This window comes from Xanthomonas sp. DAR 80977, assembly GCF_041240605.1.
Lineage (GTDB): Bacteria > Pseudomonadota > Gammaproteobacteria > Xanthomonadales > Xanthomonadaceae > Xanthomonas_A > Xanthomonas_A bundabergensis.
The window spans coordinates 1,886,288-1,941,507 of the sequence record NZ_CP162487.1 but is presented as its reverse complement, the minus strand read 5'-3'; the positions used below and the strand labels follow the sequence as shown (position 1 = coordinate 1,941,507).

51 protein-coding genes and 1 pseudogene (2 of these 52 running past the window's edge) are annotated in these 55,220 nt (G+C 71.1%); 27 read left to right on the top strand and 25 right to left on the bottom strand.

The features are described 5' to 3' along the window. Positions 1-805, top strand: partial view of a peptidylprolyl isomerase gene (locus AB3X10_RS08210; protein WP_369980624.1) — the 3' portion only. It extends 113 nt beyond the left edge of the window; 805 of the gene's 918 nt are visible here — the last part of the coding sequence; its start codon lies beyond the left edge, outside the window; the stop codon is at positions 803-805. Positions 806-865: 60 nt separating this feature from the next. Here the strand turns inward: AB3X10_RS08210 and AB3X10_RS08205 are convergent, their stop codons facing one another. Both AB3X10_RS08205 and AB3X10_RS08200 read right to left on the bottom strand, forming a co-directional pair. Next, positions 866-1,378 (bottom strand): DinB family protein, encoded by a 513-nt coding sequence (locus AB3X10_RS08205; RefSeq protein WP_369980622.1) that lies wholly within the window; start codon positions 1,376-1,378, stop codon positions 866-868. A gap of 130 nt (positions 1,379-1,508) precedes the next feature. Continuing rightward, entirely contained in the window at positions 1,509-2,417 is a 909-nt protein-coding gene (locus tag AB3X10_RS08200; protein WP_369980621.1) for a DMT family transporter, read from the bottom strand. Positions 2,418-2,619: 202 nt separating this feature from the next. On the opposite strand from AB3X10_RS08200, the gene AB3X10_RS08195 reads away from it, so the two are divergent. The 4 genes from AB3X10_RS08195 (at position 2,620) to AB3X10_RS08180 (ending at position 6,024) form a co-directional block, all read left to right on the top strand. Continuing rightward, positions 2,620-3,561, top strand: coding sequence for a LysR substrate-binding domain-containing protein (locus AB3X10_RS08195; RefSeq protein WP_369980619.1), 942 nt, complete (start codon positions 2,620-2,622; stop codon positions 3,559-3,561). Between the two features lie 300 nt (positions 3,562-3,861). After that, the gene (locus AB3X10_RS08190; RefSeq protein WP_145707662.1) at positions 3,862-4,176 is read left to right on the top strand and encodes a metalloregulator ArsR/SmtB family transcription factor; all 315 of its coding nucleotides are present in this window, start codon (positions 3,862-3,864) and stop codon (positions 4,174-4,176) included. A 33-nt stretch (positions 4,177-4,209) separates the two neighbouring features. Beyond that, entirely contained in the window at positions 4,210-5,664 is a 1,455-nt protein-coding gene (locus AB3X10_RS08185) for a DUF2867 domain-containing protein (RefSeq protein WP_369980617.1), read from the top strand. A 66-nt stretch (positions 5,665-5,730) separates the two neighbouring features. Further along, positions 5,731-6,024 (top strand): hypothetical protein, encoded by a 294-nt coding sequence (locus AB3X10_RS08180; RefSeq protein ID WP_179565921.1) that lies wholly within the window; start codon positions 5,731-5,733, stop codon positions 6,022-6,024. A 131-nt stretch (positions 6,025-6,155) separates the two neighbouring features. Here AB3X10_RS08180 and AB3X10_RS08175 read toward each other — a convergent pair whose 3' ends face one another. Together AB3X10_RS08175 and AB3X10_RS08170 are read right to left on the bottom strand one after the other, a co-directional pair. After that, entirely contained in the window at positions 6,156-6,812 is a 657-nt protein-coding gene (locus tag AB3X10_RS08175) for a DUF4349 domain-containing protein (RefSeq protein ID WP_369980615.1), read from the bottom strand. A gap of 245 nt (positions 6,813-7,057) precedes the next feature. After that, positions 7,058-7,412 (bottom strand): annotated as a pseudogene (locus tag AB3X10_RS08170) (GFA family protein). Positions 7,413-7,516: 104 nt separating this feature from the next. On the opposite strand from AB3X10_RS08170, the gene AB3X10_RS08165 reads away from it, so the two are divergent. Next, on the top strand, positions 7,517-9,334 hold the full coding sequence (locus AB3X10_RS08165) for a DUF885 domain-containing protein (protein WP_369980614.1): 1,818 nt from the start codon (positions 7,517-7,519) through the stop codon (positions 9,332-9,334). Positions 9,335-9,611: 277 nt separating this feature from the next. Here the strand turns inward: AB3X10_RS08165 and AB3X10_RS08160 are convergent, their stop codons facing one another. Both AB3X10_RS08160 and AB3X10_RS08155 read right to left on the bottom strand, forming a co-directional pair. Then, positions 9,612-11,441 carry an ABC transporter ATP-binding protein gene (locus AB3X10_RS08160; protein ID WP_369980612.1) on the bottom strand — a complete coding sequence of 610 codons (1,830 nt, stop codon included), beginning with the start codon at positions 11,439-11,441 and terminating at the stop codon, positions 9,612-9,614. A 101-nt stretch (positions 11,442-11,542) separates the two neighbouring features. After that, a complete protein-coding gene (locus AB3X10_RS08155; RefSeq protein WP_369980610.1) occupies positions 11,543-12,505 on the bottom strand; it encodes a helix-turn-helix domain-containing protein in 963 nt (320 codons plus the stop codon). 91 nt (positions 12,506-12,596) lie between these two features. On the opposite strand from AB3X10_RS08155, the gene AB3X10_RS08150 reads away from it, so the two are divergent. Further along, on the top strand, positions 12,597-13,013 hold the full coding sequence (locus AB3X10_RS08150; protein ID WP_369980608.1) for a rhodanese-like domain-containing protein: 417 nt from the start codon (positions 12,597-12,599) through the stop codon (positions 13,011-13,013). Between the two features lie 237 nt (positions 13,014-13,250). Here the strand turns inward: AB3X10_RS08150 and AB3X10_RS08145 are convergent, their stop codons facing one another. Both AB3X10_RS08145 and AB3X10_RS08140 read right to left on the bottom strand, forming a co-directional pair. Continuing rightward, positions 13,251-15,767, bottom strand: coding sequence for a glycoside hydrolase family 3 protein (locus AB3X10_RS08145; protein ID WP_369980606.1), 2,517 nt, complete (start codon positions 15,765-15,767; stop codon positions 13,251-13,253). A gap of 80 nt (positions 15,768-15,847) precedes the next feature. Further along, complete coding sequence (locus AB3X10_RS08140; RefSeq protein WP_369980604.1) at positions 15,848-18,604, bottom strand: TonB-dependent receptor; 2,757 nt, start codon at positions 18,602-18,604, stop codon at positions 15,848-15,850. An 89-nt stretch (positions 18,605-18,693) separates the two neighbouring features. Between AB3X10_RS08140 and AB3X10_RS08135 the strand changes: the two genes are divergently transcribed. Continuing rightward, the gene (locus AB3X10_RS08135; RefSeq protein WP_369980602.1) at positions 18,694-20,235 is read left to right on the top strand and encodes a glycoside hydrolase family 30 protein; all 1,542 of its coding nucleotides are present in this window, start codon (positions 18,694-18,696) and stop codon (positions 20,233-20,235) included. Then, on the top strand, positions 20,232-21,260 hold the full coding sequence (locus AB3X10_RS08130) for a LacI family DNA-binding transcriptional regulator (RefSeq protein WP_369980600.1): 1,029 nt from the start codon (positions 20,232-20,234) through the stop codon (positions 21,258-21,260). Before AB3X10_RS08135 ends, AB3X10_RS08130 begins: the two co-directional genes overlap by 4 nt. Before the next feature lie 165 nt (positions 21,261-21,425). Here AB3X10_RS08130 and AB3X10_RS08125 read toward each other — a convergent pair whose 3' ends face one another. The 5 genes from AB3X10_RS08125 to AB3X10_RS08105 all read right to left on the bottom strand — a co-directional run bounded on the left by AB3X10_RS08125 (position 21,426) and on the right by AB3X10_RS08105 (position 25,895). Then, a complete protein-coding gene (locus AB3X10_RS08125; protein WP_369981726.1) occupies positions 21,426-23,009 on the bottom strand; it encodes a serine hydrolase in 1,584 nt (527 codons plus the stop codon). 238 nt (positions 23,010-23,247) lie between these two features. Then, positions 23,248-24,501, bottom strand: a complete 1,254-nt coding sequence (locus AB3X10_RS08120) for an RNA polymerase sigma factor (protein WP_369980598.1) — start codon at positions 24,499-24,501, stop codon at positions 23,248-23,250. 64 nt (positions 24,502-24,565) lie between these two features. Next, positions 24,566-24,973 (bottom strand): VOC family protein, encoded by a 408-nt coding sequence (locus AB3X10_RS08115; protein WP_369980596.1) that lies wholly within the window; start codon positions 24,971-24,973, stop codon positions 24,566-24,568. 43 nt (positions 24,974-25,016) lie between these two features. Then, positions 25,017-25,442 (bottom strand): VOC family protein, encoded by a 426-nt coding sequence (locus AB3X10_RS08110; protein WP_369980594.1) that lies wholly within the window; start codon positions 25,440-25,442, stop codon positions 25,017-25,019. Positions 25,443-25,478: 36 nt separating this feature from the next. After that, on the bottom strand, positions 25,479-25,895 hold the full coding sequence (locus tag AB3X10_RS08105) for a YciI family protein (RefSeq protein ID WP_369980592.1): 417 nt from the start codon (positions 25,893-25,895) through the stop codon (positions 25,479-25,481). Between the two features lie 180 nt (positions 25,896-26,075). Here AB3X10_RS08105 and AB3X10_RS08100 point away from each other — a divergent pair, with 180 nt between their 5' ends. Further along, positions 26,076-26,477, top strand: a complete 402-nt coding sequence (locus AB3X10_RS08100; RefSeq protein WP_369980590.1) for a YciI family protein — start codon at positions 26,076-26,078, stop codon at positions 26,475-26,477. Between the two features lie 120 nt (positions 26,478-26,597). Here the strand turns inward: AB3X10_RS08100 and rraA are convergent, their stop codons facing one another. Continuing rightward, the gene (rraA, locus tag AB3X10_RS08095; protein ID WP_369980588.1) at positions 26,598-27,080 is read right to left on the bottom strand and encodes a ribonuclease E activity regulator RraA; all 483 of its coding nucleotides are present in this window, start codon (positions 27,078-27,080) and stop codon (positions 26,598-26,600) included. 135 nt (positions 27,081-27,215) lie between these two features. On the opposite strand from rraA, the gene AB3X10_RS08090 reads away from it, so the two are divergent. Both AB3X10_RS08090 and AB3X10_RS08085 read left to right on the top strand, forming a co-directional pair. Further along, the gene (locus tag AB3X10_RS08090; RefSeq protein WP_369980586.1) at positions 27,216-28,076 is read left to right on the top strand and encodes a DUF72 domain-containing protein; all 861 of its coding nucleotides are present in this window, start codon (positions 27,216-27,218) and stop codon (positions 28,074-28,076) included. 205 nt (positions 28,077-28,281) lie between these two features. After that, positions 28,282-29,229, top strand: a complete 948-nt coding sequence (locus AB3X10_RS08085) for a DMT family transporter (RefSeq protein WP_369980584.1) — start codon at positions 28,282-28,284, stop codon at positions 29,227-29,229. Between the two features lie 33 nt (positions 29,230-29,262). On the opposite strand, the gene AB3X10_RS08080 is transcribed toward AB3X10_RS08085, so the two are convergent. From AB3X10_RS08080 to AB3X10_RS08070, 3 genes are all read right to left on the bottom strand, one after another. Beyond that, positions 29,263-30,333 (bottom strand): sensor domain-containing diguanylate cyclase, encoded by a 1,071-nt coding sequence (locus AB3X10_RS08080; protein WP_369980582.1) that lies wholly within the window; start codon positions 30,331-30,333, stop codon positions 29,263-29,265. Positions 30,334-30,422: 89 nt separating this feature from the next. Then, positions 30,423-31,142 carry a pseudouridine synthase gene (locus tag AB3X10_RS08075; protein ID WP_369980581.1) on the bottom strand — a complete coding sequence of 240 codons (720 nt, stop codon included), beginning with the start codon at positions 31,140-31,142 and terminating at the stop codon, positions 30,423-30,425. Between the two features lie 131 nt (positions 31,143-31,273). Continuing rightward, positions 31,274-33,280: a DEAD/DEAH box helicase gene (locus AB3X10_RS08070; RefSeq protein ID WP_369980579.1), complete on the bottom strand. Its 2,007-nt coding sequence runs from the start codon at positions 33,278-33,280 to the stop codon at positions 31,274-31,276. A gap of 159 nt (positions 33,281-33,439) precedes the next feature. Here AB3X10_RS08070 and AB3X10_RS08065 point away from each other — a divergent pair, with 159 nt between their 5' ends. The 4 genes from AB3X10_RS08065 to AB3X10_RS08050 all read left to right on the top strand — a co-directional run bounded on the left by AB3X10_RS08065 (position 33,440) and on the right by AB3X10_RS08050 (position 35,365). Then, positions 33,440-33,937 carry an RNA polymerase sigma factor gene (locus AB3X10_RS08065; protein ID WP_369980577.1) on the top strand — a complete coding sequence of 166 codons (498 nt, stop codon included), beginning with the start codon at positions 33,440-33,442 and terminating at the stop codon, positions 33,935-33,937. Between the two features lie 24 nt (positions 33,938-33,961). Then, on the top strand, positions 33,962-34,621 hold the full coding sequence (locus tag AB3X10_RS08060) for a serine/threonine protein kinase (RefSeq protein ID WP_369980575.1): 660 nt from the start codon (positions 33,962-33,964) through the stop codon (positions 34,619-34,621). A 125-nt stretch (positions 34,622-34,746) separates the two neighbouring features. Next, positions 34,747-34,968, top strand: coding sequence for an RNA-binding S4 domain-containing protein (locus tag AB3X10_RS08055; protein WP_369980574.1), 222 nt, complete (start codon positions 34,747-34,749; stop codon positions 34,966-34,968). 58 nt (positions 34,969-35,026) lie between these two features. Beyond that, positions 35,027-35,365 carry a hypothetical protein gene (locus AB3X10_RS08050; protein WP_369980572.1) on the top strand — a complete coding sequence of 113 codons (339 nt, stop codon included), beginning with the start codon at positions 35,027-35,029 and terminating at the stop codon, positions 35,363-35,365. Positions 35,366-35,740: 375 nt separating this feature from the next. On the opposite strand, the gene ubiM is transcribed toward AB3X10_RS08050, so the two are convergent. From ubiM to AB3X10_RS08025, 5 genes are all read right to left on the bottom strand, one after another. Continuing rightward, entirely contained in the window at positions 35,741-36,928 is a 1,188-nt protein-coding gene (ubiM, locus tag AB3X10_RS08045; RefSeq protein ID WP_369980570.1) for a 5-demethoxyubiquinol-8 5-hydroxylase UbiM, read from the bottom strand. Positions 36,929-37,060: 132 nt separating this feature from the next. Then, positions 37,061-37,450, bottom strand: coding sequence for an MAPEG family protein (locus AB3X10_RS08040; protein ID WP_369980568.1), 390 nt, complete (start codon positions 37,448-37,450; stop codon positions 37,061-37,063). 45 nt (positions 37,451-37,495) lie between these two features. Beyond that, complete coding sequence (locus AB3X10_RS08035; protein ID WP_369980567.1) at positions 37,496-38,065, bottom strand: DUF4019 domain-containing protein; 570 nt, start codon at positions 38,063-38,065, stop codon at positions 37,496-37,498. Positions 38,066-38,145: 80 nt separating this feature from the next. Continuing rightward, positions 38,146-38,406 (bottom strand): hypothetical protein, encoded by a 261-nt coding sequence (locus AB3X10_RS08030; protein WP_369980565.1) that lies wholly within the window; start codon positions 38,404-38,406, stop codon positions 38,146-38,148. An 87-nt stretch (positions 38,407-38,493) separates the two neighbouring features. Continuing rightward, complete coding sequence (locus tag AB3X10_RS08025) at positions 38,494-39,588, bottom strand: hypothetical protein (RefSeq protein WP_369981724.1); 1,095 nt, start codon at positions 39,586-39,588, stop codon at positions 38,494-38,496. Between the two features lie 177 nt (positions 39,589-39,765). Here AB3X10_RS08025 and AB3X10_RS08020 point away from each other — a divergent pair, with 177 nt between their 5' ends. From AB3X10_RS08020 to AB3X10_RS08005, 4 genes are all read left to right on the top strand, one after another. Then, the gene (locus AB3X10_RS08020) at positions 39,766-41,241 is read left to right on the top strand and encodes an AlkA N-terminal domain-containing protein (protein WP_369980563.1); all 1,476 of its coding nucleotides are present in this window, start codon (positions 39,766-39,768) and stop codon (positions 41,239-41,241) included. Next, positions 41,234-41,758 carry a methylated-DNA--[protein]-cysteine S-methyltransferase gene (locus tag AB3X10_RS08015; protein WP_369980561.1) on the top strand — a complete coding sequence of 175 codons (525 nt, stop codon included), beginning with the start codon at positions 41,234-41,236 and terminating at the stop codon, positions 41,756-41,758. The genes AB3X10_RS08020 and AB3X10_RS08015 overlap by 8 nt, the downstream gene beginning before the upstream one ends. Positions 41,759-41,987: 229 nt before the next feature. Then, positions 41,988-43,256, top strand: a complete 1,269-nt coding sequence (locus AB3X10_RS08010) for an ectonucleotide pyrophosphatase/phosphodiesterase (RefSeq protein WP_369980559.1) — start codon at positions 41,988-41,990, stop codon at positions 43,254-43,256. Between the two features lie 220 nt (positions 43,257-43,476). After that, positions 43,477-44,874: a chloride channel protein gene (locus AB3X10_RS08005; protein WP_369980558.1), complete on the top strand. Its 1,398-nt coding sequence runs from the start codon at positions 43,477-43,479 to the stop codon at positions 44,872-44,874. A gap of 98 nt (positions 44,875-44,972) precedes the next feature. Here the strand turns inward: AB3X10_RS08005 and AB3X10_RS08000 are convergent, their stop codons facing one another. After that, complete coding sequence (locus AB3X10_RS08000; protein ID WP_185815867.1) at positions 44,973-45,158, bottom strand: 30S ribosomal protein THX; 186 nt, start codon at positions 45,156-45,158, stop codon at positions 44,973-44,975. A 108-nt stretch (positions 45,159-45,266) separates the two neighbouring features. Beyond that, on the bottom strand, positions 45,267-45,680 hold the full coding sequence (locus AB3X10_RS07995; RefSeq protein WP_145707752.1) for a MerC domain-containing protein: 414 nt from the start codon (positions 45,678-45,680) through the stop codon (positions 45,267-45,269). Between the two features lie 167 nt (positions 45,681-45,847). Here AB3X10_RS07995 and AB3X10_RS07990 point away from each other — a divergent pair, with 167 nt between their 5' ends. Continuing rightward, the gene (locus tag AB3X10_RS07990; RefSeq protein ID WP_369980557.1) at positions 45,848-47,911 is read left to right on the top strand and encodes a TonB-dependent receptor; all 2,064 of its coding nucleotides are present in this window, start codon (positions 45,848-45,850) and stop codon (positions 47,909-47,911) included. 304 nt (positions 47,912-48,215) lie between these two features. Here the strand turns inward: AB3X10_RS07990 and AB3X10_RS07985 are convergent, their stop codons facing one another. Continuing rightward, entirely contained in the window at positions 48,216-48,578 is a 363-nt protein-coding gene (locus tag AB3X10_RS07985) for a winged helix-turn-helix transcriptional regulator (protein WP_369980555.1), read from the bottom strand. 165 nt (positions 48,579-48,743) lie between these two features. On the opposite strand from AB3X10_RS07985, the gene AB3X10_RS07980 reads away from it, so the two are divergent. From AB3X10_RS07980 to AB3X10_RS07955, 6 genes are all read left to right on the top strand, one after another. After that, positions 48,744-49,154 carry a DoxX family protein gene (locus tag AB3X10_RS07980; RefSeq protein WP_369980553.1) on the top strand — a complete coding sequence of 137 codons (411 nt, stop codon included), beginning with the start codon at positions 48,744-48,746 and terminating at the stop codon, positions 49,152-49,154. Beyond that, positions 49,114-49,911 (top strand): SDR family NAD(P)-dependent oxidoreductase, encoded by a 798-nt coding sequence (locus AB3X10_RS07975; protein ID WP_369980551.1) that lies wholly within the window; start codon positions 49,114-49,116, stop codon positions 49,909-49,911. Before AB3X10_RS07980 ends, AB3X10_RS07975 begins: the two co-directional genes overlap by 41 nt. A gap of 61 nt (positions 49,912-49,972) precedes the next feature. Then, complete coding sequence (locus tag AB3X10_RS07970; RefSeq protein WP_369980549.1) at positions 49,973-50,311, top strand: VOC family protein; 339 nt, start codon at positions 49,973-49,975, stop codon at positions 50,309-50,311. 424 nt (positions 50,312-50,735) lie between these two features. Beyond that, complete coding sequence (locus AB3X10_RS07965; RefSeq protein ID WP_369980547.1) at positions 50,736-53,120, top strand: TonB-dependent receptor; 2,385 nt, start codon at positions 50,736-50,738, stop codon at positions 53,118-53,120. A gap of 327 nt (positions 53,121-53,447) precedes the next feature. Beyond that, entirely contained in the window at positions 53,448-54,281 is an 834-nt protein-coding gene (locus tag AB3X10_RS07960; RefSeq protein WP_369980545.1) for a 2Fe-2S iron-sulfur cluster-binding protein, read from the top strand. Next, a protein-coding gene (locus AB3X10_RS07955) for an FAD binding domain-containing protein (RefSeq protein WP_369980544.1) crosses the window boundary here: on the top strand, positions 54,268-55,220 show its 5' portion. The gene runs 49 nt beyond the window's last position; only the first 953 of its 1,002 coding nucleotides appear in the window; the start codon lies at positions 54,268-54,270; the stop codon falls past the right edge of the window. Before AB3X10_RS07960 ends, AB3X10_RS07955 begins: the two co-directional genes overlap by 14 nt.

The following is a 55,220-nucleotide window of genomic DNA, read 5'->3' as shown; positions in this document are numbered from 1 at the left end:
GTCCAAGCCCGGCGACTGGCGCACGCTGGACCCGGCCAACACGCTGTACCTGGAGCTGGACACCGGCCGCGTGGTCATCGAACTGGCGCCGGCGTTCGCGCCGGAGCACGTCGGCAACATCCGCACCCTGGCCCACGAGCACTTCTGGGACGGCCTGAGCATCTACCGCTCGCAGGACAACTTCGTGGTGCAGTTCGGCGACCCCGACGGCGAGGAGCCGGGCAAGGCCAAGTCGCTGGGGTCGGCCAAGCGGCACCTGCCCGCCGAGTTCCAGCGCGAGGCCAAGGGCCTGGCGTTCCAGGCGCTGCCCGACCGCGACGGCTGGGCGCCGCAGGTGGGCTTCGTCGACGGCTTCCCGGCCGCGCGCGATCCCAAGGACGGCAAGGCGTGGCTGGCGCACTGCTACGGCACCCTCGGCGCCGGCCGCAACAACGACGAGGACAGCAGCATCGGCGCCGAACTGTACGTGGTCACCGGGCAATCGCCGCGGCAGCTGGACCGCAACATCACCGTGGTCGGGCGCGTGGTCAAGGGCATGGAACTGCTCAGCGTGATCCCGCGCGGGCCGGACCCGATGGGCTTCTACGCCAAGCCCGAACAGCGCACCCCGATCCGGGCGATCAAGCTCGCCAGCGACCTGCCCGAGGCCGAGCGCACCCCGCTGCAACTGCTGCGCACCGATACGCAGGCATTCCGCGACGTGGCCGAAGCGCGGCGCAACCGCCGGGACGATTTCTACAAGCGCCCGGCCGGGCACATCGACCTGTGCAACGTGCCGCTGCCGGTGCGCACGCCGCCGCAGTAGTGCGCCGTCGCGTTCGCCGGCAGGCGGCGTCGTGCACTGCGTCGGCGCTGCGCCAGGCGCCTAGGCCGGCGCCGCGCCGCGGCGCTCGGGTTCGCGCACGTGCAGGAAGCGGGTGAACAGTTCGCGCGGCTGCTCCACCGCGCATTCGCTCAGCAGCATGCCGATGTTGCCGCGGTGGTAGGCGCCGTGCGCGAGCACGTGGAACAGCATTTCCTCGCGGGTCATGCGGCCGGCATCGCCGTCGGTGAAGCGGAACGCCAGCGACTGCTGCAGTGCGGTCGGATCGAGCCGGGCGATGTAGCCGGCATACCACTGGTCGGACTGGACGACGGCCGCGTGCAATGCCTCCAGCGCCGGCGTCTCCGGCGTGTTGCTGGCGGCGAACGCATGCGTGGCGCCGTCCAGGTGCGCGGCGAAGATCCGGTCCACCACGTAGGTATGGTTCAACAGCCGGATCGCGCGCTGCCGTTGCGCCGGATACGCCGCCGCATCGATCCGCGCCAGCGCCTGCAGCAGTTCGGCGTTGGCCCAGGCCTTGAAGGCGAACTGCGATGCGAGCAGGGAACACGTCATTGCTGGTCCTCTAGACCGTGTGGTCGATTCCCGGACGGAGCGCGTCGCCCGGGTGTGAACAAGTGTGTCCCATCCGCGCGCATGCCTGCCACATGCACGGGTGCGGCTCTCGATGGACCGATCGACACGCCTAGCGCGCGCGCTGGCTGAAGGCGACGCTGCCCAGGATCAGCGCACCGGCCAGCAGCATGCTCCAGGTCAGCGGCTCGCCCAGGATCGACCAGGCCAGCAGCGCGCCGAACACCGGGATCAGGTAGGTCACCGTCGACGCCCGCGCCGGGCCGATGCGCTGGATCAGCCGGTAATACATCAGGAAGGCCAGGCCGGTGCAGAGCACGCCCAGCGCGCCGGCGCAGGCCCAGGCGCGTGCCGGCACCGGCGCGGCCGGCCAGTGCGTCCACGCCAGCGGCGCCAGCAGCAGCGCGCTGCAGCCCAGGGTGGAGGCCGCCGCGGCGGCAGGCGGCAAGTCGCCCATGTGCCGCTTCACCAGGTTGTAGCCGATGCCGTACAGCAGCGAGGCGGTGGCGCCGGCGAACGCGGCCGGCCCCACGCTCAGCCCGGCCGACTTGCCGGTGGCCAGCACCAGCACGCCGACGAAGCCGACCAGCAGCGCGAGCGCGCGCCGCGTGCCGATCTTCTCGCCGAAGAACAGAAACGCGATCAAGGCGGTGAACAGCACCGTCATCGCGTTGCAGATCGCGCCGATCGCCGCCGGCGCATGTTGCGCGCCCCAGGCGAACAGCAGGAACGGCAACGCGGAATTCAGCACCCCGATCGCCGCCAGCGTCGGCCAGCGCCGCAGCGGGAAACGCGCGCGCGCCAGCCACAGGAACGGCAGCAGCACCGCGGTCCCCAGCGCCAGGCGCAGTTCCACCAGCGCATAGGTGCCGAACTGCGGCGCCGCCACGCGCATGAACAGGAACGAGCAGCCCCAGACGACGCCCAGGAACGCCAACTCCAGCGGGGTGCGCCAGTCGCGCGCCAGCGGCGCCGGAAGGCCGCTGGCCGGATCGTCCGACGCGGGGTTGACTGCGTTCACGGTGCTGTCTCCTGTGTTCATCGTCTCGGTCGCCATCGCTGCTGCCGGCGCCTGGCCGCGGCCGCCGCGCAGGCCGTGAACGCGCCCCTGTGCGCGCCACCCCGGCCGCGCGTCGTGTGCATGGCTGCCAGGATCGCGCCACACCGCAACGCCCACAAGCGCGTAGTATCGTCGCGAGCCACAAATCTGCCGCGTGTCTACGATGCAACTGCGCCCTGCCCTGCTGCCCGCGCTCGGCGTGTTCGCCGCCGCGGCGCGCCACCAGAACTTCGCCCATGCCGCGGAGGAACTGCACCTCACCGCCAGCGCGGTCAGCCACCATGTGCGCAAGCTGGAGGCGCTGCTCGGCGCGACGCTGTTCCAGCGCCATGCGCGCGGGGTCAAGCTCACCGCCGAGGGCCGGCAACTGGCCGACGCGGCCAGCGCGGCCCTGGCCGATATCGCCGCGGTGGCCGGCAACCTGCACCCGCAGGCCGACACCGCGCCGCTGCGCATCACCACGCTGCGCTCGCTGTCCTACTGCTGGCTGCTGCCGCGGCTGCCGCGCTTCTGCCAGGCGCATCCGCACGTGCGCCTGGACATCCAGACCGACGCGGCGTTCTCGCGCTTCGAGGAGGGCGGGCCGGAGCTGGGCATCCGCTACGGCCAGGGCGCCTGGCCGGGGCTGACCTCGCACCACCTGATGGACGACGAACTGTTCCCGGTCGCCTCGCCGGCGCTGCCGCAGCTGGCCACGCTGCGCCGCCCCGAGCAGATCGCGCAGTTGCCGCTGCTCACCGACATGTCGCCGCAGGGCTGGCGCGACTGGTTCCGCGCGGCCGCGGTGCGCGGCGTGGAGCTGCCGCCGATGCACACCTTCAACGACAGCACCGATGCGATGCGCGCGGCGGTGTACGGGGTCGGCGCGGTGCTGGCGCGCAAGCACATCGCACAGCCGTACCTGCAACGCTACGAGCTGGTGCGCCTGCCTGGGCCCGCGCTGAAGGCGCGCTATTCCTACTACATCGTGCATCCCGGCCACCGCCTGCCCAGCCCGGCGGCCAGCCAGTTCATCGACTGGCTCAAGCGCGAGGCCCTGGACGAACGCACGCCGATGCCGGCGCTGCCGGCGGAGCTGCTGGGGCTGCCGCCGAGGGCGAGTTAGGTTTCCCGCCTGGCCGCGCGCTTTTGGCGAACCGCTGGGGCTGCCGTCAACGGCGAAGTGGTTTTCCCATCTGGCCGCGCGCTTTTGCAGGAGCGGCTTCAGCCGCGACAGGTTCCACGGACAGCGCCTGCCGCTTTACGTGCCTGTCGCTCTACGGAGCGTGTCTGTCGCGGCTGAAGCCGCTCCTGCAAGCGCGTTGCCCGAACGCCATGCCCGGATCGGGACCGCGGCGGCTCGGCACTTGACACGCGCCCAGCAACGCGTCATTAATTAGCTAATTCGTTAATTATCTAACCCCTGATGTCCATCGACCGCGTCTTCGAAGCCCTTGCCTCGCGCCCGCGCCGCGAGATCCTCGCCTACCTGTCGGCGCAGGAGCTCACCGCCGGGCAGATCGGGCAGCGCTTCGCGATGAGCGCGCCGGCGATCTCGCGGCACCTGTCGGTGCTGGAAGCGGCCGGCCTGGTGTCGAGCGAGCGCCGCGGCCAGTTCGTGGTGTACCGGCTGACCCCCGACAACCTGGTCAACACGCTCAGCGGCTTCGCCTTCGAGGTCTGCCCCACCGCCGGCCCGCTCAAGCGCGAGGCGCGCAAGCTGGCGAAGAAGAACGCCTGACCCCTTCCCGCAACGGCCAAAAGGAATCCGCCGATGTCCAGCAGCGCCCCGCTCCGCGAAACCGCCGCCGGCCAGGCCGGCTTTCCCTCCGTGCGCCTGGCCTCGTACAGCGGCGGCCTGCCGGTGGAAGTGACGCTGATCGCGCAGCTCGGCGCCGGTGCCGGCGATCCGTTGATCGCGCAGGCCTGCGTGCGCCAGCGCGCGCATCCGAATTTCCACGATGCGCTGGACGAACCGTCGGCGCGCCTGGCCGGCACCGATTTCGCCAATGGCGAGTCGACCGCGCTGTTCTCCTTCGCGGTCGGCGCCAACGGCCATCCCTTCCATCGCCACGCCGGGCACCGCATGTTCACCGCGATCACCGGCAGCGGCGGCGCGCAGTTGCGCTTCTGCACCGCATCGATGGCGCAGATCGAACAGGATCCGCAGCATTTCCTGGCCGCACTGCGCCATGTCGACCTGCCCGCCGACTGCCTGTTCACCGTGCGCTTCGGCGGCGGTACCTGGCACCAGTTCGCGCCGCTGCGCGCGCACGCGGCGCATCCGGCGTTCTTCGCCCTGTCCTGCCACAGCGACGAAGCCGGCGGCGAGCTCAGCGCCGAGGTGCGCGAGCAGGTGCTGAGCGGCAGCGCCGACATCGCCACGTTGACCGAACTGCTGCCCGAGGCGGTGACCGCGCTGCTGGCCTCGCCGCAGGCGCAGGCCATGCAGGTACCGACCGTGCGCCTGTCGCTGTCCGCCTCGCCCGGCAGCCGGCGGCTGGCCTGGTGCGCGGACCTGCGCGCGCGCAGCGGGCGCCTGCGCCAGGCGCTGGGCAAGTGGCGCCATCCGCTCGGCTTCGTCGCCCTGGCGCCGCGGCTGGCGGCGGTGCGCGCGCGGCCGCAGCCGGTGCCCGGCTCGCTGCTGTGGCGCGAACTGCCGGCGCACGATCACCAGGACAGCGTGCGCCTGCGGCTGCAGGCGCATCAGCTGCGCCAACGCGGCGCGCATGCGCTGCTGGTGGCGTTGCTGGAAGGCTTCATGCAGCGCCCGCCGCTGGGCGTGACCTGGCTGATGCGGATCCGCAACGTGCTGGTCGCGCCGCTGCGGCTGCGCACCTCGCCGCTGGGTTGCCCGGTGTCCTCGCTGCTGTCGCCGCAACGCGATCGCCTGTTCGCCGGGCGCTTCCCGGTGCTGGGCCACGCGCACGCCGCGCACGACCGGCGCGCGCAGGTGCTGCTCGGCGCCGACGACCGCCATCTGGTGTTCCGCAGCTGCGTGGGCGTGGACGTCGCCGAGGACGGCAGCGTCGAACTCAGCCTGGACACGCGCGTGGCCTGCCGCAACTGGTTCGGCCGCCTGTACATGGCGCTGATCGCGCGCGCCCACCGCCACTACATCGCCCCGGCGATGTTGCGCGCGGCGGCCGAGGCGCTGCTGGCGCCGGTCCTGGACGAAGCCGCGCTGGACCAGGCCGCGCTCGGCGGCGCGGCACCGCGGTCGCGCTGAAGCGTCATCACTTCGCCTTAGCCGGCATCTGCCTAGCCTTGCCTTCCCCTACACAGAGGAAGGCTCATGCCCCTGCTCCGTATCCGCATCACCGGCAGCGAAGACGACGCCCGCGCGATCATCAACCTGCTCGGCAGCCTGGAAGGCATCGAGCACGTCGAGGAAATCGACGACCTGATGAGCCATATGGACGACGACGATTCCAGCTCCGCCGGACTGCCCGACGACCAGGGCCCCGGCACCCACGAGGTGGAGATCGAGGCCGGCAACCTCGCCACCGCGCAGAAGGTGCGCGAGGCGGTGGAGGCGCTGGCCTTCGACCTGGAAGTGATCGTGGAATTCGAGCAGGACGAGGGCTGACGCCCTTCTCTCGCGGCTGCCGAGGGCTTTCCTCTCTCGGCTGCCGAAGAACTGCAGGAGCGGCTTCAGCCGCGACGGGCATTACCGGTATAGCCTGTCGCGACTGACGTCGCTCCTGCAGGGAACACTGCTCAAACGCGCCTGCGGCGCCGGCGCAGCCAGGCGACCAGCCACCAGAGCACGCCGCCGAGCAGCAGGAACGGCGTCAGTGCCGCGATCGCGCGCATCGCCCAGGCGGTGGCGGCCGCGAAGATCGACCCCATGTCGGCGAACGCCTGGCCGATCTCGCTGCGGCTGCGTTCGCCATCGAGCGCGGCGAACTGCAGGGTCAGCCGCTGCGTCTCGATGCGCCGGCGCTGCTGCGCCGCCTCCTGGCTGGCAGACAGCAACTGCGTATCGAGTTCGGCCAGCTTGGCCGACAGGCTGATCATGTCGGCGACGCTGAGGTCGCGCCGCTGCTGGAATTCCTGCAGGCGGCGCTGCTCGGCCTGCAGGCGCTGCTGCAGCGCGGCGTTGTCCTGCACCGCCTGCGCCAGATCCTCGGCATGGGTGCTGCGGCTGCCGATGTCGCCGCCGTTGCCGGCCTGCGCGATCATCGGCTCCACCCCGGCGGGCACGATGCGCACGCTCAGCGTGGCCTGCGGAGACTCGCCGCCGCGCTGCTGCAGCGACAACACGCTGCAGGCGCCGAAGCGTCCGCTCAGGCAGCTGTCCTGGGCCTGCCTGAGCCGCGCCTCGATCTGCGCCGCCGGCAGCTGCACCTCCACCTCGTGCTCGTAGGCCAGCATTGCCGCGCGGCCATCCGTGGCCGGTGCAGCGGCTGGCGCGGCGGCAGGCGCTTCGGCCGCGCTTTCGGCGCTGTGTTTGGAGCAGGCGGCTAGCGCCAGCATCAGCACCAAGGGCGTACAGACGATGCCGATGCTGCTTCTTGTGGGAGCGACTTCAGTCGCGGCGGGCTGTACCGGGAAGGCCCGTCGCGACTGAAGTCGCTCCCACAACATGGCAGGTAGCCACCAGTACCGCGAGCGCGCCCTCACAGGCTCGCTCCGTCCACCGTGTGCACCTGCAGCGCGCAGGTCCAGCTGCGGCAGGCAGCGCACGTTGGCCGCCACCGTCGCCTCGCCGGTCCCGGAATGGGTGCCTCCGCCGAACGGGGCGATGCCGCATTCCGGACGATGATGGTGCGCGATGTGCTGGCGATTGAAGCGGTAGCCGCCCAGCGCCTCCGGCGCGCTGCGCAGCGCCGGCGCCGCGCGCGCGCCGCGCCACCGCAGCCCGCCGCGGCGGCGGCACGTGGAGCAGTTGCAGTCGTAGACCTCGACGATCGGCGCCCCGGTCTCCCGTTCGAATGCGATGCGCCCGCAATGGCAACTGCCCGTGTAGTTCATCCCTGCGCTCCCGACCAAGAAGAGGCACAAGGGTAATCCAACGGCAGGTGCGCGCGCCGCGGCGGCCGCCTATGCTTGGCGATCGACCCACCACAGGAACCCCGATGCGCAAGCACCTGCTCGCTGCCGCCCTGCTCGCCGCCCTCGCCGGCTGCCAGAAGCCCGCCGACGCGCCGACGCCGGCGTCCGCCGCCACCTCCGGCGCGGCCGCCGATGCCGCCGACCCGGCCGCCGACGCCGCCTTCGCCGCGCTGTCCAAGCGCGCCGTCGACACCTGGATGCAGCTGTCCCCGGTCGGCGCCACCCAGACCGGCGACCACCGCTACGACAGCGAGCTGGACGACCTCAGCGCCGCCGGCCGGCAGAAGAGCCTGGACGCGAGCAAGCAGCTGCTGGCCGACCTGGACAAGCTGCAGGTGGCCAAGCTCTCGCGCGAGAACCAGGTGGATGCGGCGATCCTGCGCAACCAGTTGCAGTCGGACATCTGGAGCAGCGAAGTGTCGCAGGGCTGGGCCTGGGATCCGCAGGTCTACAACGGCCTGGCCGGCGGCGCGATCTACGGGCTGATGGCGCGCGAATTCGCGCCGCTGCCGGAGCGGCTGAAGTCCGCCACCGCGCGCATGGAGAAGATCCCGGCGCTGTTCGCGCAGGCGCGCGCGAACCTGGACCCGGCGCGGGTGCCGCTGATCAACGCGCAGACCGTGGCCAAGCAGAACCAGGGCATCCTCAGCATCGTCGACACCTTCATCGTCCCGCACGTCAAGGAACTGCCGGACGCCGACGCGCAGCGCCTGCAGGCGGCGATCGACGGGCTGAAGCAGGCGGTGGCCGAGCAGCAGACCTGGCTGGACAAGACCCTGGTGCCCAACGCCAAGGGCGACTTCCGCATCGGCGCGGAGAAGTACGACCAGAAACTGAAGTTCGCGCTGAATTCCTCGCTGTCGCGCGCCGAGATAAAGCAGCGCGCCGAGGCTGAGCTCAAGCGCGTGCGCGAGGAGATGTACGGCATCGCCCGCACCGTGCTGAAGGACGCGCCGAACGCGCCGGCGCTGGCCGATGCGCCGAGCGAGGCGCAACAGCAGGCCGCGATCGAGGCGGCGCTGGAACTGGCGTACGCGCAGCACCCGGCGCGCGACAAGGTGGTCGAGGACGCCAAGGCGTCGCTGGCGTCCTCCACCGCGTTCGTCCGCAGCAAGAACCTGCTGACCCTGCCGGACGCGCCGGTGGACATCATCCTGATGCCCGAATTCCAGCGCGGCGTGGCGGTGGCCTACTGCGATTCGCCCGGCCCGCTGGACAAGAACCTGAAGACCTTCTACGCGGTGTCGCCGATTCCCGACGATTGGAGCGCGCAGCAGGCCGAATCGTTCCTGCGCGAATACAACGGCCGCATGATCCACCTGCTGAGCATCCACGAAGGCGTGCCCGGCCACTACGTGGAAGGCTGGCACTCGGCCAAGTTCCCCTCCACGCTGCGCGGCGTGCTGCGCTCGGGCGTGTTCGCCGAGGGCTGGGCGGTGTACACCGAGCGGATGATGCAGGAGCAGGGCTACCTGGACAACGATCCGCTGTTCCACCTGGTGCAGCTGAAGTTCTACCTGCGCACCCTCGCCAACGCCCTGCTCGACCAGGGCGTGCACGTGGACAACTGGAGCAAGGAGCAGGCGATGCAGCTGATGGTGCACGACACCTTCCAGCAGCAGAGCGAGGCCGAAGGCAAGTGGGTGCGCGCGCAGCTGACCTCGGCGCAGCTGCCGACCTACTTCGTCGGCGTGCAGGAACACCTGGACCTGCGCAAGGCGATGCAGGCCAAGCTCGGCGACAAGTTCGACCTGAAGGCCTACCACGACCAGGTGCTGTCCTACGGCGCGCCGCCGGTACGGTTCGTGCGCGAACTGATGCTGGACGAGCCGATCCAGTGAGACGCCGGGATTCGGGAGTCGGGATTGGGGATTCGTAGAAGCGGTTCTTCGCACCTGATGCCTTCCCCCGATCCATCTGGAGAACAGCCCCCCTTGAGTCAAGGGGGGCGCGCCGACAGGCGCGGGGGATCTGGAAGATGATGAGCTGGGGCCCACGGTTTGCGTAGCAAACTGTGGGGGCGTTAGCGCGAATGCGGTAACGCCGCTCGTGAGCTGGGGCCCACGGTTTGCGCAGCAAACTGTGGGGGCGACAGCGCGAATGCGCTGACGCCGCGCGCTAGCGCGCTCCGACGAATCCGCCCGTCTGCCGCGCCCACAGCCGCGCGTACAGGCCGCCGCGCGCGACCAGTTCGGCGTGGGTGCCGGTTTCGACGATGACGCCCTGGTCCATCACCACCAGCCGGTCCATGCGCGCGATGGTCGACAGCCGGTGCGCGATCGCGATCACCGTCTTGCCCGCCATCAGTTCGTCCAGGCTGTCCTGGATCGCCGCCTCCACTTCCGAATCCAGCGCCGAGGTGGCTTCGTCCAGCACCAGGATCGGCGCGTCCTTCAGCAGCACCCGGGCGATGGCGATGCGCTGGCGCTGGCCGCCGGACAGCTTGACCCCGCGCTCGCCCACATGCGCTTCGTAGCCGCTGCGGCCTTCGCCGTCGCGCAGCGCGTCGATGAAGCCGTCGGCGCGCGCCTTGCGCACCGCCGCCAGCAGCTGCGCCTCGGTGGCGTCGGGACGGCCGTACAGCAGGTTGTCGCGGATCGAGCGATGCAGCAGCGAGGTGTCCTGGGTGACCAGGCCGATCTGCCCGCGCAGGCTTTCCTGGGTCACCGCGGCGATGTCCTGGCCGTCGATCAGGATGCGCCCGCTCTCCAGGTCGTACAGCCGCAGCAGCACGTTGACCAGGGTCGACTTGCCGGCGCCCGACGGCCCCACCAGGCCGATCTTCTCGCCCGGGCGCACCTGCAGGTCGAGCCCGGCGATGACCCCGCCGCGCTTGCCGTAGTGGAAGTGGATGTGCTCGAAGCGCACTTCGCCGCGCGTCACCTGCAACACCTGCGCATCGGCGCGGTCCTGCACCTGGATCGGCTGGGCCACGCTCTCCATGCCGTCCTGCACCGTGCCGATGTCCTCGAAGATGCCGTTGACCACCCACATGATCCAGCCGGACATGTTGTGGATGCGGATCACCAGCCCGGTGGCCAGGGTGATCGCGCCGACGCTGATCCGGCCCTGGCTCCACAGCCACATCGCCAGCGCGCAGGTGCCGACGATCAGGAAGCCGTTCAACGCCGCGATCGAGAAATCCATGGCGGTGGTCATGCGGGTCTGCCCGCGGTGCTTGACCGCCAGTTCCTGGATCGACTCGCGCACGTAGGCTTCCTCGCGCCTGGCGTGCGCGAACAGCTTCAGCGTGGCGATGTTGGTGTAGCCGTCGACGATGCGGCCCATCGCCTTGGAACGCGCTTCGGAGGCGATCCACGCGCGCTGCTGCATGCGCGGCACGAAGTACGCCATCAGCGCCGTGTAGGCGACCAGCCAGACCAGCAGCGGCACCATCAGCCGCGCGTCGGCCTGCGCGAACAGGTACAGCGCGGTGCCGGTGTAGACCAGGATGTACCACAGCGCATCGACCATCTGCACCGCCGATTCGCGCAGCGAGGTGCCGGTCTGCATGACCCGGTTGGCGATGCGCCCGGCGAAGTCGTTCTGGAAGAAGCCCAGGCTCTGCCGCACCACGTAGCTGTGCATCAGCCAGCGCGTGCGGTTGCTGAGCCCGGGCATGATCGCCTGGTTGACCAGCAGGTTGTGCAGCCCGGTCAGCAGCGGCCGCGCGATGAGGGTGATGGCGGCCATCCACAGCAGCTCGTCGCGGTGGCGCGCGAAGAAGTCCGGCCCCGGCGCTTCGGCGACCAGGTCGACGATGCGCCCCAGGAAATCGAACATCGCCACTTCCACCAGCGCCAGCAGCAGCCCGGCCACCAGCGTGGCGGCGAACACCGGCCATACCGGGCGCAGGTAGAACGCGTAGAAGCGCCACACCCCGCGCGGCGGGGTGCGCGGATCGATCTCGGGAAACACGGGAATCAGCGACTCGAACCAGCGGAACATCGCAACGCATCCATCCTTCAGGACGCGCAGCGTAGCCGATACCGCCGTCCCCGCCATGTGCGTACGCGCCGGCGGCCGCGGCGCAAGCATCCTCGCGACGGTCAGGCCCCCTGCCCGAAGCCGCTGCGGTAGGCCGAAGGCGCCACCCCCACGTGGCGCCGGAACGCGGCGCGGAAGGCGTCGAGGCTGTCGAAGCCGCAGGCCTCGCCGACCCGGTCCAACGCCAGCCGCCCTTCCTCCAGCAAGGCCTTCGCCGCGCGCACCCGCTCCTGCTGCAGCCACTGCGCCGGGGTGGTGCCGAGCGCGGCCTTGAAGCGGCGATAGAAGTTGCGTTCGCTCATCGCCGCGGCCCGCGCCAGGTCCGCGGCGCCGATGCCGGCGTGCAGGTGCTGCCGCGCCCAGTCGAACACGCCGTCGAACGGATGCGGGCGCGGCGCGGCGACCGGGCTGGCCACGAACTGGCGCTGCCCGCCTTCGCGGTGCGGCAGCATCACCAGGCGCTGCGCCACCCGGTTGGCCACGGCGGTGCCGAAATCGCTGCGGATCAGGTGCAGGCCGGCGTCGATGCCGGCGGCGCTGCCGGCCGAGGTGACGATGCGGCCGTCTTCCACGTACAGCGCATCGCCGACCAGGGTGCTGGCCGGGAAGCAGTCGCGGAACTGCTGCGCGTAGCGCCAGTGGGTGGTCGCCCTGCGCCCGTCGAGCAGGCCGCAATGGCCGAGCAGGAACGCGCCCGAGCAGATCGACAGCAGCCGCGCGCCGCGGGCATGGGCGTCGCGCAAGGCGGTCTTCAGTGCGGCGCCGGGCAGCACTTCCGGCCCGCTCCAGCCCGGCACCACGATGGTGTGCGCGGTGCGCAACAGCGCCAGCCCGCCGTCGGCGGCCACCTGCAGGCCGCCGATGCCGCTGCGCACCTTGCGCGCGGTCATCGCCACGCCGAAGCGGTACCAGGGCATGCCCAGTTCCGGCCGCGGCAGGCCGAACAGTTCGGCAGCGATGCCGAACTCGAACAGGCACAGGTTCGGATAGGCCAGCGCGACCACACGGGGCGGCGTCTTCGTCATGGCAGGAAATGACCGCTGTTCGGCAATCCTGCCAGTGTAGCCGCGGCGGCGCCGGCGGCACACTGGCCGCTCCCACGCCAAGGACACGCCCATGCGCAATCCCGTGCTGCAGACAGCCGCCGCCTCCAGCGCCGACGCGCTGCGCCATTTCGCCGCCAAGCGCTCGCTGGAAACCGATTGCTGGGACGTGCACGCGGCGGTGTCCGGCGGCGATGCCGGCTTCGTCCTGCTCGATGTCCGTTCCCCGGCGCTGTACGCGCAAGGCCACCTGCCCGGCGCGATCAACCTGCCGCACGCCAAGATCGTGCCCGGCAAGCTGTCCGCCTATCCGGCCGACACCCTGTTCGTGGTGTATTGCGCCGGCCCGCATTGCAACGGCGCCGACAAGGCGGCGCTGCGCCTGGCCACGCTGCAACGCCCGGTGAAGCTGATGCTCGGCGGCATCACCGGCTGGCTGGACGAAGGCTTCGCGCTGTTGCGCGGCGCTGCCGGCGCGGAGCCGGCCTGACCCGGCGTGCGGGCGCGGATGGCATCGCCCCGCCGGCCTGCGCGCGGTCCACGCCGGTCGCACGGCGACGCCGGTCGCCCACCCGCCAACGCCGCCGTGGGTTCACGCCGCAAGCGGCGCTCCAGGCGCGCGGCAAAGGCCTTCGCCGCAGCAAGGATGGCGGCATGGGCTGCCGCGAACGTGCGTCGCCGGCGGCGCGGCGCACGGCGCTTGCGGGAGACCGGCGCCCGCTCCAGCTCAATCGCAGCGCAGCGCAGCGGGCGCGTCCGCCGCGCCGGCCACGACCTGGATGCGGGTGAACGCCGCCGCGAACGGCGCATCGGCATCGATCGCGAACGGCATGTCGATGCCGCCGAGGTCGGCGCCGCGCTTGGCGAAGCAGGCCAGGGGCACGCTGATGGTGCGCTTGCCGGATCCCGCCGCGGGCAGCGCTGCGGCGATGTCGATGCCGTCGCCGCAGCCGCGCACGCAGCCCAGGCGCAGCGTCACCGCTGCGGTCGGCGCCTGCTGCACCTGCACGTCGAACTGCAGCGCGGCGTGCGCCTGCGCCATCGCGGTGAGGTTCTGGCTGGCGGCGCCGCTGGCCAGCAGCCGCGCCGGCGCCAGCCAGGTCACCTGCTTGGCGTCCTGCTGGGTATTGACCTGTACCGTGCGCACGCGCAGCGCCGGATCCGGTTGCGGCCACTCCAGCACCGCGTTGAGGTCGGCGCCGAGCGCGCGCTCCTGGCCGCGCGCGGCCAGCTTCAGCGCGTACGGCGCGGCGTCGCGCAGGTTGAACACCGGCAGCGTGGTGGCCGCGCCGCAGTCGGCGGGCAGTTGCACCGGCAGCGTCCCGACCCGGCCGCCGCGGGCATAGCGCAAGCCATAGCCGAGCGCGAACAGCGGCGGCCGTGCCGGATCGGCCGGCGCCACCGGCGGCGGACAGGCCTGGCCCGGCCACGGGAAGCCCAGCTGCCCGCGGAAGTCGTAGGCGCCGCCGTACAGCACGTCGGCCACCCCGCCGCCCTCGCTGCCCGGCAGCCAGGCGGCGACGAAGGCCTGCGAGAGGTTGAGCAGGTCGTTGACGTACAGCGGCCGCCCGGACAGCAGCACCGTGATCACCGGCTTGCCGGTCGCCGCGGCGTCCTGCAGCGTCTTCAGGTCCTCGGGATGGCGCTGGCTGTGCGCCATCGTGTTGGAGGCGACGATGTCGCCGCTGCCCTCGGCGTACGGCGTTTCGCCGATCACCGCGACGATGGCGTCGTAGCTGCCCGGCGCGACCGCGGCGACCGACGCGGCATAGCGCACCTGCGCGGCGCCGCCCGCGTCGCGCAAACCGGCCAGGATGCTCTGCGCATTGGGGAAATCGGCGTTGCGGTTGTCGGTGCCTTGCCAGGTCAGCGACCAGCCGCCGACCTGGTCGGAAAGAGTGTCGGCGCTCTTGCCGACCACCAGCAGGCGCTGGCCGCGACGCAGCGGCAGCGCGCCGCGCTCGTTCTTCAGCAGCACCAGCGATTCGCGCACCGCGCGCCGCGCCAGCTCGCGATGCAACAGGGCGTCCTCGCGTCCGGCGTAGCGGCTGGCGGAGGGCGCGTGCGCGAACAGGCCGGCGCGCAGCTTGACCCGCAGGATGCGCCGCACCGCATCGTCGATGCGCGCCTGCGGGATCTGTCCGGCCTGCACCTGGGCGACGGTGTTGTCGATGAACGCCTTCCACTCGTCGGGCACCATCACCATGTCCACGCCGGCGTTGATCGCCTGCGCGCAGCTGGCGTTGCTGCAGCCCGGCACCTGGCCGATGCCGTTCCAGTCGGAGACCACGAAGCCGTCGAAGCCCATCTTGCGCTTCAGCGCCTCGCTCAGCAGCGGCGCGGCGCCGTGCATCTTGCCGTAGTCGACGCCGGCGGCGGCATCGTTCCAGCTGCTGTAGGAGGCCATCACCGTCTGCACGCCGGCCTCGATCGCGCCGTAGTAGCCCTGCGCGTGCACGTTGAGCATCCGCGCCTTGTCGATCTGCGCCACGCCCTGGTCGCGGCCGTGCGCGGTGGCGCCATCGCCGAGGTAGTGCTTGGCGGTGGCCAGTACGCTGGCATCGTCGCCGAGCCGGCCCTGCATGCCGCGCACGTAGGCGGCGGCATAGCTGCGCACCAGCGCCGGGTCGGACGAGAAGCTCTCGTAGGTGCGGCCCCAGCGCGGATCCTCCGCCACCGCCAGCGTGGGCGCGAACGCCCAGGCGATGCCGGTGGCGCGGCTGGCCTCGGCGGTGGCGCGCGCGACCTGTTCGACCAGCGCCGGGTCGCGCGCCGCGCCCAGGCCGATGTTGTGCGGGAACAGCGTGGCGCCGTACACGTTGCTGTGCCCGTGTACCGCGTCGGTGCCCCACACGATCGGGATCGGCACCCGCGCGTCGGTGCGCATCGAGGCCTGGTAGTAGGCATCGGCCAGCCGCAGCCAGTCGTCCACGCGCGCGTGCTTGTCCTTGCCCGGCCACGAGCCGCCGCCGTTGAGCACCGAACCGATGTAGTACTGGCGCACCTGTTCGGGCGTGATCGACTTGATCTCCGCCTGGGTCATCTGCCCGACCTTCTGCGCCAGGGTCATGCCGTCCAGGATCTGCGCGATCCTGGCTTCCTCGGCCGGGTCGGGCGCCACCGCGCTGCGCAGCGCCGGCCAGTCGCGCAACGGCGCCGGCGCGGAGGGCGGCGCAGCGTGGGCCACGGCGACGAGAGCGGCGGCGGCGAGCACGGCGCGGGCCAGGGCATGCGGTGTGGACATCCTGTTTCCTCCATCGAAGTGCGGGCGCGGCGCCGCGCGGCGGCGCGGTGCCGGTCGTGGCGGGCGGGACGGCGCCCGCGTCAGAGCTTGTAGCGGAAGCCGAGCAGGTACTGGCGGCCGTACTCGGTGTATTCCTCGGGCAGGAACACCGTGGACGCCACGCCGGCGGCACTGACCTCGGTGCGGAACGCCTCGTTGGTCAGGTTGTTGACCTGGAACATCAGCGACAGGCCTTTCAGCCGGCTGCTGTCGGGGAAGTCGTAGCTCAGCTGCAGGTCGGTGACGCGCTCGCTGAGCGTGTTGCGGTAGCTGCGCTGCCCGAACAGCGAGCCGTACTCGCCGCGGTAGGCGTCGCGGTAGCGCTGGCTGATGCGCGCGCCGATGCCGTGCTTCTCGTAGAACACGGTGGCGTTGGCGACGATCTTGGACAGGCCGGGGATGGTGTCGGTGCCGGGCGAATTGTCGCTGGGATCGGGATCGATCGACGATTCGGTGTAGGAGCCGTTGAGCTGCACGCCGAAGCCGTCCAGGCGTTCGCTGAACACGTCGCCGGTGACGGTGGCGGCGAACTCGACGCCGCGCATGTAGCCGCCGCTGCCGTTGGCCCAGGTGCTGAAGGTGCCGATGTTCGACACCGGGGTCTGCCCGTCGGGGTTGTAGCCGGTGAAGTCCCAGCGCAGGTTCTGCCGGTAGATGTATGTCTGCAGGTCCTTGTAGAACAGCGCCAGGCTGACGTAGCTGGCCGAGCCGAAATACTTCTCCAGCGACAGGTCGACCGCATCGGCGCGGTACGGCTGCAGGGTCGGGTTGCCGCCGCTGCCGCTCCACAGCCCGGTGGTGGTGTCCACCGCGGCGCTGGCGTCGGCGCTGAGGTAGTTGATCGGCGGGCGCATCAGCTGCTTGGCCGCGCCCAGCCGCGCCATCCAGCCATCGCCGAAGTCGAACACCAGGTTCAGGCTCGGCAGCGCGTCGTGGTAGCGCGCGCCCAGCGTCTGCGCGCCGACCACCGCGCCGCCGCTGGCGTTGAAGCCGGTGGAGGACTGCTCGGTGGCGATGTACTGCAGGCCGGCGTTGCCGCGCACGCGTACGCGCTCGCCCAGGTCCATGTCGATGTTGGCGCGCAGGTAATAGGTGTTGACGTCCTCGTCGACCACGTAGTCCTTGCGCAGGTCGTCGTTGCTCTCGGACAGGGTGACGCCGTAGTAGCGCGACAGCAGCGCGCGCGGGTCGAAACTGAGGATGTCGCCGATGCCGGCGAAGCCCAGCGAGGTCGGCGCATACAGCAGCGACGGATCGACCAGGGTCGGCGTGCGCCCCGGCAGGTCGGCGAAGTACACGTCGGCGCGCTTGTCCTTGCTGCGGCGGTTGACGTTCACGCCCAGGTCGAAGCTGCGCACCAGCGCGGTGTCCACGTCGTAGGAGAACTCGAGCCGGCCGGCCTTGATCTCGTCCTTCTGCCAGGAATTCTCCAGCCGTCCGTCGTGTCCCCACTTCTGCGGGTCCCACAGGTAGACCGCGCCGGGATCGGCCAGGTCGGCGAGCGAATAGCGCGCGAAGTCGTTGCTCAGCGGCAGGTCGAAGCCGATGTCCTGCGGATCGGCCAGCCCGGCATAGGTCTCCAGCTGCGATTGCCGGCGTTCGGCGCGCGAGTAGTTCAGGTCCAGGCTCAGCGACCACGGCTCCCAGCGCAGCGTATTGGTCCAGCCGAGCGAGAGCAGCTTGTCCTCGCGGTCGTTGCGGTCGTTGCGCAGCACCGGCTGCACCCCGCTCAAGGTGCCCTGGGTGATGATCGGCACGCCCTGCCGGTCGCTGGTGACGATGTCGCGGTAGCTCACCTGCTCGCCGAGCGCATTGCTGAAGTCCGGCGCGTTGGACCACATCGCGCCGTGCATCGTTTCCTTCTGCTCGAACTTGGACCAGTAGCCGTCGAGCACGCTGTGGAAATGTTCGTTGGGCTTGTATTCCAGCGTGCCGATCACGCCATCGCGGGTGAGTTCGCGCGACTTGATCCACGCCTCCGATCCCTGCAGCGCGACCGCGCCCGGCGGCTTGCCGGGCTGGGTGGCGCCCCAGCTGTCCGGATTGCCCCACCACCACGCCTTGTAGTGCTTTTCCTGGAATGGCGAATTCAGCCGCGCCACACCCAGCGCCACGCCGATGGTGTCGCCGGCGAACTGGTCGACGTAGGACGCCGCGGCGCGGTAGCCGCGGTCGTGGCCGTCGTCGCTGAGCTTGCCGAAGGAGTTCTTCTCGCCGTTGCCGCTGACCACGATGCGGCGCTCGTCCAGGTCCAGCGGGCGGATCGTCTTCAGGTCCACGGTGCCGGACAGGCCCTGCCCGATCACCGCGGCATCGGCGGTCTTGTACACGGTCACGGCGTTGATCAGCTCGGCCGGGAACTGGTCGAACTCCACGCCGCGGCTGTCGCCGGTGCTGACCTGCTCGCGGCCGTTGAGCGTGGTGCCGACGAACTGTTCGGACATGCCGCGGATGTTGATCACCTGCGAGCGCCCGTCCACGCGCTGGGTGGCGACGCCGGGCAGCCGCGAGATCGAGTCGGCGATGCTCACGTCGGGCAGCTTGCCGATGTCCTCGGCCGAGATCGCCTCCACGATCAGCGACGACTCGCTCTTGGTTTCCACCGCGGTCTCGATCGCGTGGCGGATGCCGGTGACGCGCACCGCATCCAGCGTGTTGACCGTGTCCTGCTGCGCCGGCGCGTCGGAACTTGCGCTTTGCGCGTGCGCCTGCTGCAGCGCGGCGACGCAACAGGCGATCGCCAGCAGGCGCCGCGACGGTACGCCGCGCCGCGCGCGGCCCATGAAGAATTTCCGCATGCCCATCATGTGATGCCCTCTCCCGGCATTTTTGACAGCGCTGTCATACTCGTCGTATCCAGTGCGGTCAATGCCCGCAGGAGCGAGACATGCCGCAGCCACGCAAGTCGATGAACTTTCTCGCCGCCACGGCGCCGCGCCATGCCGAATCGCTGCGGCGCAGCACGCGGTTTGCGCAGCGTCCGGCCGCCGCGCGTGCGGTGCGGCAACGGGTGGCGGCCGCCGTGTGCGGCGCGTTGCTGGCGTGGACCGGCAGCGTCTTCGGCGCGCGCCCGGCACCGCCGCCGGGCGATGTGCAGGTCTGGATCACCACCCAGGACCATCGCCTGGCGCTCGCGCCGGCGACGGCCGCGGCCTGGGAAACCGGGACCGCCGCCGACATCCGCATCGACCCCGCGGCGCGGCGCCAGCGCATGCTCGGGTTCGGCGCGTCCATCACCGATTCCTCCGCCTGGGTGCTGCAGCAGTTGCCGGCCGCGCGGCGCGAGGCGCTGATGCGCGAACTGTTCGGCCGCGCCGATGGCGGCCTGGGCCTGAGCTTCGCGCGGCTGACCATCGGCGCGTCGGATTTCTCGCGCCGCCATTACAGCCTTGACGACACCCCGGACAACGCGCCCGATCCGGCGCTGGCGCATTTCAGCATCGCCGCCAACCGCGACGACGTGCTGCCGGTGGCGCGACAGGCGCTGGCGATCAATCCCGAGCTGAAGATCATGGCCTCGCCATGGAGCCCGCCGGCCTGGATGAAGACCAGCGGCAGCCTGATCGGCGGCACGCTCAAGCCCGAGCACTACGACGCCTTCGCCCGCTATCTGCTGCGCTACGTCGATGCCTATGCGCAGGCCGGCGTGCCGATCTTCGCGCTGACCCTGCAGAACGAGCCGGGCTTCACCCCGGAGGACTATCCGGGCATGCGCCTGCAGGCCGCGCAGCGCGCGCAGCTGATCGGCCGCCACCTCGGCCCGCTGCTCGACGCGCGCGACGGCGCGCCGCTGCTGTTCGACTGGGACCACAACTGGGACCAGCCGCAGGAGCCGCTGGCGGTGCTCGCCGACGCGCAGGCGCGGCGCCACGTCGCCGGCATCGCCTGGCACTGCTACGCCGGCGATCCAGCCGCGCAGGGTCCGGTGCAGGCGGCCTATCCGGACAAGGACGCGTACATGACCGAATGCTCCGGCGGCGACTGGGAACCGCTGCGCAGCGGCGGCCTGACCCTGCAGACGCGGCGGCTGATCGTGCAGTCGGTCCGCCACGGCGCGCGCGGCGTGCTGTTCTGGAATCTGGCGCTGGACCTGCAGGGCGGCCCGCACAGCGGCGGCTGCGCCACCTGCCGCGGCGTGGTCGATGTCGATCCGCGCGGCGAGCGCGTGCTGCGCAGCGACGAGTACTATGCGCTCGCCCATGCCAGCCGCTTCGTGCGCCCGCAGGCCTGGCGCATCGATTCCAGCGAGGGTGGCGAAGGCGTGGACAACGTGGCGTTCGAGAACCCGGACGGCAGCCGGGTGCTGGTGGTGGTCAACAGCGCCGAGCGCGAGCGCGCGCTGGCGGTGGCCGAGGGCGCGCGCCGCTTCCGCTACACCGTGCCGGCGCGCAGCGTCGCCAGCTTCGTGTGGCCGGCGCCGGCGCGGTGAGCAGGCGCGCCGCACAGGGGCTGCGCATCGAGGACGTGGCGGCACGCGCCGGCGTGTCGATGAAGACGGTCTCGCGGGTCATCAACGGCGAGCCCAACGTGCGCGAGCAGACCCGGCACAAGGTGGAACGGACCATGCAGCGGCTGGGCTACCAACCCAATCCCTCGGCCCGCAGCCTGGCCGGCCAGCGTTCCTATGCGGTGGCGCTGGCCTACGACAATCCCTCGTACTACCAGATGGAGATCCAGAACGGCGTGCTCGAGGCCTGCCGCGCACAGCGCTATACGCTGATGCTGGCGCCGGTGGACCGCGCCCGCCCCGACCATGCCGATGCGCTGGTCGCGCTGGCGCGGCACCAGCACATCGACGGCTTGCTGCTGATCCCGCCGCTGACCGACGACGCGGCGCTGCTGCGCCGGCTCCACGCCGAAGGCATCGCGCTGGCGTGCGTGTCGTCGCGGCGCCAGCGCGAGTGGCCGGGCGTGCGCCTGGAGGAGCGCCGCGCCGCGCGCGAACTGGTCGGCGAGATGCTGCGCCTGGGCCATCGCCGCATCGCCCACATCCGCGGCCTGCCCGGCCACGGCGCGACGCAGTGGCGCCTGGCCGGATACCGCGATGCGCTGGCCGCCGCCGGCATCGCCTACGACCCGCGCCTGGTGGTGCCGGGACGCTTCGATTTCGCGTCCGGCGTCGAGGCCGCCGAGCAGTTGCTCGGACAGCGCCAGCGGCCGAGCGCGGTGTTCGCCGCCAACGACGAGATGGCCGCCGGCGTGCTGCGCAGCGCCAGTCTGCGCGGACTCGCCGTGCCGCGCGACCTGTCGGTGTGCGGCTTCGACGACACCCTGGTCGCGCAACAGGTCTCGCCGGCACTGGCGACGGTGCAGCAACCGCTGCAGCAGATGGGCCGGCGCGCGCTGGAACTGCTGCTGGCGCGGCTGCGCACGCCGCAACCGCCGGTATGCGAGACCCTGCCGCACCGGCTGCTGCTGCGCGACTCGCTGGGCCCGCCCGCGCCGCGGCGCTGAGTGTTTGGTGCGGGACTCGGGACTCGGGACTGGGGACTGGGGACTGGGGACTCGGACGGCAGGATGCATTCCAGCGCGAATCGCAGTCATGCGATTCGACGAAACGGCGCCGCCCCTTGCTGGCAGGAACCGAGTCCCGAGTCACGAGTCCCCAGTCCCGCCCAATCACTGCACCGGCGTCAGCAACAGATCCTGGAAGTCGAAGCTGAAATCGGTCAGCGGCGAGATCGCCTCCATGCGCACCTCGCGCACCTTGCCGTCGGGAGTCAGCGCGAAGTTGACGAAGGCATCGGCATTGAGCGAGCGATCGCGCCAGCGCACGATGAAGGTGTCGTGCTGCCAGTGCTCCAGCGTGCCGACCAGCTGCGCGGTCTTGCTGAAGCGCAGCTCCAGCTGCTTGCCGCGCTGCGCGATCGCCACGTCGCCGTACCACGGATCGCGATAGCTGCCGGCATAGCCGGCCAGCGGCAGCGACGGCTTGGATTTGGCATCGCGCGCGGCCTGGTGCTTGTGCCAGTCCTCGTCCGCATTCGCGTCGGCCTTGGCCACCGCGGCGGCATAGGCGCCGGTCCAGTCGGTCGCCGGCGTGCCCAGGTAGGCGTCGAGCACCTGCAGGGTGAGCGCGTTGAACGCCGCGCCCACTTCCTGGTTGGTCAGCACGATCACGCCCAGTTTCTGCTCCGGCAGCAGGGTCAGCCGCGACACCATGCCCGGCCAGCCGCCGGTGTGCCAGACCAGCTTGTGCCCGCGGTAGTCGCTCAGGCTCCAGCCCTCGCCGTAGCCGGCGAAGTTCGGCTTGGCCGGCAGCAGCTGCGGCACGCTCGGTTCGGCGATGGCGATCGGGGTGATCACCTGCCACATCTCCTGTTGCCGTTGCGCGCTGAACAGGCGCCGCTCCTGGCCGTCTGCGGAGGGCAGGCGCCCGCCGTCGAGCTGCACCTGCATCCACTTGGCCATGTCGTGCACGCTGGCGTAGATGCCGCCGGCACCTGAATTGTTCGACCAGGTCAGCGGCGGCACCGGGCGCAGCTCGCGGAAATCGAACTTGGCATGGCCCACCGCGGCGCGGTCGCCGGGCTGCAGGTAGTCGCTGTTGATGCGCGCGCCGCTCATGCCCACCGGCACGAAGATGCGCTGGCGCACGAACTCGGCGTAGGACTGCCCGGAGACCTGCTCGATCACCTTCTGCGCCACCGCGTAGAGGATGTTGTCGTAGGCGTAGCGGTCGCGGAAGCCGCCCTTCAGCGGCACCTGCGCCAGGCGCCGCACCACCTCCTCGTTGCTGTAGCTGGTCGCCGGCCAGAACAGCAGGTCGCCGGCGCCCAGGCTGAGTCCGCTGCGGTGGCTGAGCAGGTCGCGCACGCGCATCTCGCGGGTCACGTAGGGATCGGCCATCTGGAACCACGGCAGGTGCTCGATCACCCGGTCGTCGAGCTTGAGCTTGCCTTCGTCGGCCAGGATCGACAGCGACGCGGCGGTGAACGCCTTGGTGTTGGAGGCGATCGCGAACAGGGTCTGCGCGTCCACCGGCTCCGGCTTGCCGAGTTCGCGCACGCCGTAGCCGCGCTCCAGCACCACCTGCCCGTCCTTGACGATGGCGATGGCGATGCCGGGCACGTCGAACTGCTTGCGCACGCGCTCGACCCGCGCGTCCAGGTCCTGCAGCGCAGGCGGCAAGGCGGCGTCCACCGGGGCCGGCGCTTGCGCCTGCGCGGTGGCGGTCATCACCAACAACAGGCCGCAGCCCATCGACATCGTCTTCAAATCCGTCGCTCCTCGCAGAAAAAGCCAAAAAAGAACCCACCCGGCGCCGCAGCGCGCCGCCACGCCAGCTTCGCAAACGCTGCGCGGTCCGGCAGCGAGGCGAGGCAGCCGGCGCTGCGCCGTCGTCATCCGCACCGCAGCGCTGCCGCACGCGCCGCCCTGCCGCACGCGCCAGCGCAGCACGGAGTGTAGGACAGCCGGCGGCATGCGCGGCAGTGCCGCGCTAGAGCGCCGCGGCCCGCGCCAGCAGCGCCTGCCGCTCGCGGCCGTTGCCGCTGAGCGCGGCCGCCTGCGCGAAGGCCGCGCGCGCCTCCTCGATCCGGCCCAGCCGCTGCAGGACGTCCCCGCATGCCGCCGCCAGCGGCGCGTAGTCGCGCAGCCGCACGTCCTCGCGCAGCGGCTGCAGCAGCGCCCAGGCGGCCGCCGCGCCCTCGGCACGCGCGACCGCGACCGCGCGATTGAGCTGCACCACCGGCGAGGGATTGGCTTGCGCCAGCCGCGCATACAGCGCCGCCAGCCGCGTCCAGTCGGTGTCCTCGGCGCGGCGCGCGCTGGCGTGGCATTCGGCGATGGCCGCCTGCAACACGTAGGCGTCGTCGTCGCCGCCCAACTCCTGTGCGCGCTGCAGCGCGGCCTGGCCGCGCGCGATCTGCAGCCAGTCCCAGCGCGTGCGGTCCTGCTCGGGCAACAGCACCGGGCTGCCATCGGCGCGCACCCGCGCGGCGCTGCGCGAGGCCTGCAGTTCCATCAGCGCCAGCAGCCCATGCACCTGCGGCCATGCCGGCAGCCGATGCGCCAGCACCCGGCCCAGCCGCAGCGCTTCGGCGCACAGCGCCGGGCGCATCCAGTCGTCGCCGGCGCTGGCCGCATAGCCTTCGTTGAAGACCAGGTAGATCGCTTCCAGCACCGAATCCAGGCGCTGCGGCAATGCCGCCTGCCGCGGCACCTCGAACGGCACCTGCTTCTGCGCCAGGGTGCGCTTGGCGCGGACGATGCGCTGGGCGATGGTCGGCTCCGGCAGCAGGAACGCGCGCGCGATCTCCTCGGTGGTCAAGCCGCCGAGCAGGCGCAGGGTCAGCGCCACCCGCGCATCGGCCGGCAGCAGCGGATGGCAGGCCACGAACATCAACCGCAGCAGGTCGTCGCCGATGTCGTCCTGCAAGGCATCGCTGTCGTCCGGCGCGGGCAGCGGCTGCGGCTCCAGCGCCTCGCCCCACTGCGCATGCTGGCCGGCGATACGCTGCTGCTGGCGCAACACGTCGATGGCGCGATTGCGCGCGGTGGTCATCAGCCACGCTCCGGGGTTGTCGGGAATGCCCTGCGCCGGCCAGCGCTCCAGCGCGGCCAGCCAGGTGTCCTGGACCAGTTCCTCGGCGCGGCCGATGTCGCCGCCGAGCAGCCGGGTCAGGCGCGCGATCAGGCCCGGCGCCTCCATGCGCCAGACCGTCTCCAGGCGTTGCTCGAGCGCATTGTCCATGCGCGGAATCAGAGCACCGGACGCGGCACGGCACAAGCCGCGCCGCACTCGCCGCGGCGCCCGCTCATTCCGGCATGCCGCGCATGTGCGCGATCTCCCACAGGTGGCCGTCGCGATCCTCGAAACCGCGCTGGTACATGAAACCGTAGTCGCGCGGCGGCTGCGGTTCGCGCGCGCCGGCCGCCAGCGCCTTTTCCAGGTGCGTATCGACCGCCTCGCGGCTGGGCGCCGACAACGCAATGATGACCTCGGTGCCGGCGCGGGCGTCGCTGATCGGCTTGCTGGTGAAACCGGCGAAGAACGGCTCCACCAGCAGCATCACGAAGATGCTGTCGCTGACGATCATGCACGCCGCGTTCTGGTCGGTGAAGGTCGGATTGAAGGCGTAGCCCAGCGCCGCGAAGAAGGTCTTGGAGACCTCCAGGTCGCGGACCGGCAGGTTGACGAAGATCATCTGCGGCGAATCGGACATGGCGATGTCTCCCGATGGAGTGGATGCAGGGAAGGCGCAGGCGTCACGGCTGTTTCATGCAGTTGACCATCCACGGCGTGCCATAGCGGTCGACCAGCATGCCCCAGCGCTGCGCCCAGAACGTCTCGCCGATCGGCATGCGCACCTGGCCGCCGTCGGCGAGCGCGGCGAACACCCGTTCGGCCTCCTCCACCGATCCCACCTCGACATTGATGGTGGTGGTGCAGCCGGCACCCTGCGCGGCAGGGCCATCGGCCGCCATCAGCACCGCGCCGCCGGCCTCGAGCTGGCTGTGCGCGACCTGGTCCAGGGCCTGCGGCGGCATCCCGCCGCAGCCGTCCATGCCGTCGCCGGGCGGCATGTCGCGATAGGTTATTTCCGAGACGACGCTGCCGCCCAGGGCCTGCGCATAGAACGCCATCGCCTCGTGGGTAGTGCCGTCGAAGCTCAGGAACGGAATCAGTTTCATGCGGATGTCTCCTTGCAAGGGTGATGGAGGCGTGGCTCAGCCGGGCTTGAGCGCGCGCAGGCGGCGCTGCCGGGCCTGCAGCAGGTCCGGAGGGATCGCGTCGCCCAGTTCCTGCAGGTCCATCAGCGGGCGCAGTTCGACCTCGGTGCCGGCCGCGAACGGCGCGCGCTTGAGCCATTCGGTGGCCTCGTCCAGCGAACGCACCTGCCACAGCCAGAACCCGGCCACCAAATCGCGGGTTCCGGCGAAGGGACCGTCGATCGCCTGCCGCTGCTGCGGCTCGAACCGCACGCGGCGGCCGCGCGCACTGGGCTGCAGGCCTTCGGCGGCGAGCAGGATGCCGGCCTCGGCCAAGCGGTCGTTGTAGGCCCCCATCGCCCGCCACGCGTCCTCGCTGGGCAGGCGCCCGGCCTCGGAGTCGGCAGTCGCCTTGACCAATACCATCACTTTCATCGCGTTCTCCCTGGGTGCGGTCCGCTGGCGGGGCCGTTCATTGGGTACGACGCCCCGGGAAGACGGAAATCGACATGCCCGTGCAAAAAAGATTTCGAGGGATCGGATGCGGCGCCGCAACACACGGCCGCGCCGCGCTGAGCGATCATGGGCCTCCCGTCGCCGCCGGCCGCCCGTCCCATGCAATTCCTGCTGCTGATCTACATCGACGCGTCCTTGCTGCAGGCCTTGCCCGGCGAGGAATACGACAGCCTGATGCGCGACTGCCTGCAGCACGCCGATGCGCTGCAGGCCGAAGGCACCCTGGTGCTGGCGCAGCAACTGCAGCCGGTGGCCAGCGCGCGCACCCTGCGCACGCGCCAGGGCCAGTTGCGCATCACCGACGGCCCGTTCGCCGAAACCCGCGAATTGCTCGCCGGCTTCAACCTGATCAATGCGCGCGACCACGACGAGGCCGTGCGCATCGCCAAGCACTTCCCGTGGTCGCGCTTCGGCAGCATCGAAGTGCGGCCGCTGGCCGACATGGACGCCGAACGCGCCCGGGTCGGCGCGACGGCCGCGGGCCGGATGGCCTCCGCCTAGACGCGCCGCGCCCGCCAGCGCAGCCCGCCAAGGGCGCCGCCACAGCGCAGGTGCCGCGATCGCGGCGCAGCCGCGCGCCAGGACTTCAACCTGGCAGGGGGAGGAAACCCGCCGCCGCGCTCAGGCCGGAAGCAGCGCCTGCGCAGCGACCAGCACGCCGTTGCGGTCGGCGTACAGCCAGTGCCCGGGCACGAACGCCACGCCGGCGAACTGCAGCGGCACATCGACCTCGCCGAGGCCGCGCCGGTCGGTCTTGCGCGGGCACGCGGCCAGCGCCTGCACGCCCAGCGGCAACGCCGCCAGCGCCTCCACGTCGCGCACGCAGCCGTGGATCAACAGCCCGGCCCAGCCGTTGCGCACCGCGTTCTCGGCGATCTGGTCGCCGAGCAGCGAGCGGCGCAGCGAGCCCTGTCCGTCGACGACGATGACGCGGCCGGCGCCGGGCGTGGCCGCCAGTTCGCGCACCCGCGAGTTGTCCTCGAAACAGCGCACGGTGACGATCGCGCCGCAGAACGCGGCGTGGCCGCCGTAGCTGCGGAACAGGGGGTCGGCGACCTGCGCGTCGGGATGGTCGTCGCACAGGTCGGGCGTGGTCCAGGTCATGGTCGGTCGGGGCAGTCGGCGTCGCCCGGATGGTAGCGCGACGCCGGCACCGCGGCAGCGGCGGCGGCCATGCACGCGGCGGCGGCGCGGACTGCGGCACAATCCGCCTCCCCTGTCAGCGCCGGCGTGCATGCCATGAACGATCTCTTCGACTCCGCCGCGGCCGCGGCCGCGCCCGACGGCATCCGCGTCGGCATCGGCGGCTGGACCTATGCGCCGTGGCGCGGCGGCATGTTCTACCCGCAGGGGCTGGTGCAGCGCCGCGAGCTGGAATACGCCAGCCGCCACGTCAGCAGCATCGAGATCAACGGCACCTACTACGGCACGCAGAAGCCGCAGACCTATGCGCGCTGGCGCGACGAGGCGCCGGCGGATTTCCGGTTCTCGGCCAAGGCGCCCAAGCGCATCACCGGCCTGCGCAAACTGGCCGCGGCCGGCGCGCAGATCGAGGATTTCGTCGGCGGCATCGCCACGCTCGGCGACAAGCTCGGCCCGCTGCTCTGGCAGTTCGAGCACGGCCGCAGCCTCGACCTCGACGACCTGGCCCTGTTCCTGGAACTGCTGCCGCGCCAGGCCGGCGGCCGCCGCCTGCGCCACGTGCTGGAGGTGCGCGATGCGGCCTGCGTCGGCCCGCGCCTGCTGGAACTGGTCCGCGCCCACGGCGTGGCCACGGTGTACACCGATTCGCCGGACTATCCGTCCTTCGCCGATCTCAGCGCCGACTTCGTCTACGCGCGGCTGATGCGCAGCCGCGCCGATCTCGTCCACGGCTATGCGCCGAAGGAACTGCGCGCGTGGGCGGCGCAGGCGCAGGCCTGGCGCCGCGGCGAGGATGCGGACGCGTTGCCGCATGCCGGCGCGCCGCTCGCCAAGGCCACGCCGCGCGAGGTCTTCGTCTATTTCATCAGCGCGGCCAAGGAGCGCAATCCGGCCGCGGCGATGGCGCTGCTGACGGAACTCCGTCGGGACTCGGGACTGGGGACCCGGGACCCGTAACAGCGGATCGACGCGGGCCTGGCGGCACCGGTTTCCAATCCGACTCGAAAATCAAAAGCGCCGAAAAGGCGCTTTTGATTTTCGAGTCCCGAGTCCCGAGTCCCGAGTCCCGAGTCCCGAGTCCCGAGTCCCGAGTCCCGAGTCCCGAGTCCCGAGTCCCGAGTCCCGAGTCCCATTTCCCACGTCAACGCGCGACAATGGCGGCATGCCCCTGCACCCCACCACCAAAGCCCAGCTGCAAATCCATTTCTGCGTGCTGCTGTGGGGCATCACCGCGATCCTCGGCAAGCTGATCACCCTGCCGGCGTTGCCGCTGGTGTGGTGGCGGATGCTGATGGTGGTGGCGGCGCTGGCGCTGCTGCCGCGGGTGTGGCGCGGGCTGGCCGCACTGACTCCGAAGCTGCTGCTCGGCTACGCCGTGGTCGGCGCGCTGGTCGGCCTGCACTGGCTGACGTTCTACGGCGCGATCAAGCTGGCCAACGCCTCGGTGGCGGCGACCTGCATCGCGCTGGCGCCGGTGTTCACCGCGGTGATCGAACCGTGGGTGGCCAAGCGCCCGTTCCGCCCCAGCGAACTGGTGTTCGGCCTGGCGGTGCTGCCGGGCGTGGCGCTGGTGGTCGGCGGCGTGCCCGACGGGATGCGCGCCGGCGTCGCGGTCGGCGCGGTGTCGGCGCTGTTCGTGGCCGCGTTCGGCTCGCTCAACAAGCGCCTGGTCGACCATGCCGATCCGCTGACCGTGACCGCACTGGAACTGGGCGCCGGCACCCTGACCCTGACCGCGCTGGCGCCGCTGCTGCCGTTCGTGCTGCCGGCGCTGAGCGGCCCGCTGCTGGTGCTGCCGAACCTGCACGACACCCTCCTGCTGCTGGCCCTGGCGCTGCTGTGCACGCTGCTGCCGTTCGCGCTGGCGCTGGTCGCGCTGCGCCGCCTCAGCGCCTATGCGGTGCAATTGGTGACCAACCTGGAACCGGTCTACGCGATCGTGTTCGCGATCGTGCTGCTGGACGAACAGAAGCAGCTCACCGCGCTGTTCTACCTCGGCGTGGCGGTGATCCTGGGCGCGGTGTTCCTGCATCCGCTGCTGGCCCGCAGCAAGCCGCTGCAACACCCGGAACTGCTGGCGACCTCCGAGGCGAAGAACGCGCTGGAGTGACCGCGCGGCAGCGAAGCCGGCGCGCGCCGGCGCTCACTCCGCCAGCGAGACGCAATCGCGGCCGGCGCGCTTGGCCTGGTACAGCGCCAGGTCGGCGCGCTTGAGCAGGTGTTCGGCGCTCTCGTCCGGCCGGTGGGTGGACACGCCGAAGCTGGCGGTCAGCGGCACGCCGAGTTGCAGCAGGGCGACTTCCTGGCGCAGCAGCTCGCAGGCGTGCATCGCCCGCTGCGCGTCGTGCCCCGGCAGCAGCACCGCGAACTCCTCGCCGCCGTAGCGCGCCACCAGGCTGCCCGGCGGCGCCTGCGCGCGCAGCATGTCCGCCAGCGCCTGCAGCACCGCATCGCCCTTGTCGTGGCCATGCAGGTCGTTGATCGCCTTGAAGTAATCCAGGTCCAGCAAGGCCACGCTGAGCGGCGTGGGGTCGAACTGCGCCGCCTCCACGTTGACCAGCAACGCGCTGGCGAAGGCGCGGCGGTTGAGCAGCCCGGTCAGCGGATCGGTGCGCGATTGTTCGAGCAGGTCGGCATTGAGCGATTCCAGCGACGCGTGGTACTGGGACAGCTGCTGCTCGTACCAGTCGCGTTCGCGCAGTTGCTTTTCCAGGTGCCGGCTGACCGAATGCAGCTGCATCAGGTACGAGGCCTGCCGCGACAGCGCCATCAGCGCCTGCTGCTGCTCGGCGCTCAGCTGCGACGGGTGATCGTCGAACACGCACAGCGTGCCCAGCGCGAAGCCGTCCTGGCTGACCAGCGGCGCACCGGCGTAGAAGCGCACCGGCGGCTTGCCGATGCTCATCGGATTGTCGTGGAAGCGCGGGTCCTGCAAGGTGTCCTCGACCAGCAGCAGCTGCTCGGGATCGAGGATGGCGTGGGCGCAGAACGAGATCGCGCGCGGCGCCTCCGCGCGCTCGGTGCCGGTGGCCGCCTTGAACCACTGCCGCTCCGCATCCACCAGGGTCAATGCCGCCTGCGGCGTGCCGCAGATGGCGGCCGCGACCCTGGTCAGGTCGTCGAACGCGGCCTCGGCCGGCGTGTCCAGGATCTGCAACTGGCGCAGCGCGGCCAGGCGCTCGGCTTCGTTGGACGGCAGTTTCGGCTTGATCACGGGCGAACGTTCCCTGCTTTCGACCGCGGAGTATGCCTATGCGGCCTGCCGAGCGGAACCCGTGCCGGCCGCCGCCCGCGCGGCCGGCGCTACCACTCAGTACGCTGCGGCAACAGGCCGCGCAGCTCCTGCTCGGTGAGGTTGCGCCACTGGCCCGGCTTCAGCGCGCCGAGCTTGATGTTGTCGATGCGCACCCGGCGCAGCTGGGTGACGCGGTAGTCGAACGCGGCGGCCATCAGCCGGATCTGCCGGTTCAGGCCCTGCTCGAGCACGATGCGGAAACCGAACTTGGCGATCCGCGCGGTGCGGCACGGCAGCGTGGTCTCGTTGTGCACGCGCACCCCGCGCGCCATGCCGCGCAGGAATTCGTCGCTGACCGGCTTGTTCACCGCCACCAGGTATTCCTTCTGGTGGCGGTTCTCCGCGCGCAGGATCTCGTTGACGATGTCGCCGTTGCTGGTCATCAGGATCAGGCCCTCGGACTCCTTGTCCAGGCGCCCGATCGGGAAGATGCGCTGCTCGTGGCCGACGAAATCGACGATGTTGCCCTTGACCTCGCGCTCGGTGGTGCAGGTCACCCCGACCGGTTTGTTCAGCGCGATATAGACGTGGCGGCGCCCGGACTTCTGCTTTGCGCGCGCGCGCAGCGGCTGCCCGTCGACCAGCACCTGGTCGCCCTCGCCCACCACCGCGCCGACCCCGCCGGGCAGGCCGTTGACGGTGACCCGGCGCGCGGCGATCAGGCGGTCGGCCTCGCGGCGCGAGCAGTAGCCCGTTTCGGCGATGTGTTTGTTGAGACGGACGGACATTGAGCAGGGATTCGGGAGTGGGGATTCGGGATTGGCAAAAGCGGGCTACCGCCATCTGTGGCGGCAGCGAGGGACTCAGGGACACGGAAGCGGGGACGAATCCCCACTCCCGAATCCCCAATCCCGGCCCTTCAGCGCTTCGGCGGACCCTTGCGCGGCGGGCGCTCGCCGGCGCGGTCGGCGATGCGGGTCGCCGCGCCGGCCGGGCGCGGCCCGGCCGCGTTCGGGCGGCCGCCGGGCTTGCCGGCGGCGCGCGCGAACTTCGGCTTGAACGGCGCGCCGGCGCCGGCGTCGTCGCCGTCGAGCTTGCGCATCTGCAGTTGCTGACCGGAAACCCAGACCTTCTTCAGGTGGGTCAGCAGTTCGCGCGGCATGTCCGCCGGCAGGTCCAGCACCGAGTGGTCGTCGTGGATGTCGATGCGGCCGATGTACTTGCTCTCCAGGCCGGCCTCGTTGGCGATCGCGCCGACGATGTTGGCCGGCTTGACCCCGTGCTGGTGGCCAACCTCGATGCGGTAGGTCTCCATGCCCACTTCCGGCTCGCCGCGCGGCGCCTTCGGCGCCTTGTCGCGGCGCGGGGCCTCGAAGCTGCCGACGTCGCGCTGGTAGTCGAAGTCGGGGCCGTGCCCGGCCGGCGCGGGACGCGGCGCACGCGGCGCGCGCTCGCCTTCGTCGCGGCGCGGCGGGCGCGCCTCGCGGTCGAACTTCGGCTCGAACTTGGGACGCTCGCTGCGCTCGCCGCGGTCGGCGCGCTCGCGGCGCTCGAAGCCGGGCCGCTCGAAGCGCTCGCCCTGCGGCGCGCGCGGCCGTTCCGGCGCCAGCAGCAGCGGCGTGTCGCCCTGCAGCAGGCGCGCCAGCGCCGCGGCCACTTCGACCATCGGCACGTTCTTCTCGGTCTCGAAGCGCTGCAACAGCTCGCGGTAGGTGTCGATGCCGCCGCCGGCGATGGTCTCGCTGATCTTTTCCATGAAGCGGGTCACGCGCTGGTCGTTGACCGCGTCCACGCTCGGCAGCTGCATCTCCTCGATCGGCTGCCGGGTGGCGCGCTCGATCGCGCGCAGCATGCCCTTCTCGCGCGGGCTGACGAACAGGATCGCCTCGCCGCTGCGGCCGGCGCGGCCGGTGCGGCCGATGCGGTGCACGTAGCTTTCGGTGTCGTACGGGATGTCGTAGTTCAGCACGTGGCTGATCCGCTCCACGTCCAGACCGCGCGCTGCCACGTCGGTGGCGACCAGGATGTCGAGCTTGCCGTCCTTGAGCTGCTGGATCACCCGCTCGCGCTGCGACTGCTGGATGTCGCCGTTGATCGCGGCGGCGGCCAGGCCGCGCGCCTGCAGCTTCTGCGCCAGCTCGTCGGTGCCAGCCTTGGTGCGCGCGAACACGATCATCGCGTCGAACGGCTCCACTTCCAGGATCCGGGTCAGCGCGTCGAGCTTGTGCAGCCCGCTGACCGCCCAGTAGCGCTGGCGGATGTTCGCCGACGTGGTGGTCTTGGAGGCGATGATGACTTCGGCCGGATCGTTCAGATAGGTCTGCGCGATGCGCTTGATCGCGGTCGGCATGGTCGCCGAGAACAGCGCCACCTGGCGCGAGGCCGGCAGCTTCTTCAGCACCGCCTCGACGTCGTCGATGAAGCCCATGCGCAGCATCTCGTCGGCCTCGTCGAGCACCAGCGTGCGCAGCTCGGACAGGTCCAGGGTGCCGCGCTCGAGGTGGTCGATGACCCGCCCCGGGGTGCCCACCACCACGTGCACGCCGCGCTTGAGCGCCGACAGCTGCTGCACGTAGGGCTGGCCGCCGTACACCGGCAGCACCTGGAAGCCGGGGATCGCCGCGGCGTAGCGGTGGAACGCCTCGGCGACCTGGATCGCCAGTTCGCGGGTCGGCGCCAGCACCAGCGCCTGCGGCTTGCGCTGGTTGAAATCCAGCCGCGACAGGATCGGCAGCGCGAACGCGGCGGTCTTGCCGGTGCCGGTCTGGGCCTGACCGAGCAGGTCGCGACCGGTCAGCAGCGCGGGAATGGTGGCGGCCTGGATCGGCGACGGGGACTCGTAGCCGACGTCGGCCACGGCCTTCATCACAGCAGGCGAGAGGCCGAGATCTGCGAACAGCAGCGGCGCGGGGGTATCTTGGGACATGGGAGACTCCGGAGGCGCCGCAGAGAACCGGCAGGCGCAAAGAAGCACATTGTGCGCCTTGGCGGGCCGCATGTCGAAACCAGGTGAACGGCGCCGTTCAGGCGTGAGAAACCTCGCCGTGCCGCGAACCACCTTGCAACCCCTACCGCGACCGGTCCCATGCCCGACACTCCCGCCCCGCCCCCGCCCGACTTCGCCACGCTGTTCCAGGCGCACCGTGGCATCGCGGCGAAGGTGGCCGGCAGCTATTGCCGGCATCCGGACGACCGCGCCGACCTGATCCAGGAGATCGCGGCCCAGGCCTGGCGCGCCTTCCCGCGCTACGACCGGCAGCGGCCGTTCTCCACCTGGCTGTACCGGATCGCGCTGAACGTGGCGATCGGCGAACTGCGCGGGCGCACCCGGGCGCACCGCCAGACCCTGCCGCTGGAGGACCTGGAGCTGGCCGACCCGCACTCCGCCGACCCGGAACGCGAACGCCAGGTGCAGGCGCTGTACCGCTTCATCGCGCAGCTGCCGCCGCTGGAACGGGCGCTGGCGCTGCTGTACCTGGACGAACGCCCGCAGCGCGAGATCGCCGAGATCCTCGGCATCGGCGAAAGCAACGTCTCCACCAAGATCGGCCGCCTCAAGCAACGCCTGCGCGACGAACTCTGAATCCCCCACACAGGACCTTCGACCATGCATCCCGACGAACTGAAACACGCCTGGCAGGCGCTGGACCTGCGCCTGCAACGCCACGACCGCCTGCAACTGCAGGCGCTGCTCCAGCACACGCTGCAGCGCGTGCGCAGCAGCCTGCGGCCGCTGCTGTGGGGCCAATTCCTGCAATTGCCGTTCGGGCTGGGCTGCATCGCCCTGGCCGGGCTGCTGTGGAGCCGGAGCGGCGCGCTGCCGGCGCACGTCGTCGCCGCCGGCGTGGCGGTGCACGCCTACGGCGTGGTGACCGTGGCGATGGCCGGCATCGTGCTGGGCCGGCTGCTGCGCATCGACTACGACGCGCCGGTGCTGGAGATCCAGCGCCAGATCGCGCACACCCGGCGCTGGTACGTCGGCAGCGGCGTGGTCTGCGGGCTGTCGTGGTGGCTGCTGTGGGTGCCGGTGCTGATGGTGCTGTGCGCGCTCGCCGGCATCGATCTGCTGGCACGGGCGGCGGGCGTGGTGTGGATCGGACTCGGCGTGGGCGTGGCCGGCCTTGCGCTCAGCGCAGCGGTCTATCGCTATTCGCGCCATCCCGGGCGACCGCGGCTGATGCGGATCGTCGACGACAATCTGGGCGGAGCCAGCCTGCGCAAGGCCAGCCGCCTGCTCGACGAGGTGGAGCGCTTCGGCCACGACTGAGCGCGGCCGCCGATGCGCCGCGATCGGCGCGAAGATGTCCGTCGCGGCATGGCGCGGCGCGAAATCCGAGCGTTTCGTCCGCGGATGACCGACAATGGGCGCCGATTTCCGAACAGCGTCCCCCAATGCAGACCATCGATCTCCAGTTAGAAAGCGACTACGTCGAACTCAAGCACCTGCTGAAACTGACCGGCGTGTGCGACAGCGGCGGCGCCGCCAAGACCGTGATCAGCGAAGGCCAGGTCCGCGTGGACGGCGAAGTCGAGGTGCGCAAGGCCTGCAAGATCCGCGCGGGCCAGCTGGTCGAACTGGACGACGTGCAGATCCGGGTGATCGGCAAGGTATGAGCGCAGGCGGCGCGCCTCGCGCGTCGCTTGCCTGGCGGCACGACGCGGCAGCCGCGCCATGCTGATCAGCATCGGCATGCGCAACATCGCGCCGTCGGCGGACGATCCGCTGCACGACGTGTACGAAGTGCTGATCGATCCGGCCGCAGCGCGGCCGCTGTGCCTGGCGCAGTCCATCCATGGCGGGCATGCCGACCGTGGCGTCGCGGTCTTCCTGGGGCTGGACGAGCTGGATGCCTGGGCCGGCGACTGGCGCCTGCACCTGCGCCACGCCGGCTGCGCCTGGGCCATCGCGCCGATCGAAGCGGCGCAGCGCGGTGGCGATGTGCAAAGCGCCCTCGCCCGGCTCATCGCCGGGGCTGCCGAACGTCGCACCGCCAGCGCAGCGCAGGACTAGGCGCGTTCTTTCGCCTCTCTCGGGCGGCGAATTTTTGTGGGAGCGACTTCAGTCGCGACGGGCCTTCCCGATAGAGCCCGTCGCGACTGAAGTCGCTCCCACAACTGCTTCGCCACGCCGATAGGACAGCCGGCATTTGCGCAGCGGAGCCATGGCCCCACTGCCGCATCCGGCGCCTGCCGTTCGCTTTTCTGTAGGAGCGGCTTCAGCCGCGACCGAAACTGTCCTGGCAAGGCCCGGTCGCGGCTGAAGCCGCTCCTACAGGGTGCAACAGGCGAGAGAGCGTCGCGGTGGCGCCGGACCAACCGCTCGGCTGTCGCCGCAGCCAACCGAGCAACGGGATATGACTCCCTGGATCCCGCACGCATCCAGCGCTCAGCGCGCGCCCACCGCACCGCGCTGGGTCAGGTGCGCGGCGATCGCGCGCTTGAACGGCGCCACCCGGTCGGCTACGCGCAGCGCCGCGTTGCGCAGCGCGCGCGCCGGCAGGCGGTCGTCGGTGTACAGCGCGGCGATGGCGTTGGTCGCCTCGTACAGCGGGCGCGTGGCCAGGCGGTGGCCGCGCTCGTAGCCGGACAGCAAGGCCGGCGCGGCGATGTCGCGGCCCTGCGCAGCGGCCGCATGCAGCGCACGCGCCAGCCGCGCCTGGCTCTGCAGGCCGAAGTTGAAGCCGTGCGCGGTCACCGGGTGCATGCCCACCGCCGCGTCGCCGATCAGCGCGTAGCGCTTGCCGACGAAACGCTGCGCGTACACCGCGACCAGCGGATAGGCCTGCGGCCGCACGATCGGCGTCATCGCGCCGAGCCGGTGCTCGAAACGGGCGCTGATCTCCGCGCCCAGCGCGGCCTCATCCATGTCCAGCAACGCCTGCGCGCGGTCCGGCGCCAGGGTCAGCACCGCCGAGGCCTGGTTGCCGTGCAAGGGCAGCAACGCCAGGGTCTGGCCGTAGCCGAACCACTCCCAGGCGGTGTGATGGTGCGGGCGCTCGTGGCTGACCCGGCACACCAGCATGCTGCGGCCGAAATCGCGCATCTGCGCACCGATGCCGAGCATGCGCCGGGTCGCCGAGAAGCGGCTGTCGGCCGCCACCACCAGGCACGCGGTCAACGACTGGCCATCGGACAGGCTCAGCTGCGCCTGCGTGTCGTCGCAGCGCAGCGCCTGCACCGACACGCCGTCGAGCAGGGTCAGGCCGGGTTGCGCCTGCACCGCGGCGAACGCCGCGCGGCGGATCAGGTGATTGGGCACCAGCCAGCCGAGGTCGCCGCGGCGGTCCTGGCTCGCGGCGAAGGTCAGCGCGAACGGCGAGGAGCCGTTCATCACCCGCGCATCGCGCAGCGGCGCGATCGCGTCCGGATCGATCCGCGACCACAGGTCCAGTTGCTCCAGCAGCGTGCGCGAGGCGTGGGTCAGCGCGATCTCGCGGCCGTCGAAGGCGGCCTCGGCCAGGGCGGCGCGCGGCTGCGGTTCGATCAGCGCCAGCGACAGCCCGCTGCCGGCCAGCGAACGCGCGAAACACAGGCCGGCCGGGCCGGCACCGACGATGGCGATATCCACATGCATTGCTGCGCTTCCCGTATCAGACGCCGCCAGCATAAACCCGCCGCGCGGCGCGACATTGATCTGGATCAGCGCTGCGGCAAACGGTCGCAGCGCTGCAAGCGCAATGCGGCGCGCAACGCCAGGCGCGCAGCCTCAGACCAGCGCCCACACCAGCTGCAGGATCGACCACAGCGACACCACCCACACCAGGCTGCGCAGATAGGGCACGCCCGCCGCGTACAACGGCACGTAGGCCAGCCGCGCCCAGAAATACAGCTGCGCCGCCATTGCGGTATGCGCACTGCCCTTGCCCATCGCCACCACCGCCAGCGCCGCGGCGGCGAACATCGGGAAGGTCTCCAGGAAGTTGCGCAGCGCGCGCTCCAGGCGCCCGGCCACGCCGCCAGGCGGCGTCTGCGGCGCGTCGCGCGCGCCGGCATTCCATTTCAGGCCGCGCTGCGCGGTGACGAACGCGGAGGCCAGCAGCAGCTGCACGATCCCGAGCAGGATCGCCCAGGCCAGCATGCGGATTTCGATACTCATCAAGACCTCGGGGAATGACGGATGGGATGGCGCCACGCGCAGGCGTCAGTTCGGCGGGCCGACGTGGTAGCCGACCAGGCGCCAGGTCTTGTCCTCGTCCAGGCGCAGCGAGACCAGCTCGCGCACCGGCTGCGGCGCATTGGCGAAACGGCTGGGGAAACTGATGTTGACGTAGACCCCGGGCGGCACCTGCGAGCCGGCGGCGTACTGCACCCGCGCCACGCTGGCCACGCCGCGGCCGAGCAGCGCGCCGAGCCGGGCGCGGCCGGCCTCGACCTGGCGCACGAAGGCCTCGCGCGCGACCGCCTTCTTCGCCACCGCCGAGGCGCCGTCCCACAGCTCGCCGCTGCGTCCGGCGTCGACCAGCTGCGCGGCGCGCAGGCCGGCCTGCGCCATCTGCGCGTCCTGCTTGGACAGCGGCCCCGGCGCGGCAGGCTCCGCACGCTTGGACGCGGCAGGCTTGGCGGCAACGGGCTTGGGCGCCGCGGGCTGGGTCGCGGTGGGTTGGGCGGCGGCGGGCTGCGTCGGAGCGGGCTGGCTGGGTGCGGTCTGCGCCGCCGCGGCGAAGACGATCGCGCACAGCAGCGCGGGGAGCAGGCGGAACGACAGGGGCATCGGGGTGGGCATCGCTCAGGCGGCGCGGCAGCGGCAGGGGCCGCAGTCTACGCCGGCCCCGCGCGCTTGCGCAGCGGCGCTCACGGCTCCTCGCCCGGCGCGGCCGCGCTCACCGGCACCGCGTAGCGCTGCCGGTGCCAGGCGCGCCAGCTGGCCCACAAGGCCCAGGCGGTGCCGCCCAGCAGGCCGGCCAGGCTCAGCAGCGAGGCGACCCGCGCCAGGGTCTGCGCATGCGCGCCGCTGGCGAAGTGCAGCAGCAGTTCCGCGAGCAGGAAACCGCCCAGCACCAGCAACGCCGGCGGCAGGTACAGCCGCATCATCAGCTTGGTTCCGACCGCCATGCGCCTGCTCCCGAAGTGAATGGCGCGGACGCTAGCGCCGGCCGGGTGCCTGGGGCGTGAACGCGATTGGCCGGTGCAGGCCGGCGTTCAGGCGCCGGGCGAGGCCAGCGGCAAGGTGGCCACGTCGATTTCCGACAGCGGGCTCTCCGCCGGGCAGGCCTGGTCGGGGAAGCCGAAACGCTGCTTCAGCGCCTGGCCGCAGGCGGTCAGCGTTTCCAGGTCCACGCCCTTGGCCTTGCACTCGTGGTCGAACGCGATCAGGAACGCGTCCTTGCGCCGCACGAAGTCGTCGCCGCACTTGCGCAGCTGTTTGATCCGCTCCAGGTCGTCCTGCACCGCGTTGGTTCCGTCCAGCCCGTACTGCTTGAGCTCGTCGTTGCTGAGCAGGCGCAGGCTGCGGTTGGGCACGGTCATCATCAGGTCGGCCACCGCCACCGCCACGCCGTTGCGCTCCAGGTAGTCCTTGACGTTGCCGTAGACCTCCTGCAGCTCGCGGTTGAGTTCGGCGCGCGAGGTCGCGGTGGAGCTGATCCGCATCATGCGGTGGATGCCGACCTTGCCGGAGATCAGCCGGTTGTCGCCGGCGGCGAGCACGAACACGCAGGCGCTGTGGCAGACCGAGCCCTCGCGCACCCATATGGTCCAGCCGGACTCGCCGATCGCATCGCCGGCGCGGATTGCCGCCTCGACCTGGCCGCCGCTGGAATCCAGGTCCAGCACGCGCTTGCCGATGCCGGCGCGCTTGGCGACCTCGGCCAGGCGCCGCACCATCGCGGCGAAGCCGGCGTTGATCTTGCCTTCGTAGCGCACCCGCAACAGGCCGCGCTCGCGGCACGGCGCCAACGCCGCCTCGACCGTCGGCCGGTCCAGCCCGGCCAGGGCCTCGCCATCGCCGGCCTCGGCCGCGTAGTCGGTGTCGCAGCTGACGAAGGCCTCGCCGTTCTCCAGCGCGGCCTCGTCCCACAGGTCGGTGTCGGCGTCGTTGGCCGGTTTGGGCTTGGCGGCAGGCGCCGGCGCGGGCGGCGGTGGCGGCGTCCCCACCGAGACCATGTGCTCGCCGTCGCCGGGCGGGCCGTCGGCCACGGTCCTGCCGGCGGACGGCGCACCCTGCTGGCACGACAGCAGGCCAGCACAGCACAGCGACAGCCACCAGATTTTGGACGGAAGAGGCAAACGAGAAATCCGCAGCGAAGAGACGGCGCATCGGCGATGCGCGCCGCTAGTCTAGTGCCGATACGCAGTCGCTTCCCAACTGCGCCTAAACCGCCGGCACCGTGCCTGCGCCTGACGCGCCGGGGCCGCCGCATCCATGTCCGAAAACGGCGAGTCCGCGGCGCCGGCGCGGACTAGACTGGCGCCATGTCCCAGCCCACGCCCGACGACCACGCCCTCTACGACCGCGCCCGCCAGTCGCGCGACGCGCGTTTCGACGGGGTGTTCTTCACCGCCGTGCGCAGCACCGGCATCTACTGCCGGCCGGTGTGCCCGGCGCCGGCGCCCAAGCGCAGCAACGTGCGCTACTACCCCAGCGCCGCGGCCGCGGCCGCGGCCGGCTACCGCCCGTGCCTGCGCTGCCGGCCGGAACTGTCGCCGGAAGCGCAGCAGCACCTGGGCGAGGAATCGGTGCGGCGCGCGCTGGCGCTGATCGCCGAGGGCGCGCTGCAGGACGCCAGCGTCGAACAGCTCGCCGCCGAGGTCGGGCTCAGCGCGCGCCAGCTGCAGCGCGTGTTCGTCGGCCAGCTCGGCGCCACCCCGGCGGCGGTGCACGCGACGCGGCGCCTGCTGTTGGCCAAGCAATTGCTGACCGAGACCGCGCTGCCGATCACCCAGGTGGCGCTGGCGGCCGGCTTCAACAGTTTGCGCCGCTTCAACACCGCGTTCCTGGAAGGCTGCGGCATGCCGCCATCGGCGATCCGCAAGCAGCGTGCCGAGGTGCCGGGCGGCGACCTGACGCTGCGCCTGGGCTATCGCCCGCCGCTGGACTTCGCGGCCATGCTGGCGTTCCTGCGCAAGCGCGCGATCCCCGGCATCGAGCGCATCGGCGAGGCCAGCTACGAGCGCGTGCTCGGCCCGCTCGCGGCCTCGACCCGGATCCAGGTCGAGGCCGATCCGCAGCGCCACGAACTGCGCCTGCGCATCGCCGCGGCCGATCCGCGCGCGATCCCGGACATCGTGCGCCGGGTGCGCCGCATCTTCGACCTGGACGCCGACCTGCGCGCGGTGCACGCCACGCTGGGCGCCGAACCGCTGCTGGCGCGCGCGATCGCGCGACGCCCGGGGCTGCGCGTGCCCGGCGGCTGGGACGGCTTCGAGGTGGCGGTGCGCGCGGTGCTCGGACAGCAGGTCAGCGTGGCCGGCGCGGCGACCCTGGCCGCGCGCCTGGTCGAGCGCCACGGCGGGCATCGGCCCGGCCAGCCGTCCGGCCTGGACCGTGCGTTCCCGGCGCCGCCGCAGTTGCTGGACGCGCCGCTGGAAGCGATCGGCCTGCCGCGCTCGCGCGCCGCCACGATCCGCGCGCTGGCCGCGGCGGTGGTGGACGGACGCCTGCAGTTCCGCGCCGGCCAGCGCCTGTCCGAGTTCGTCGAGCGCGCCACCGCCCTGCCCGGCATCGGCGCCTGGACCGCGCAGTACATCGCGCTGCGCGCGCTCGGCCAGCCCGATGCGTTCCCGGCCGGCGACCTGGTCCTGCAACGCGTGCTCGGCGCCGACGGCGCGCGCCTGAGCGAACGCGCCACCGAAGCCCGCGCCCAGGCCTGGCGGCCATGGCGCGCCTATGCCGTGCTGCAGCTGTGGCACCTGGCCGGCGACCCACCCGAGGAGACCTCCCATGACTGAGCAACGCCTGTACTACGACGCCTTCGCCACGCCGATCGGCGAACTGACCGTGGCCGTCGGCGACGACGGCGTGCGCCACATCCTGTTCCCGGAGAACCGCTACGACGCGCGCGGCCGTGCCGACTGGATCCGCGATGCGGCGCCGGTGCGCGCGGCGCGCGAACAGCTGCTGGCCTATTTCGCCGGCGAGCGCGACCACTTCGCGCTGCCGCTGGCGCCGCGCGGCACCGCCTTCCAGTGCCTTGTCTGGCAGGCGCTGGCCGACATCCCGTTCGGCGCCACCTGGAGCTACGCGCAGCTGGCGCGGCATATCGGGCAGCCGCGCGCGGTGCGCGCGGTCGGCGCCGCCAACGGCCGCAATCCGCTGCCGATCGTGCTGCCCTGCCATCGCGTGATCGGCGCCAACGGCGCGCTGACCGGCTTCGGCGGCGGCCTGCCGACCAAGGCCGCGCTGCTGGCGCTGGAGCGGCGCGGCGCCGAGCCCGCGGACGGCGCGACGGCATCGCTGTTCGGCTGAGCGGCGGCGCGGTTTGCTGCCGCTTGCCGCTTGCCGCTGTAGGAGCGGCTTCAGCCGCGACAGGCAGTGTCAGTAAAGCCTGTCGCGGCTGAAGCCGCTCCTGCAAGAGCGCGGCGAAGTCATCGTCTCGCGCCGCATGGCGCAGCGTGACCGCGTCGCATCCGCCATCGTGCAGCCCATGCCACGCGATGTCTTCGCCAGGTCACCATGCGCGCCTTATCATGCGCGGATGACTTCAATCGCCCTACGCCTGGCAGGCGCCTGCGCGGCGCTGCTGCTCGGCGCCTGCGCCTCCATCCCCTCTTCTCCCACCACCGCGGCCGCTGCGCCGCACGCCACGCCCAGCCAGGCGCAGCGGCCGTTGCTGCTGCTGATCTCGATCGACGCCCTGCGCGCGGACATGCTCGATCGCGGCATCGCGCCAAACCTGAGCCGGCTGGCACGCGAAGGCGTACGTGCGCAATGGATGACGCCGTCGTATCCGTCGCTGACCTTCCCCAACCACTACACCCTCGTCACCGGGCTGCGTCCGGACCACCACGGCATCGTCCACAACAGCATGCGCGACCCGCTGCTGGGCACGTTCCGGGTCAGCGACCGCGACGCGGTCGGCGACGGCCGCTGGTGGGGCGGCGAACCGATCTGGGTCGGCGCCGAGAAGGCCGGCCTGTCCGCGGCGACCTGGGCCTGGCCGGGCAGCGAGGCGGCGATCCAGGGCGTGCGCCCGAGCCGCCGCCAGGCCTTCGACGAACACGTGGCGCCGAACGCGCGGGTCGACCAGGCGCTGGGCTGGCTCGACGATCGCAGCGCGCCGCCTCCGCAGCTGCTGACCCTGTACTTCGAGCAGGTCGACGAGGCCGGCCACGACTTCGGTCCGCAGTCGGCGCAGTACGCCCGCGCGGTCGAACAAGTGGATGCGGCGATCGGCCATCTGCTGGACGGGCTGGCCCGGCGCGGGCAGCTGGACCGCACCAACCTGATCGTCGTCTCCGACCACGGCATGGCGACGGTGCCGGCGCAGCAGGTGGTCATCGTCGAGGACATGGTGTCGATGCAGGAGGCCGAGGTGGTCAGCTACGGCCAGTCGGTCGGCATCGCGCCGCGGCCCGGGCAGGAGGCCAGGGTCGAAGCCAAGCTGCTCGGCGCGCATCCGCACTACGACTGCTGGCGCAAGGCCGAGCTGCCGGCGCGCTGGCACTACGGCAGCCATCCGCGCATCCCGCCGATCGTGTGCCAGATGCACGAAGGCTGGGACGCGCTGCCGGCCGAGCGTGCCGCGGAGAAGCCGAGCACCGGCCTGCGCGGCTCGCATGGCTACGACCCGGCGCTGCCGTCGATGCGCGCGGTGTTCATCGCGCGCGGCCCGGCGTTCCGCCAGGGCGCCACGTTGGCGCCGATCGACAACGTCGACGTGTATCCGCTGCTGACCCGGCTGCTCGGCATTCCCGCCGCGCGCAACGACGGCGACCCGCAGGCGCTGCTGCCGGCACTGCGCTAGGGACGCAGCCCCGCGCCAAGCCGTATCGGCAAGGTCTGTCGCGCGCGATGGCGCCAACCTCATCCGGCGTCGCGCGCCCATGCCGAGCGCACATCGCGTGCGCACGCGGTCGGCTGAGCGGCTTGCAGCGGCTGCGGCGCCGCATGCAATGCCGCGTCTGGCATGAATGCATGCGCCCGGCGTCGGTCCCACGCCGGACCGCGCATGCGACAATCGGCGCATGGAGTCGCCCGATCCCGCGCCACCGCAGCGCATGCGCCAGCGCCTGCGCCCGCTGCTCTCGCACGAGAGCTGGAAACAACGCGCGGTGCTGTGGGGCGGCGCGGTGGCGGTGGCGCTGGTCGCGATCGTGTTCGCCAAGGCCAGCGACGCGGCCTTCCACCTGTTCCAGCGCATCGTGGCGCATTCGCCGTGGTGGGCGCTGCTGCTCACGCCGAGCGTGTTCGCGCTGCTCGCCTGGCTGACCAACGGTGTACTGCGCCCCACCCGCGGCAGCGGCATCCCGCAGGTGATCGCCGCGCTGGAACGGCCCGACGACGCGTTCCGCCAGACCAACCTGTCGCTGCGCGTGTCCGCCGGCAAGCTGCTGCTGACCACGCTGGCCCTGCTCGGCGGCGCCTCGGTCGGGCGCGAAGGCCCGACCGTGCACGTCGGCGCCAGCCTGATGTACGTGCTCGGGCGCTGGTTCGGTTTCCGCGATCCGCGCCAGGCCTCGCATTTCCTGCTCGCCGGCGGCGCCGCCGGCATCGCCGCGGCGTTCAACACGCCGCTGGCCGGGGTGGTGTTCGCGATCGAGGAACTGAGCGGCCGTTTCGAGCACCGGTTCTCCGGCACGCTGCTGACCGCGGTGATCGTCGGCGGCGTGGTGTCGCTGGGCCTGCTCGGCAACTACACCTATTTCGGCAAGGTGTCGGCGGCACTGCCGCTGGGCCGGGCATGGCTGGCGATCGCGCTGTGCGGCGTGGTCGCCGGCCTGCTCGGCGGCGCGTTCAGCCGCATGGTGCTGGCCACCGTGGCCGGCAGGCCGCGCTGGCTGGGCGCGCTGCGCAGCCGCCATCCGGTGCTGCTGGCCGCGCTGTGCGGGCTGGTCCTGGTCGCGCTGGGCCTGGTGTTTGGCGCCGGCGCGTTCGGCACCGGCTACGAGCAGGCGCGCAGCCTGGTGCAGGGCCATGCCAGCGTCGGCCACGAGTTCGGGCTGATGAAGCTGCTGGCGAACCTGGCCTCGTACGTGGCCGGCATCCCCGGCGGGCTGTTCTCGCCGGCGCTGGCGGTCGGCGCCGGCGTCGGCCACAACCTGGCGGTGCTGATGCCGGACGTGGATCCGCGCACCTTCGTGCTGCTCGGCATGTGCGCCTATCTGACCGGGGTCACCCAGGCGCCGCTGACCTCGGCGGTGATCTCGCTGGAACTCACCGACAGCAGCGACATGCTGCTGCCGATCCTGGCCACGGTGCTGATCGCCCGCGGCGCCTCGGCGCTGGTGTGCCGCACGCCGATCTATCGCGGCCTGGCCGAACAATTGCTGGCGGCGCCGGCCGTCGCCGCGCCCGCACCCGAGCCGACGCCGCTGGCCGCCGACCTGGCCGGCGACAGCGGCGAGGACGATCCGCCGCGCTGAGCGCGCATGCCGCGGCGTGTGCGGCCGCGGCGCGTTTCCCCGCGGCAAAAAAAACGCGGCGCAAGCGCCGCGTTCTTGCGTACCGCCGGAGCCGAGGCTCAGCCGGCCTTGGCGACCGTCTTCTTGGCCACGGCCTTCTTCGCCGCCGGGGTCTTGACCACCGACTTCTTGGCGACCGGCGACGCGGCGCCCACGGCCACCTTGCTCACGCTGTGCGAGCGCGAATTGCCGTAGCTGGCGTTGTAGCGCTTGCCCTTGGCGGTCTTGCGGTCACCCTTACCCATGCTCATCGACTCCTGAATGTGTGTGCGAAATCCCCGCGCGGTGCACGGGTTTGGCGAGGCAACGCGGTCGGCGCCCTCGCGCAAGGGCGGCAAGCCTATCACGTGCGCTCAGTGGGCGCAGCTGGCGTCGTGCACGTGGCCATGGTTGAGCCGCAGGTTGAGCAGGTGCGCGAGCCCGACCAGGGTGCCGCCGAAGGTCATGATCGCCGCGTGCGGGGCCACCGCGTGGTGCAGCGCCGGCACCAGCATGCCGGCCCACAGCGACAGCAGGCCCAGCAGCAGCAGCCCCAGCGCCTGCCAGGCGCGGTGCCGGCGGTAGCCGAGGACCAGGCTGAACAGGCCCAGGCAGGTCACGAACAGCACCAGCGTGCGCTCCACCCCGTCGCCCAGCCACACCGACAGGCCCAGCGAGGGCAGCACGGCCAGCGCCAGCGGCAGCAGCGCGCAATGCACCGCGCACAGCAGCGAACCGGTGGCGCCGAGGCGGTCGAGCAGTGCGCGCAGATCGGAGGTGGGCGACATGACTTCCAGCACAGTGGTGATTGCGTTATAGAATAATATAACATTACCCGGCCGGCGACCAGGGGGTCGCCACGCCCCCCATGCCATGCCTGCCGCCGCCTCCGCGCGGCGAACGCGAGCGCCCACGCTCGCCTGGCGGCGCCTTTTCCCTCCTATTCGGTATGCCTATGTCCCCCTCCCGCTCCCGTTCACTCCGTCGCACCGCCCTGTCCCTGGCATTGGGCGGCCTGCTCAGTCCGGTCCTGGCCCTGGCCGCCGACGCGCCCGCCGCCGAAGACGGCACCCCGCCGGCCAGCGACAGCCGCCACGGCGACGGCCGCAAGCAGGACCGGCACGTGAAGGACATGGATGCGGTGGTGGTCACCGCCAGCCCGCTGCGCGACGCCGCCGGCGACCTGAGCCAACCGGTGGAAGTGCTGGCCGGCGAGCGCCTGGACGAGAACCGCGGCGCCAGCATCGGCGAGACCGTGGCCAGCCTGCCCGGCGTGCAGAGCTCCAACTTCGGCCCCGGCGTGGGCCGGCCGATCATCCGCGGCCTGGACGGCCCGCGTGTGGCGGTGCTCAGCGACGGCCTGTCCACCCAGGACGTGTCCACCGTCAGCCAGGACCATTCGCCGGCGGTGGAGTCGTTCCTGGCCGACCAGATCGAAGTGCTGAAGGGCCCGTCCACGCTGCTGTACGGCTCCGGCGCGATCGGCGGCGTGGTCAACGTGGTCGACGGGCGCATCGCCGAGACCCCGGTGGACGGCGTGCACGGCCGCGCCGAAGTGCGCTTCGACGGCGGCGACAAGGACGGCAAAACCGACATGTTCCGGGTCGATGCCGGCAATGGCAGCGGCCTGTCGATCCACGCCGACGGCGTGTACCGCAACCAGAAGGACTACGACACGCCGCAGGGGCGCCAGGCCAATTCCTTCCTCGATTCCAAGGTCGGCTCGGTCGGCGCCTCGCTGGCCGGCGACTGGGGCTTCGTCGGCGTGTCGGCGTCGCGCTTCCGCGACAACTACGGCAACCCGGGCGAACCCGGCGACCTGGCGGCCGGCGAGCGCGGCGTGTCGCTGCGCCTGCACCAGGACCGTTACGAGCTCAAGGGCGGTCTGACCGATCCGTGGGGCGACGGCAGCGCGCTGCGCTACAGCTTCGGCCATACCGCCTATACCCACACCGAGTTCGAGGGCGAGGAAGTGGGCACGGTGTTCGACAAGCGCGCCAACGAAGGCCGCGTCGAAGCCTCCTTCAGCGTCGGCGGCGGCTGGCAGACCGCGTTCGGCCTGCAGGGCAGCGACAGCACCTTCCAGGCGATCGGCGAGGAAGCGTTCGTGCCGAAGACCGACACCCGCTCGCTGGGCGTGTTCGCGGTGGCGCGCAACACCTGGGAGCGGGTCAGCGCCGAGTTCGGCGCGCGCGTGGACAAGGTCAAGTACGAGACCGACACCGGCGTGGACCGCGACTTCACCCCGAAGAGTCTCTCGCTCAGCGGCGGCTTCCGCTTCAACGAACAGTGGCGCCTGACCGCCAACCTCGACCACGCCGAGCGCGCGCCAGCCGAGGAGGAACTGTTCGCCGACGGCCCGCACATCGCCACCCTCGCCTACGAGATCGGCAATGCCGACCTCAAGACCGAGAAGGCCAACCAGGCCGAGCTGGGGTTGAACTTCAAGAACGACTGGGTGGATGCCAAGGTGTCGGCGTACTACAACCGCTACGACGACTTCATCTACATCGTCGATACCGGCGCGCAATGGTTCCACGAGGAGGACAACGATTTCCTGCCGATCCGCCAGTGGACCCTGGCCGACGCGATCTTCCACGGCTTCGAGGGCGAGGCCACCTTCCACCTGGCCGACAACGACAGCGGCGCCTGGGACCTGCGCGTGTTCGGCGACACGGTGCGCGCGCGGCTGAAGGACGGCGGCAACCTGCCGCGCATCGCGCCGGCGCGCTACGGCGCGCAGCTGCGCTGGGATGCGAGCAACTGGCGCGCATCGCTCGGCGCGACCCGCTACCAGAAGCAGGACAAGGTGGCGGTCAACGAGACCCCGACCGACGGCTACACCATGGTCGATGCGCACCTGGCCTACCACGTCGATGCCGGCGCCACCGCGTGGGAAGTATTCCTGGACGGCAACAACCTGACCGACCAGGACGCGCGCGTGCACACCTCGTTCCTGAAGGACGACGTGATGCTTCCCGGCCGCAACGCCTCGTTCGGCGTGCGCCTGTTCTTCTGACGCGGTTCTCCCTCCCACCCGCGCCGGAAGCGAGGCCGCCCCAGGGCGGCCTCTTTTTTTGTCCCCGCCATGATGGTGCGGCGCTCCCCAAAAGGCGCCGTGCGCGGCGCGTCCGCTCAGAAAACGAAAGCGGCGCGCGGCCAACGCCGCGGCGCTCGGTAGCGCGCGCTCGCAGATTGTCCGATGCCCAGTTCCACTGTCGTCGCGCAGATGCGCAGGCCGCACCGGAACCACTCCGGCCGGCAACGCCGCGGTGTGCGGGCTTCCGTGCCAGACGCGATGCCGGCCAAAGCAGCGGCCGTGGTCATTTCGGTTTTCGGCCCCGCGCGTTGGCCTTGGCCGGCACCGTCTTTCCATGCTCATTCCACCAGGCGGCGAGCGCCTGCATCGTGGGGCCAAGGCCTCGCGCCTTGTCGGTCATCGCGTACTCCACGCGCGGCGGAACCTCCGCATAGACGGTGCGCGAGATCAGGCCGTCCAGTTCCAGCTCGCGCAACTGCGAGGTCAGCATGTGCTGGGTGATGCCGGGGATCGACTTGCGCAATTCCCCGAAGCGATAGACCCGCTGATTGAGCAGCCACATGATCTCCAGCTTCCATTTGCCCGAGAGCATCGAGAACGCACGGCGCATCTCATCCTGCATGGTGAAACCACCTTTCGTTTTCATTGGTCTGATTTTCCATACCGAGTGTCGATAATTCATCCTACTTGTGCGGATTCATCAAGCGCGTAAATTCTTATACATGCTCTTTGCCGCAGCGCAAACGAGCGAACGAGCGGAATGAAAATCGACAAAAGGCCTTGCCCATGCGCGAGGCGACCGGAAACAGCCATGACCCCAACCACTATCTATTGGATCAGCACGGCGCTATTGTCGCTGCTCTATCTGAGCTCCGCGTTTCTATACGCGAGCAAAGCAGCATGGGTCCGCCGGATCCTTGCCGAGCTGCATTATCCCGCCGCCTATCTGGTGCCGTTCATGATCGTGGTGAAGCTGCTCGCGCCGCTCGCGATCCTGTCGCGTTTCAGCGTGCCGCTGAGCGACCTGGCCTATGCCGGCATCTTCTTCCACCTGCTGCTGTCCGGATCTGCGCACCTTGGCGTGCGCAAGCCGAAGGGCGCGCTGCCGGCCGCCGTCGGCCTGGCCCTGCTGGCCGCGTCCTTCACCATGCAGAACGCCGCGCGCGACGTGCCCTCGCCATATGCCGCGACCGCCGCGATCCACCACACAGCCCCCCGCTGAACGGAGCGACGAAATGGCACGACTGAATGGAAAGATCGCGCTCGTCACCGGCGCCACGCGCGGGATCGGCCGCGCCACCGCCAGGCTGTTGGCGGCCGAAGGCGCCAAGGTGGCCGTGCTGTCGCGCACCGCGGCCAATGTCGACGCCGTCGTGGCCGAGATCGAGACCGCCGGCGGCACCGCGATCGGCATCGTCGCCGACATCGGCGACGCGCAACAGATCAAGGCGGCGGTGGACAGGACCGTGGAAGCGTTCGGCGGGCTCGACATCCTGGTCAACAACGCCTTCGACCCGTCGGCGCCGTTCTCTTCCGTCATCGAACTCTCGGCGCAGCAGTTGCAGCGCAACTTCGACACGGGCCCGATCGCCTATCTACGGACCATGCAAGCCGCCTATCCGTACCTGAAGGCCAGCGGCGAGGGCCGCGTCATCAACTTCGGCTCCTCGGCCGGCGTGGTCGGCCTGGCCGGCTATGCGCCCTACAACATGGCCAAGGAGGCAGTCCGCGCCCTGACCCGCACCGCTGCGCGCGAATGGGGCGGCGACCGGATCACCGTGAACAACGTCCTGCCCGTGGCCGAGACCTGGGGTCCGGAACACGACGTGCCGCCGCCGACCAATGCGCTGGGCCGCTTCGGGCAAGCGGAGCCGGATATCGCTCCCGTCGTGCTGTTCCTCGCGACAGCGGATTCGCAGTTCATCACAGGATCGAGCCTGACCCCTGATGGCGGGCTCATCATCGACAGCGCTCGCTGAGACGCTGCGGCGCCGCACCGCTGCGGCCATATCGCCCTGCCCTACGACAAGGAAAACATCCATGAAAACGCATGCGCTCACCATCGACACGACCGACCCGCAGGCACTGGCAGCCTGGTGGTCGCAGGCCCTGGGCGTCGCGATCGGCAGCGATCATGGCGTGCTGGTCACCCTGGCCACGCCACCGCACCTTCTCCCTCTGCAATTCTTCAAAACCGAGCAGGCGACGACGGGGCGCAACAGGGTGCATCCGGATTTCAGGACGCCGGACCTGGACAAGGAGACCGAACGCCTGGCCGCGCTCGGTGCGAGCGTGGTGCGGCAACACGAGCTGCCGCAGATCCGCTTCACGACCCTGGCCGATCCGGAAGGCAACACCTTCGATCTCATCCAGGAGTGATCGGGCGCGGCGCTCCTCTCCCGCCAATGAGGATGCGACCGAACGGCCCGCTGCCGTGTCCGCGCTGCGTATCGACGGGCTCCGGGTATTGGCGGCAAGGCGTGCGCCTGTCCACCGGCCAGTCGCAGTGGAGACGCTCCAGTGCCACGACGGAGCGATCGGCGCGGCAGCGCCTGCGCATCGCCTCGCGCGCGACACCCGGCGGCAGCGATCGGCCTGCGCAGCCCGTCACGCAAACGGCGCCTCTACCGCGCTGCACAATGGCCTGGCCGCGCAACGGCGTTACAAAGAGTCCCGCGCGATGCCCCCTGCGTCGCGCTGTGCCGGCCGATCCTGCGTTGACCTGCGCTGCACGCGCGGGCCGCCATGCGCACCGGCGCACCGTTGCGAATGAAGAAAGGAGAGATTCTTCATGAAACCCGCCATGCCCCTACCCCTGCGCTTGCTGCCGCTGTCCATCGCCGCCACCCTGCTTGCACCGACGGCGTTGGCGCAGACCGCCACTGCGCCCGACGCGCCCACAACGCAGTCCGATGCCACCACCCTGGATACCGTGGTGGTCAGCGGCACCGCGCGCTTCAAGGGCCTGCGCAAGCGCGACGCCAGCTTCTCGATCACCACCGCCACGCCGGAACAGATCCAGCAGGCGGTGCCGCAGAGCAGCGCCGACCTGCTGAAGATCGTGCCCGGCGTATGGGCCGAGCCCAGCGGCGGCGGTACCGGCGCCAACATCTTCGTGCGCGGCATGCCATCCGAAGGCGATGCGCCGTTCGTCACCTTCCAGCTCGACGGCTCGCCGCTGTTCCCGCCGCCGACGCTGTCGTTCCTGGAAAACTCCACGCTGTTCCGCACCGACGACACCGTCGAGCGCCTGGAAGTGCTGCGCGGCGGCTCCAGCCCGATCTTCTCCAACGGCCAGGCCGGCATCACCGCGAACTTCATCCAGAAGCAGGGCCAGGACGAGCCGGCGGGCAGCGTGCGCCTGACCGGCGGCAGCGACAATCTGCGCCGCATCGACCTGTTCAACAGCGGGCCGATGGGCAACGGCTGGTACTACAGCGTCGGCGGCTTCTTCCGCGAGACCGACGGCGTGCGCGACCCGCAGTTCTCCGCCGACAAGGGCGGCCAGTTCAGCGCCACCCTGAGCAAGCGCTGGGACAGCGGCGACCTGTCGTTCTACGCGCGCCACACCGACGACAACAACGCCTTCTACACCGCGATCCCGCTGCTGTCGCGCAACAACGGCGGCGACCTGTCCAGCTTCCCCGGCCTCGACGCGCAGAGCGGCACCCTGCTCAGCAACGACTTCCGCCACGTCAGCCTGCCGGTCGGCCCGAACGGCGAGACCGTGCAGCGCGACCTGGCCGACGGCCGCGGGGTCAACATCGACGTGTTCGGCGGCGAGCTGAACTGGCAGGCCGGCGACTGGACCATCGCCGACCGCTTCAGCGTGATGGGCGGCACCGCACCGACCTACGCCCTGTTCACCGGCGCTGCGCCGCAGCGCCTGGGCGACTTCATCGCCGGCTACGGCAGCACCGGCAGCGCCACCTACACCAATGGCGGCGGCGCGGTCGATCCGAACCAGCAGGTGCTGGAAGCCGGCTGGTGGTCGGTGGACAAGCGCCTGAACTCCTTCACCAACGACCTGCGCCTGAGCCGCGAGCTGTTCGCCGGCAATACGCTGACGGTGGGCGGCTACTACGCCAAGTACTCCTCCAACGACACCTGGTACCTGGGCAACAGCATGCTGCTGACCGCGCAGAACCATGCGCGGCGCATCGACGTGCGCCTGGACGACGGCCGCCAGCCGACCCGCGACGGCTTCACCAGCACCGCCTTCTTCGCCCTGCGCGCGCACTACGACGGCGAGAACACCGCGGTGTTCGTCGCCGACGAATGGGAACTGGACGAACGCCTGCGCCTGGACCTGGGCGTGCGCTACGAGCGCCAGCGCGTCACCGGCACCGTGCACGACACCGCCACCGTGGACCTGGACGGCGATCCGGCCACGCTCTACGACAACGCCACCTCGATCTCGCTGCCGAGCGCGCGCCGCATCGACCAGGACGACGATGCGCTGTCGTGGACCGCGGGCCTGAACTTCAAGCTCGACGCGCACAACAGCCTGTTCGCGCGGGTCAATTCCGGGGTCAAGTTCCCCGGCTTCGACAACCTGCGCGACGGGCAGACCAAGGTGCAGGAGATCGACCAGTACGAGCTGGGATTGAAGTCCGGCGCGGCCGCCTACGACCTGTACCTGACCGCGTTCTACAACACCTTCAAGAACTCGCCGTTCCAGGCGTTCCTGGCCAACGGCAGCAACTTCACCACGGTCGGCGATTCGCGCGCCTACGGCCTGGAGGTGGAAGGCGCGATCCGCCCGTTCGGCGGCTTCGAGCTGGCCGGCACCGGGGTGTGGCTGGACGCCAAGTACCGCAACTACCGCGAATACACCGGCAACCAGGTGATGCGCCAGCCCAAGCGCCAGTTCCGGCTGACCCCGAGCTACTACTGGATGCTGCCATTCGGCGACCTGCGCGTGTTCGCCACCTACTCCTACATCGGCGAACGCTACGCCGACCTGGCCAACAGCCAGCGCCTGCCGTCCTACGACATGCTCGACGTCGGCGCCAGCCTGCATGCCGGCGAGCACTGGGAGGTCACCGCCAGCGGCAGCAACGTGACCGACGAGCTGGGCCTGACCGAGGGCAACGTGCGCGTGCCCGGCGCCGCCACCGGCGGCGTGTTCATGGGCCGCCCGATCGCCGGCCGCCAGTACCAGGTGTCGGTGGCGTACCGCTGGTAGCGCCCGCGCTTCATTTGCAAGCGTCATGCTGTTGTAGGAGCGGCTTCAGCCACGACAGGCTCCATGGATAGAGCCTGTCGCGGCTGAAGCCGCTCCTACAGAAGAGCCGATGCTGCGCGCTTGCGACATCCCCAACCCCGGCCACATCACCGCCCCGCCACCCACCCTTCGCAATCCCTTCGCGACACCGCTGCGATGCTCGGGCTTGGGCACCTTCACGTGCCCGTGCACCGGTGCCGCGATGGCGGTACCGCGACCCAGGTCGTACCGCCCCTGTTCGCTTGCGCCAGCGCAACGATGCGGCGGTCCCCCAGGCAGGAGAGACCGATGCAGCACGATCCCCACCCTTCCCAGGCCGCGCCCGGCGCCGCCGACGCACCGCGCGATGCCGGGCTGAGCGACGACGAGGCCGCGCTCGCGCGCCGGCTCGGGGTCAGCGGCCTGTCGCGGCGCGAATTCATCGCCCTGCTGTCGGCCGCCGGCCTGAGCGGCGCCGGCGGCCAACTCGTCTTCAGCGACGCCGCCTTCGCCGCGCCGGCTCCCGCCGCGCCGCCGCCGCAGAACGCGCTGCCGGTGGTGCTGCAGGTCAACGGCCAGCGCCACGCGCTGAAGCTGGACCCGCGCACCACCCTGCTGGACGCGCTGCGCGAACACCTTGCGCTGACCGGTACCAAGAAAGGCTGCGACCACGGCCAGTGCGGCGCCTGCACGGTGATCGTCGACGGCGAGCGGCGCCTGGCCTGCCTGACCCTGGCCGCGCAGGCCGAGGACGCGCAGATCACCACCATCGAAGGCCTGGCCGACGGCGAACGGCTGCATCCGATGCAGGCCGCGTTCGTGCAGCACGACGGCTTCCAGTGCGGCTACTGCACGCCCGGGCAGATCTGCTCGGCGGTGGCCCTGCTCAACGAGATCAAGCGCGGCGACGCCAGCCATGTCAGCGCCGATGTCAGCCAGCCGGTCACCGAACTCAGCGACGCGGAAGTGCGCGAACGCATGAGCGGCAACATCTGCCGCTGCGGCGCCTATCCGAAGATCGTGGCCGCGATCCAGGACGTGCACAGCGGCGGCGCGCCGCGCCCGCTGACCTGGCGCTACGTCGACCAGTCCGAACTGACCGCGCTGAAGATGGCGAAGGAGGTGGCCGATGACGCCGTTTAAATACCAGCGCGCCAGCTCCGCGGAGGACGCGGTGCGCCGCGTCGCCGCCAACCCGAACGCGCGCTTCCTCGGCGGCGGCACCAACCTGCTGGACCTGATGAAGGAAGGCGTGACCGGCGCCGACGAGATCGTCGACCTGACCCGGCTCAAGGGCCTGGCCGAGATCGCCGAAACCGCCGACGGCGGCCTGCGCCTGGGCGCGCTGGCCAACAACACCCATACCGCCAACCATCCGCTGGTGCGCCAGCGCTATCCGCTGCTGAGCCAGGCGATCCTGGCCGGGGCGACGATGCAGTTGCGCAACATGGCGACCAACGGCGGCAACCTGCTGCAGCGCACGCGCTGCGGCTATTTCTACGACACCGCCCTGCCCTGCAACAAGCGCGATCCCGGCAGCGGCTGCGGCGCGCGCGAGGGACTCAACCGCACCCATGCGATCTTCGGCCACAGCGACCATTGCGTGGCGGTGCATCCCTCGGACATGTGCGTGGCGCTGGCCGCGCTGGACGCCACGGTGCAGGTGCGCACGCCGGCCGGTGCGCGCCGCGCGATCCCGTTCGCCGAGTTCCACCTGCTGCCCGATGCGCGCGCCGACCTGGACAACCAGCTGGCGCACGGCGAACTGATCGAAGCGATCGTGCTGCCGGCGCAGCGCTTCGCCGCGCACAGCCACTACCTGAAGGTGCGCGACCGCGCCAGCTACGCGTTCGCCCTGGTCTCGGTGGCCGCGGCGCTGGCGCTGGAGCCGGACGGGCGCATCCGCGAGGCGCGCATCGCCATGGGCGGGGTGGCGCACAAGCCGTGGCGCGCCCGCGCCGCCGAACGCGCGCTGGCCGGGCAACGCATCGGCGAGGCCGCCTTCGCCGCCGCCGCGCAGGCGGAGATGGCCGCCGCGCGCCCGCTGGCGCACAACGCCTACAAGGTGCCGATGGGCACGCA

Excerpts from the sequence above, each read along its gene's own strand:
- AB3X10_RS07960 (WP_369980545.1), top strand. The coding sequence starts at position 53,448 with ATGCAGCACGATCCCCACCCTTCCCAGGCCGCGCCCGGCGCCGCCGAC.
- AB3X10_RS08035 (WP_369980567.1), bottom strand. The coding sequence starts at position 38,065 with ATGCCCCTGTCGTTCCGCCTGCTCCCCGCGCTGCTGTGCGCGATCGTC.
- AB3X10_RS07980 (WP_369980553.1), top strand. The coding sequence starts at position 48,744 with ATGACCCCAACCACTATCTATTGGATCAGCACGGCGCTATTGTCGCTG.
- rraA (WP_369980588.1), bottom strand. The coding sequence starts at position 27,080 with ATGACCTGGACCACGCCCGACCTGTGCGACGACCATCCCGACGCGCAG.
- AB3X10_RS08175 (WP_369980615.1), bottom strand. The coding sequence starts at position 6,812 with ATGCTGGCCTACGAGCACGAGGTGGAGGTGCAGCTGCCGGCGGCGCAG.
- AB3X10_RS08060 (WP_369980575.1), top strand. The coding sequence starts at position 33,962 with ATGCATCCCGACGAACTGAAACACGCCTGGCAGGCGCTGGACCTGCGC.
- AB3X10_RS08135 (WP_369980602.1), top strand. The coding sequence starts at position 18,694 with ATGCCGCAGCCACGCAAGTCGATGAACTTTCTCGCCGCCACGGCGCCG.
- AB3X10_RS08190 (WP_145707662.1), top strand. The coding sequence starts at position 3,862 with ATGTCCATCGACCGCGTCTTCGAAGCCCTTGCCTCGCGCCCGCGCCGC.
- AB3X10_RS08185 (WP_369980617.1), top strand. The coding sequence starts at position 4,210 with ATGTCCAGCAGCGCCCCGCTCCGCGAAACCGCCGCCGGCCAGGCCGGC.
- AB3X10_RS08050 (WP_369980572.1), top strand. The coding sequence starts at position 35,027 with ATGCTGATCAGCATCGGCATGCGCAACATCGCGCCGTCGGCGGACGAT.
- ubiM (WP_369980570.1), bottom strand. The coding sequence starts at position 36,928 with ATGCATGTGGATATCGCCATCGTCGGTGCCGGCCCGGCCGGCCTGTGT.
- AB3X10_RS08075 (WP_369980581.1), bottom strand. The coding sequence starts at position 31,142 with ATGTCCGTCCGTCTCAACAAACACATCGCCGAAACGGGCTACTGCTCG.
- AB3X10_RS08180 (WP_179565921.1), top strand. The coding sequence starts at position 5,731 with ATGCCCCTGCTCCGTATCCGCATCACCGGCAGCGAAGACGACGCCCGC.
- AB3X10_RS07970 (WP_369980549.1), top strand. The coding sequence starts at position 49,973 with ATGAAAACGCATGCGCTCACCATCGACACGACCGACCCGCAGGCACTG.
- AB3X10_RS08070 (WP_369980579.1), bottom strand. The coding sequence starts at position 33,280 with ATGTCCCAAGATACCCCCGCGCCGCTGCTGTTCGCAGATCTCGGCCTC.
- AB3X10_RS08040 (WP_369980568.1), bottom strand. The coding sequence starts at position 37,450 with ATGAGTATCGAAATCCGCATGCTGGCCTGGGCGATCCTGCTCGGGATC.
- AB3X10_RS08205 (WP_369980622.1), bottom strand. The coding sequence starts at position 1,378 with ATGACGTGTTCCCTGCTCGCATCGCAGTTCGCCTTCAAGGCCTGGGCC.
- AB3X10_RS08055 (WP_369980574.1), top strand. The coding sequence starts at position 34,747 with ATGCAGACCATCGATCTCCAGTTAGAAAGCGACTACGTCGAACTCAAG.
- AB3X10_RS08155 (WP_369980610.1), bottom strand. The coding sequence starts at position 12,505 with ATGACGAAGACGCCGCCCCGTGTGGTCGCGCTGGCCTATCCGAACCTG.
- AB3X10_RS08005 (WP_369980558.1), top strand. The coding sequence starts at position 43,477 with ATGGAGTCGCCCGATCCCGCGCCACCGCAGCGCATGCGCCAGCGCCTG.
- AB3X10_RS08020 (WP_369980563.1), top strand. The coding sequence starts at position 39,766 with ATGTCCCAGCCCACGCCCGACGACCACGCCCTCTACGACCGCGCCCGC.
- AB3X10_RS08100 (WP_369980590.1), top strand. The coding sequence starts at position 26,076 with ATGCAATTCCTGCTGCTGATCTACATCGACGCGTCCTTGCTGCAGGCC.
- AB3X10_RS08065 (WP_369980577.1), top strand. The coding sequence starts at position 33,440 with ATGCCCGACACTCCCGCCCCGCCCCCGCCCGACTTCGCCACGCTGTTC.
- AB3X10_RS08150 (WP_369980608.1), top strand. The coding sequence starts at position 12,597 with ATGCGCAATCCCGTGCTGCAGACAGCCGCCGCCTCCAGCGCCGACGCG.
- AB3X10_RS08000 (WP_185815867.1), bottom strand. The coding sequence starts at position 45,158 with ATGGGTAAGGGTGACCGCAAGACCGCCAAGGGCAAGCGCTACAACGCC.
- AB3X10_RS08085 (WP_369980584.1), top strand. The coding sequence starts at position 28,282 with ATGCCCCTGCACCCCACCACCAAAGCCCAGCTGCAAATCCATTTCTGC.
- AB3X10_RS07995 (WP_145707752.1), bottom strand. The coding sequence starts at position 45,680 with ATGTCGCCCACCTCCGATCTGCGCGCACTGCTCGACCGCCTCGGCGCC.
- AB3X10_RS08110 (WP_369980594.1), bottom strand. The coding sequence starts at position 25,442 with ATGAAACTGATTCCGTTCCTGAGCTTCGACGGCACTACCCACGAGGCG.
- AB3X10_RS08030 (WP_369980565.1), bottom strand. The coding sequence starts at position 38,406 with ATGGCGGTCGGAACCAAGCTGATGATGCGGCTGTACCTGCCGCCGGCG.
- AB3X10_RS08160 (WP_369980612.1), bottom strand. The coding sequence starts at position 11,441 with ATGTTCCGCTGGTTCGAGTCGCTGATTCCCGTGTTTCCCGAGATCGAT.
- AB3X10_RS08015 (WP_369980561.1), top strand. The coding sequence starts at position 41,234 with ATGACTGAGCAACGCCTGTACTACGACGCCTTCGCCACGCCGATCGGC.
- AB3X10_RS07985 (WP_369980555.1), bottom strand. The coding sequence starts at position 48,578 with ATGAAAACGAAAGGTGGTTTCACCATGCAGGATGAGATGCGCCGTGCG.
- AB3X10_RS08010 (WP_369980559.1), top strand. The coding sequence starts at position 41,988 with ATGACTTCAATCGCCCTACGCCTGGCAGGCGCCTGCGCGGCGCTGCTG.
- AB3X10_RS08120 (WP_369980598.1), bottom strand. The coding sequence starts at position 24,501 with ATGGACAATGCGCTCGAGCAACGCCTGGAGACGGTCTGGCGCATGGAG.
- AB3X10_RS08125 (WP_369981726.1), bottom strand. The coding sequence starts at position 23,009 with ATGGGCTGCGGCCTGTTGTTGGTGATGACCGCCACCGCGCAGGCGCAA.
- AB3X10_RS07975 (WP_369980551.1), top strand. The coding sequence starts at position 49,114 with ATGCCGCGACCGCCGCGATCCACCACACAGCCCCCCGCTGAACGGAGC.
- AB3X10_RS08105 (WP_369980592.1), bottom strand. The coding sequence starts at position 25,895 with ATGAAAGTGATGGTATTGGTCAAGGCGACTGCCGACTCCGAGGCCGGG.
- AB3X10_RS08115 (WP_369980596.1), bottom strand. The coding sequence starts at position 24,973 with ATGTCCGATTCGCCGCAGATGATCTTCGTCAACCTGCCGGTCCGCGAC.
- AB3X10_RS08090 (WP_369980586.1), top strand. The coding sequence starts at position 27,216 with ATGAACGATCTCTTCGACTCCGCCGCGGCCGCGGCCGCGCCCGACGGC.
- AB3X10_RS07990 (WP_369980557.1), top strand. The coding sequence starts at position 45,848 with ATGTCCCCCTCCCGCTCCCGTTCACTCCGTCGCACCGCCCTGTCCCTG.
- AB3X10_RS08145 (WP_369980606.1), bottom strand. The coding sequence starts at position 15,767 with ATGTCCACACCGCATGCCCTGGCCCGCGCCGTGCTCGCCGCCGCCGCT.
- AB3X10_RS08140 (WP_369980604.1), bottom strand. The coding sequence starts at position 18,604 with ATGCGGAAATTCTTCATGGGCCGCGCGCGGCGCGGCGTACCGTCGCGG.
- AB3X10_RS08165 (WP_369980614.1), top strand. The coding sequence starts at position 7,517 with ATGCGCAAGCACCTGCTCGCTGCCGCCCTGCTCGCCGCCCTCGCCGGC.
- AB3X10_RS08195 (WP_369980619.1), top strand. The coding sequence starts at position 2,620 with ATGCAACTGCGCCCTGCCCTGCTGCCCGCGCTCGGCGTGTTCGCCGCC.
- AB3X10_RS07965 (WP_369980547.1), top strand. The coding sequence starts at position 50,736 with ATGCCCCTACCCCTGCGCTTGCTGCCGCTGTCCATCGCCGCCACCCTG.